Source organism: Azospira sp. I09 (assembly GCF_009177135.1).
In the GTDB taxonomy this organism is placed as follows: domain Bacteria; phylum Pseudomonadota; class Gammaproteobacteria; order Burkholderiales; family Rhodocyclaceae; genus Azospira; species Azospira oryzae.
On record NZ_AP021844.1, the window covers coordinates 2,749,149 to 2,804,651 of the forward strand.

Here is a 55,503-nt window from a genome sequence, read left to right on the forward strand (position 1 = left end):
GAGCGAGACAAATGCACATTCCCAGCCTGGACTTCGGTCACGGTGAAACCATCGAGATGCTGCGCGACACCGTGCGCGCCTTCGCAGCCAAGGAAATCGCCCCCCGGGCGGCCCAGATCGACAGGGACAACGAGTTCCCCGCCGACCTGTGGCAGAAATTCGGCGACCTGGGCCTGCTCGGCATGACCGCCGAGGAGGAATACGGCGGCACTGCCATGGGCTACCTGGCCCACATCGTGGCCATGGAGGAAATCTCCCGGGCCTCCGCCTCCGTGGGCCTCTCCTACGGCGCCCACTCCAACCTGTGCGTGAACCAGATCCGCCGCAACGGCACTGCGGCCCAGAAGGCCAAGTACCTGCCCGGCCTGATCTCCGGCACGCAGGTCGGGGCCCTCGCCATGTCCGAGCCCAATGCCGGCTCCGACGTGGTCTCCATGAAGTTGAAGGCGGAGAAGAAGGGCGACCGTTACGTCCTCAACGGTTCCAAGATGTGGATCACCAACGGCGGCGATGCCGACACCCTGGTGGTGTACGCCAAGACCGACCTCAACGCCGGCGCCAAGGGCATGACCGCCTTCATCGTGGAAAAGGGCTTCAAGGGCTTCAGCCACGGCACCCACCTGGACAAGCTGGGCATGCGCGGCTCCAACACCTTCCCCCTGTTCTTCGACGACTGCGAGGTGCCGGAGGAGAACGTTCTCGGCGGCGTCGGCAACGGCGCCAAGGTGCTGATGAGCGGCCTCGACTACGAGCGGGCCGTGCTCTGCGGCGGTCCCCTGGGCATCATGGCGGCCTGCATGGACGTGGTGCTGCCCTACCTGCACGAGCGGGAACAGTTCGGCACCCCCATCGGCGAATTCCAGCTGATGCAGGGCAAGCTGGCCGACATGTATTCCACCTGGCAGGCCACCCGGGCCTACGTCTATGCCGTGGGCCAGGCCTGCGACCGGGCCGACCATGCCCGCAGCCTGCGCAAGGACGCCGCCGGCGCCATCCTCTATTCCGCCGAAAAGGCCACCTGGATGGCCGGCGAGGCCATCCAGACCCTGGGCGGCGTAGGCTACACCAACGAATACCCCACCGGCCGCCTGTGGCGCGACGCCAAGCTCTACGAGATCGGCGCCGGCACCAGCGAAATCCGCCGTATGCTGATCGGCCGGGAGCTATTTGCCGAAACGGCATGAAACTGAATCCGGCCGTCGGCCTGGCGGTGCCAGGCGGGCGGTCGGAGATTCTTTAACCTAGGAGAGCACTATGTCTGACCCCATCGTCATCGTTTCCGTTGCCCGCACCCCCATGGGTGGCTTCCAGGGCGATTTCAACAGCCTGACCGCACCCCAGCTCGGCGCCACGGCCATCAAGGCCGCCGTCGAGCGGGCCGGTATCAAGCCGGAACAGGTGGAAGAGGTGGTGTTCGGCAACGTGCTGCAAGCCGGCGTCGGCCAGGCCCCGGCCCGCCAGGCCGCCCTGGGCGCCGGTCTGCCCCTCTCCGCCGGCTGCACCACCATCCACAAGGTGTGCGGCTCCGCCCTCAAGTCCGTGATGATGGTGCACGACAGCCTGCTGGCCGGCTCCTACGAGATCGGCGTCGCCGGCGGCCAGGAATCCATGTCCAACGCCCCCTACCTGCTGCCCAAGGCCCGCGGCGGCTATCGCCTGGGCCACGGCCAGCTGCTGGACCACATGTTCTTCGACGGCCTCGAGGATGCCTACCAGAAGGGCCGCCTGATGGGCACCTTCGCCGAGGAATGCGCCGAGTCCTACGGCTTCACCCGCGAAGCCCAGGACGAGTGGGCCATCCAGTCCACCGTGCGCGCCCAGAAGGCCATCAAGGAAGGCCTGTTCAAGTGGGAAATCGCGCCCGTCACCATCGCCGGCAAGAAGGGCGATGTGGTGGTGGACCAGGACGAGCAGCCCCTGAAGGCCCAGATCGAAAAGATTCCCGCCCTGAAGCCCGCCTTCAAGAAGGATGGCACCGTCACCGCCGCCAACTCCTCCTCCATCTCCGACGGCGCCGCCGCCCTGGTGCTGATGAAGGAATCCAAGGCCAAGGCCCTGGGCCTTGCCCCCATCGCCAAGATCGTCGGCCACACCACCCACGCCCAGGAACCCAATCTGTTCACCACCGCCCCCGTCTTCGCCATGGAAAAGCTGATGCAGAAGACCGGCTGGAACGTGGCCGACGTGGACCTGTGGGAAATCAACGAAGCCTTCGCCGTGGTCACCATGGCCGCCATCAAGGACCTCAAGCTGGACCCGGCCAAGGTGAACGTGCACGGCGGCGCCTGCGCCCTGGGCCACCCCATCGGTGCTTCCGGCGCCCGCATTCTGGTGTCCCTGATCGGCGCCCTGAAGCAGTACGGCAAGAAGAAGGGCGTTGCCTCCCTGTGCATCGGCGGCGGCGAAGCCGTGGCCGTTGGCGTGGAAATGTTCTGAGACGGGCCCTGCCTGTCCCATTGATGCAAACCGTGGCGCCCCGGACGGGCGCCGCGCCGAAAACGACAAGACGGAGTAGTAGCAAATGATTCTGACGCAGGAACAGGAAATGATCCGCGACTCCATGCGCGCCTTCGCGCAGGAGCGTCTGGCCCCCTTCGCCGCCGAATGGGACAAGAACCACACCTTCCCCGCCGAAGCCCTGAAGGAGCTGGGTGAGCTGGGCGCCATGGGCATGTGCGTACCTGAAGAGTGGGACGGTGCCGGCATGGACTACATGAGTCTGGTGCTGACCCTGGAAGAAATCGCCGCCGGTGATGGCGCCACCTCCACCATCGTCTCGGTGCAGAACTCCCTGGCTTGCGGCATCACCATGAAGTACGGCACCGACCAGCAGAAGGAAGAATGGCTCAAGCCCCTGGCCCGGGGCGAGAAGCTGGGCTGCTTCTGCCTGACCGAACCCCACACCGGCTCCGATGCGGCAGCCATCACCACCCGGGCCGACCGGGACGGCGACCATTTCGTGCTGAACGGCGTCAAGCAGTTCATCACCACCGGCAAGCATGCCCACATGGCCATCGTCTTCGCCGTCACCGACAAGGCCGCCGGCAAGAAGGGCATCTCCTGCTTCCTGGTGCCCACCGACACCAAGGGCTTCATCGTCGGCCGCACCGAGGAGAAGATGGGCCAGCATGCCTCCGACACCGTGCAGATCATTTTCGAGGATTGCCGAGTGCCCGCCTCCGCCCTCCTGGGCAAGGAAGGCGAGGGCTACAAGATCGCCCTCTCCAACCTGGAAGCCGGCCGCATCGGTATCGCCGCCCAGTCCATCGGCATGGCCCGGGCAGCTTTCGAGGCTGCCGTTCGCTACGCCAAGGAGCGGGTCACCTTCGGCCAGCCCATCATCGAGCATCAGGCCGTCAATTTCCGCCTGGCCGACATGAACACCCTGCTCGATGCCGCCCGCCTCATGGTGTGGCGCGCCGCCGCGTTGAAGGATGCGGGCAAGCCCTGCCTCAAGGAAGCCTCCATGGCCAAGATGTTCGCCTCTGAGGCTGCCGAGAAGATCGCTTCCGACGCCATCCAGATCCATGGCGGCGTCGGCTATACCAGCGACTTCCCGGTGGAGCGCATCTACCGCGACGTGCGCATCAGCCAGATCTACGAAGGCGCCAACGACATCCAGCGCCTGGTGATCGGCCGTAGCATCGCCCAGGAGTAAGCAGCACCGGCAACACCGGGGCGCCACCCAACAATAACGACGGCGCCCCGCACCCCAACCCCACGGAGCAACAACAGGAGCATGGCCATGGCCGAGCCTTTGGAGTTCTACTTCGACTTCTCCTCTCCCTACGCCTACCTGGCCAGCGAGCAGATCGACGCCCTCGCCGCCCGCTACGGGCGCCAGGTCAAATGGCGGCCCATTCTGCTCGGGGTGGTCTTCAAGGCCACCGGCAGCGCCCCCCTGACCGAGATTCCCCTCAAGGGCGACTATTCCAGGCGGGACTTCGACCGCTCGGCCCGCTTCCTCGGCCTGCCCTTCTGCTTTCCCAGCAAGTTTCCCCTGCCTACCCAGGCCGCGGCGCGGGCCTACTACTGGCTGCACCAGCAGGACTGTGCTCAGGCCCGGGCCTTTGCCCATGCCGTCTTCCGCGCCCTCTTCGTGCACGACCGGGACATCTCCGATACGGCCGTGGTGACCGAGCTGGCCGTCCAGGCCGGCGCCGATCCGGCGGCCCTGGCTGCCGCCATCCAGAGCGAGGAAATAAAGGCCCGGCTGCGCCAGGAGTGCGACACCGCCATTGCCCGCGGCGTCTTCGGCGCCCCTTTCATCTTCATCGACGGCGAGCCCTTCTGGGGCGCCGACCGCCTGCCCCAGATCGAGCGCTGGCTGGCCCAGGGAGGCTTTTGAAGTGACCGTCTGGCGCGGCTTTCTGCTGACCTTGCTGGCCCTGCTCCTGTGGAGCGTCGGCATCGAGCCGGGTTGGCTGCAGCAGCGCCAATTGCTTCAGTCTTCCTCCCACTGGCGCGGTGCGCCGCTGACCGTGGCGGTGGCGGCGGATTGGCACGTGGGCGCTCCCCACGTGGATTTGGAGGCGGTGCGGCGTATTGTCGGCTCCATCAACCAGGCTGCCCCGGACCTGATCCTGCTGCCGGGGGATTTCGTCATCCAGGGCGTTGTCGGTGGGACGCAGATCGGTCCCGAGGCCATCGCTCGGGAATTGGCTGCCCTGCGCGCGCCCTTGGGGGTTTATGCCACCCTGGGCAATCACGACTGGTGGCTGGATGGGGCGCGGGTCCGCCGTGCTCTGGAACAGGCCGGCATCCATGTCATAGAAAACGGCAGCGTCAGGATAGAACGCCCCGGCAGTCCCTTCTGGCTGCTGGCCGTGGGCGACGATATGACTGGCCATGCCCATCCTGAAAAGGCCCTGGCAGACTTGCCCCCAGAGGTGGACGCCATTGCCATGATGCACGACCCAGCCAGTGCCCCCTCCCTGGACCGGCGTATCGCCATGGCGGTGGCCGGTCACACCCACGGCGGCCAGGTGCGCTTGCCCTTCTGGGGCGCCCTGCTGACGCCAGGTCGGGCTCCCCGCAGTCATGCCTACGGCTGGCTGGAAGGCTTGGAAGTCCCCACTTACGTGACTTCCGGAATCGGCACCAGCATTTTGCCGGTGCGTTTCAATTGCCCGCCTGAGACAATCGTGGTCCGTCTTTCACCTGCGACACCCTCATGAAAAGAATTTGCGTCTTTTGCGGTTCCAGCTTCGGCAACCGTCCCCAATATCGGGAAGCGGCCGAGAACCTCGGCACCCTGCTGGCCCGGGAGGGCCTGGAACTGGTCTACGGCGGCGGCAACGTCGGTCTCATGGGGGCCGTGGCCGATGCCTGCATGGCCGCCGGCGGCAGCGTCACCGGCGTCATTCCCCAGTCCCTGATGGACAAGGAGGTCGGCCATCCGGGCCTGACACGCCTGGAGGTGGTGGATTCCATGCACACCCGCAAGGCCCGCATGGCCGAGCTGGCCGATGGCTTCATCGCCCTGCCCGGCGGCTTCGGAACTTTCGAGGAGTTGTGCGAAATCCTCACCTGGGCCCAGCTCGGCTTCCACGGCAAGCCCGCCGCCATCCTCGATGTCGAAGGCTATTACGCGCCTTTGCTGGCCCTGTGCGACCGGGCCCGGGATGAGGGCTTCGTGCGGGAAGTGCACCGCAATCTGTTGCTTTCCGACACCGACCCGGCAGCCCTGCTCAAGCGCATGGCCGCCTACGAACCCCCCAGCGTCATCAAGTGGGTGGAAAAGGAAAGGCAGCTCTAGCCATGGGTCTGCCCCGCTCCCCGTCCCGTCCGGCCGTCTTGTCCGGATCGTGCCGAAATGGAGCGGCGGCTGTCTTCTGGCCCGGGCTGAGATTTGTCCGCATCCACCCCGAACTATAAGAAGCGAGGAGACATGACCATACTAAAAACCCAACTCAATCCCCGGTCCGAGGACTTTCAGCACAACGCCGATGCCATGGCGGGGCTGGTGGCGGACCTGCGCCAGCAGATGGCCCGCATCGCCCTGGGCGGGCCGGAGGCGGCGCGGCAGAAACACATCGCCCGGGGCAAGCTGCTGCCCCGGGAGCGGGTCAGCACCCTGCTGGACCCGGGCACTCCCTTCTTGGAGATCGGCCAACTGGCGGCCCACGGCATGTACGGCGGCGACGTGCCGGCTGCCTCGGTGATCGCCGGCATCGGCCGGGTCAATGGCGTGGAGTGCATGATCGTCGCCAACGATGCCACGGTGAAGGGTGGCACCTACTACCCCATGACCGTGAAGAAGCACCTGCGGGCCCAGGAGATCGCCCTGGAGAACCGCCTGCCCTGCATCTACCTGGTGGATTCGGGCGGCGCCTTTCTGCCCATGCAGGACGAGGTCTTCCCGGACAAGGAACACTTCGGCCGCATCTTCTTCAACCAGGCCAATCTTTCGGCCCAGGGCATCCCCCAGATTGCCGCCGTGATGGGCTCCTGCACCGCCGGCGGCGCCTACGTGCCGGCCATGTCCGACGAGTCCATCATCGTCAAGGAGCAGGGCACCATCTTCCTCGGTGGCCCGCCCCTGGTGAAGGCCGCCACCGGCGAGGTGGTGACGGCGGAGGACCTGGGCGGCGCCGACGTGCACACCCGGGTCTCCGGCGTCGCCGACCATTACGCCGAGAACGACCAGCACGCCCTGGCCATCGCCCGGCGCATCGTCAAGAACCTCAACTGGCAGAAGCAGCCCTCGGTCAGCCTCAGCGAGCCGATGGAGCCCATCTACGCCGCCGAGGAGCTGTACGGCGTCATTCCCACCGACACCAAGAAGCCCTTCGATGTGCGCGAGATCATCGCCCGCATCGTGGACGGCTCCGACTTCGACGAATTCAAGGCCCGCTACGGCACCACCATCGTCTGCGGTTTTGCCCGCATCTGGGGCTACCCGGTGGGCATCGTCGCCAACAACGGCATCCTCTTTTCCGAATCGGCCTTGAAGGCCGCCCACTTCATCGAGCTGTGCGCCCAGCGCAACATCCCCCTGGTGTTCCTGCAGAACATCACCGGCTTCATGGTGGGGCGCAAGTACGAAAACGGCGGCATCGCCCGGGACGGGGCCAAGATGGTGACCGCCGTGGCCACCGCCAAGGTGCCCAAGTTCACCGTGGTCATCGGCGGCTCCTTCGGTGCCGGCAACTACGGCATGTGCGGCCGGGCCTACTCGCCCCGCTTCCTCTGGATGTGGCCCAACGCCCGCATCTCGGTGATGGGCGGCGAGCAGGCTTCCAGCGTGCTGGCCACGGTGAAGCGGGACGGCCTGGAAGCGGCGGGCAAGCAGTGGAGCGCGGAGGAGGAGGAGGAATTCCGCCGCCCCATCCGCGAGCAGTACGAAACCCAGGGCCACCCCTACTACGCCAGCGCCCGCCTGTGGGATGATGGAATCATCGATCCGGCGGACACCCGCCGGGTGCTGGGCCTGGGGCTCTCGGCGGCCATGAATGCGCCGGCGGAAGAGACCCGGTTCGGCGTATTCCGCATGTAACGCACAGGGAGAACAAGACCATGACCTTCAGCTCCATCCTCATCGAAGTGGACGGCCCCGTCGGCATCCTCACCCTCAACAAGCCGGACCGCCACAACGCCTTCGACGAGACCCTGATGGCGGAAATCACCGCCGGCTTGAAGCAGCTGGAAGCCGACCCGGCGGTGCGGGTGGTGGTGCTCTCCGCCACCGGCAAGAGCTTCTGCGCCGGGGCCGACCTCAACTGGATGAAGCGGGCCGCCGGCTACACCCCGGAGCAGAACCTGGCCGACGCCGGCAATCTGGCGGAACTGCTGCGCACCCTCAACACCCTGGCCAAGCCCACCGTGGCCCGGGTCCAGGGCCCCGCCTACGGCGGCGGGGTCGGCCTGGTGGCCGCCTGCGACGTGGCGGTGGCCAGCTACGACGCCATGTTCGCCCTGACGGAAGTGAAGCTGGGCCTCATTCCCGCCGTCATCAGCCCCTACGTCATCGCTGCCCTGGGCGAGCGCCAGTGCCGCCGCTACTTCCTCACCGCCGAACGTTTCTCCGCCGCCGAAGGCTACCGCCTGGGGCTGCTGCACGAGATCGTGCCGAGCGAGGAGCAACTGGACGAGGCCGTGGGCGAGATCGTGGACAAGCTGCTGAAGAACGGTCCGGCCGCCCAGGCCGCGAGCAAGGAACTGATCCGGGCCGTGGCCAACCAGCCCATCGACGATGCCGTGATCGCCGACACCGCCCGGCGCATCACCGCCATGCGGGCCTCGGCGGAAGGCCGGGAAGGCATCGCCGCCTTCCTGGAGAAGCGCAAGCCCCACTGGATCACCGACTGAAGCCGCACCCCACCCCAACATGCCCAAGCCCCCGCGCCTAGACGGGGGCCCGGAGGAGACAAGATGTTCAGCAAGATCCTGATTGCCAACCGCGGCGAGATCGCTTGCCGCGTCATCAAGACCGCCCGCCGTCTGGGCATCCGCACCGTGGCCGTCTATTCCGAGGCCGATGCCAACGCCCGCCATGTGCGCCTGGCCGACGAGGCGGTGCTGCTGGGCCCGGCTGCGGCGCGGGAATCCTATCTGGTGGCCGAGAAGATTCTCGACGCCGCCCGGCGCACCGGCGCCCAGGCCATCCACCCGGGATACGGCTTCCTCTCCGAGAACGCCGATTTTGCCGAGGCCTGCGCCGCCGCCGGCGTCGTCTTCATCGGCCCGCCCGCCTCCGCCATCCGCGCCATGGGCTCCAAGAGCGCCGCCAAGGCCCTCATGGAAAAGGCCGCCGTGCCCCTCACCCCGGGCTACCACGGCGACAACCAGGAGCCGGAATTCCTCAAGCAGCAGGCCGATGCCATCGGCTACCCGGTGCTGATCAAGGCTGCCGCCGGCGGTGGCGGCAAGGGCATGCGCCTGGTGGACAAGGGCGAGGACTTCATCGCCGCCCTGGCCTCCTGCCAGCGGGAGGCCCGTTCCTCCTTCGGCAACGACCAGGTGCTGGTGGAGAAGTACATCACCCGGCCGCGCCACATCGAAATCCAGGTCTTCGGCGACAGCCAGGGCAACTGCGTCTATCTCTTCGAGCGGGACTGCTCGGTGCAGCGCCGCCACCAGAAGGTGCTGGAAGAGGCCCCAGCGCCGGGCATGACGCCGGAGCGCCGCCGCCAGATGGGCGAGGCCGCCGTGGCCGCCGCCAAGGCCGTCGGCTACGTCGGTGCCGGCACCGTGGAATTCATCGCCAACCAGGACGGCTCCTTCTACTTCATGGAGATGAACACCCGCCTGCAGGTGGAGCACCCCGTCACCGAAATGATCACCGGCCAGGACCTGGTGGAATGGCAGCTGCGGGTCGCCGCCGGCGAAGCCCTGCCGCTGCGCCAGGAGCAGCTGCAGATCCGCGGCCATGCCCTGGAGGCCCGCATCTACGCCGAGGACGCGGGCAAGGGCTTCCTTCCCTCCACCGGCCGCCTGCTGCACCTGGTGCCGCCGGCCGAGGGCCTCAATGTGCGGGTGGACACCGGCGTCGAGGAGGGCGACGAGATCACGCCCCACTACGACCCCATGATCGCCAAGCTGATCGTCTGGGACGAGGACCGGGAGGCCGCCCTGGCCCGCATGCGCCAGGCCCTGGCCGACTACCGGGTGGTGGGCGTCACCACCAACATCGACTTCCTCTCCCGCCTGGTGTCCTGCCCCGCCTTCGCCGGCGCCGACCTGGACACGGGCCTGATCGAGCGGCAGCAGGACTTCCTCTTTCCCGAGAGCCCGGAAGTGCCGCGGGACGTCATCCTCACCGCCACCGTGGCCGAGCTGCTGCGGGAGCGGGAACAGGCGGCCCAGCAGGGCCGGCGCAGCGGCGATCCCTGGTCGCCGTGGAACCGGCGCGACGGCTGGCGCATGAACATTGCCGCCCGCCGCACCGTCAGCTTCCGGGTCGGCGAGACCCAGGTGGACGTGGGCGTGGCCTATGCCGGCGAGGACTGGCAGCTGACCCTGCGCAACGACACGCTGCTGGCTCGGGGCCGCCTGCTGGCCCACGACCGGCTGGCGGTGGAGCTGGAAGATCGGCGCCTGATGGCCAGCGTGGTGGCGGTGGCGGAGAAGCGCCACGTCTTCCTCAACAGCGGCACCTACGTCATCGAGCGCCACGATCCCCTGCACCTGGTGGAAGCCGGCGGCGCCCAGGGCGGCGGCCTCACCGCCCCCATGCCGGGCAAGGTGGTGGCCCTGCTGGCCCAGCCGGGGCCGGTGGCAAAGGGAACGCCCCTGCTCATCCTCGAAGCCATGAAAATGGAGCACACCATCACGGCGCCGAAGCAGGGCAATCTCAAGGGCTTCCGCTATGCCGTTGGCGAGCAGGTGGCCGACGGGGCCGAGCTGGTGGACTTCGTGCCGGAAGCGGCGGCCTGAGCGGGGATCCCTGGAGATCGGCGACAGTAGCCATTCTCCAGGGATGGTGCCGCAACAATAAGGCTTGGCGGGCGTCCCAGGGCTGCTATGATGGCGGACAGTTTTTGCCGTTGTTTGCTCCCAGGAACGGGGCCCTGGTTCACCCGCCCCCCGTGTCGTTCAGGTTTCCTCAGGTATGCCGCCACCATGCTGAAAAAACTTGCCAGACTGTTCCTCCTCCACGAGCCTGAGGCGCCCGAATTGGGCGAGCCGGTGTGGCGACAGAGTGCGTTGCGCATCATCCTCATCTCCGGCATCAGCCTCGAGTTCCTGGTGGCGGCCCACAGTTCCTGGCAGGCCATCGGCCTGGGTCTGTTCCACATCCCCGTCATCGTTACCGGCTTCTACCTGCTGCTGGCCGCGGCCATCTACGCCGCCCTGCGCAACGTGCGCCTGGGCGCCGGCTTCCTGCTGTTCACCATCTACGCCGCCAGCCTGCACATCCTCTTTTTCGTCGACGTCTTCGAGATAGCCAAGCTCGGCATCATCTTCGCCTACAGCGCGCCCCTGGTGGCCCGCCTGTTCTTCGGCACTCGCTCGGCCGTGCTCATGATGCTGCTCAACACCCTGCTGTTCGCGGTGCTACTGCGCAACCAGCCCCTGGTCAATCCCTTCGGGCCCCAGTACTCCATCACCCTGCCCGACAGCCACGCCTACATCCAGACCCTGGTTTTCCTCTTCTTCAATCTGTGCGTACCCCTGGCCGTCTTCCGCGCCCTTCAGGCCCTGGAATTCCGCGGCGTGCAGCTGGCGGTGAACAACCAGCGCCTGTCCCGCAGCAACAGCGTCTTCCGCGACATGTTCGACCACTCCGGCATGGCCCTGCTCATCTGCGGCCGCGGCGGCCACATCATCAAGGCCAACACCCAGGCGGCCCAGCTTCTGGGGGTGGCCAGCGAGCAGCTGGAAGAGGGCCAGAACATGCAGCGCTACCTGGGCATCTGGGGCCGCAAGCCGGAGGAGCTGGGGGGCGAGCGCCAGGTGCGGCGGCCCGACGGCCAGCTGCGCTGGGTCACGGTGCAGCCCCGGCGCCTGGAGCACGACGGCAATTTCCTGGTCATCCTGCGGGACGACACCCCCCTGCGGGAAGCCAAGCTGGCTCTGGCCCGCAGCGCCGCCAACGCCTCCTACCTGGAACTGCACGACACTCTCACCGGCCTGCCCAATCGGCAGTACCTGCGCCAGCGCTTCGAGGAACTTGGCCCGGCGGGGGAGGAGAGGCCCTGGGCCCTGCTCAACCTGCGCCTGACCAATCTGCGGGCGGTGAACGACCGCCTCGGTCCGGCCATCGGCGACGCCCTCCTGCGGGCCTACGGCCAGGCCCTGGCCGAGCACCTGCCGGCCGATGCCTTCCTGGCCCGCACCGCCGGGGTGACCTTCGCCCTGCTGCTGCCCCTGGAGCCGGGGGAGGCGCCCGAAGCCCGGGCCCGGGGCCTGCTGCAGCAACTGCCCCGGGAGCTGGCCCTGCCCGACAGCGGCCTGGCGGTGCCGGTACCGGTGGCCGTGGGCGTCACCGCAGCGCGGCTGGATGAAGGCGCGGACGAGGCCCTGCAGCGGGTGCAGACGGCCCTGGAACTGGCGCACAACCTGCCCGAAGGCAGCGTCGCGGTGCTGGATCAGGAAATGGAGCAGCGCCACCACCGCCAGCTGGACCTGGAACTGGCCCTGCGGGAACTGGACGACAGCGGTCTGGAGCTGGTGTACCAGCCCAAGTGCCTGGCCGACGGCAAGGTGCTGGGCTTCGAGGCCCTGCTGCGCTGGCAGCATCCGCGCCTGGGGGCGGTGAGCCCGGCGGAGTTCATTCCCCTGGCGGAGCGCACCGGCCTCATGCACCGCCTCACCGATTTCGTCCTGGAGCAGGTGTGCCGCCAGCTCCAGCGCTGGCAGGGCGAAGGTTGCCGCCTGCTGCCGGTGGCCATCAACCTGTCGGCCCTGGACATCGTCCGTCCCGACATCGTGCACCGCCTGGGGGAGACCCTGGCCCGGCACCACATTCCGCCGGCCCTGGTGGAGATCGAGATTACCGAGACCGGCCTCATCCGCGACGAACGATTGGCGGCGGAGAATGCCCAGGCCCTGCGAGAGCGGGGCTTCGCCCTGCTCATCGACGACTTCGGCACCGGCTATTCCTCCCTCTCCAAGCTCAACGAATTCCCCGTCTCCGCCATCAAGATCGACCGCTCCTTCATCGCCGACCTGCCCGGCCAGGAGAAGAAGGCCCTGATCGTCAAATCCATCCTGTCCCTGTCCCGGGTGCTGGGCTGCGCCACCGTGGCCGAAGGGGTGGAGACTCGCGAACAGCTCGACTTCCTCACCGCCCTGGGCTGTACTTCCTACCAGGGCTATTACTTCCATCGTCCCCTGCCGGCCACCACGGCCGGCGGCCTGCTGGAGCGGCAACCCAGGGGCGATTCCGGCGAGGCCTTCCTTTCGCCCCTGCCGGCCTGACCCTAGCGGAGACTGACCATGCCCCTTCCCTCCCACGTCAAGATCGTCGAAGTCGGCCCCCGGGATGGCCTGCAGAATGAAAAGCAGGTGGTGCCCACGGCGGTGAAGATCGAACTGATCGAACGCCTGGCCGCCGCCGGCCTGCCGGCGGTGGAGGCCACCTCCTTCGTCTCTCCCAAGTGGGTGCCCCAGATGGGGGACAACAGCGAGGTGCTGCGCGGCATCCGTAAGCAGCCCGGGGTGGCCTACCCGGTGCTGACGCCCAACCTGAAGGGCTTCGACTCGGCGGTGGAGGCCGGGGCCACCGAGGTGGCCATCTTCGGTGCCGCCTCCGAAGCTTTTTCCCAGAAGAACATCAACTGCTCCATCGCCGAAAGCCTGAAGCGCTTCGAACCCATCGTTGCCGCCGCCTCGGCCCTGGAAATCAAGGTGCGGGGCTACGTCTCCTGCGTCGTCGGCTGTCCCTACGAGGGTGCCGTGGCGCCGGAGAAGGCCGCCGAAGTGGCGAAGATTCTCTACGACATGGGCTGCTACGAAGTCTCCCTGGGCGACACCATCGGCGTCGGCAATCCGGCCAGCGTTTCTCGCCTGCTGGAGGCCTGCGCCCGCCACGTGCCCATGGCCAAGCTCGCCGGCCACTACCACGACACCTACGGCATGGCCGTGGCCAATATCTACGCTTCCCTGCAGATGGGCCTGGCGGTGTTCGACGCCTCCGTCGCCGGCCTGGGCGGCTGCCCCTACGCCAAGGGCGCCTCGGGGAACGTGGCCACGGAAGACGTGGTCTATCTGCTTGAGGGCCTGGGCATCAGCACCGGCATCGACCTGCAGCAGCTGGTGGAAGCCGGCGCCTTCATTTCCGCCCACCTGGGGCGGGAGTCCGCCTCCAAGGCCGCCCGGGCCCTGCTGGCCAAGTGCGCCGGCTCAAACGGAACCCCCCGTAGCGGGCCGGGTCTACCCCGGCCCCTTTTTTGTCGGACGAGACTGTCATGGCCGTTGCCTCACCCTGCATCAACATCTGCCAGATGGATGCCGCCTCCGGCCTGTGCCGGGGCTGCCTGCGCACCTTGGAGGAAATCGCCGCCTGGGCCGGCGCTGCGGACGAAGCGCGCCTGGCCGTGCTGGCTGCGGTGGAAGCGCGCCGGCAGGCCCAGGAATCCCCTGCTGCTGCCGTCGGCAGCGGCCATCAGTGAGCCTGCCATGAGCCAACAGGACAATCCCTGCATCGGTATCTGCACCATGGAGGATGGCTACTGCATCGGCTGCGGCCGCAGCGAGGCCGAGATTTTCGGCGACGGGGAACCGGTGCCGGTCCCCCAGCCGTTGCCACCGGCCGAGCCGGAGGCGCCCCTGCCGGCCAATGTGCAGGCTGAACTCGGCGGAGGCAGCGACTGATGGCATCCTCCCGATCCGTAGCGCCGCCGCCCCGGCTGCCCGCTTCCCTGCTGGTGCTGGAGCGGGGCTGGCTCTCCTCCAACAACGTTCTCTGTATCGAGGATGAAGAAGCGGCCCTGGTGGACAGCGGCTACGTCACCCACGCCGCCCAGACCCTGGCCCTGGTGGAAAAGGCCCTGGACGGCCGCCGCCTGACCCGTCTCATCAACACCCACTCCCACTCCGACCACATCGGCGGCAACGCCGCCTTGAAGCACGCCACCGGCTGCCGGGTGCTGGTGCCCGCCGGCATGGCGGCGACCATCGCCGAGTGGGACGAGGAGGCCCTGCTGCTCTCACCCCTGGGGCAGCAGGCGGCCCGCTTCCAGCACGACGCCACCCTGGCCGCCGGCGACCGGCTGACCCTGGGCGGCCTGGAATGGCAGGTCCTGGCCGTGCCCGGCCACGACATGGACGCCCTGGCCTATTTCAATGCCGACCAGGGCATCCTCATCTCCGGCGACGCCCTGTGGCAGGACGGCTTCGGCGTCATCTTCGCCGAACTGCTGGGAGGCGATGGTCTGCGCACCACCCGCCAGACCCTGGACATGCTGGCCGCCCTGCCCATCCGGGCGGTCATTCCCGGCCACGGCGCCCCCTTTGCCGACATCGGCGAAAGCTTCGAGCGGGCCTATTCCCGCCTTGCCGGCTTCGAGAGTTCCATCGAACGCCTGGCCCGTCACGCCCTCAAGGTGATGCTGGTCTTCTACCTGCTGGAAAAGCGCCGGGTGCAGCGCCGCGAACTGCCGGGTCTCATCGCCAGCCTCAGCTTCCCCCGCTCCGTGGCCGCCCGCTACCTGGCCATGGACGAGGAGGAAACGGCGGAATGGCTCACCGCCGACCTGCTGCGGGCCGGCGTGCTGCAGGAAGAAGAGGGCTGGCTGGTGGCGCGTTAACCTAGCTTTACGTTTCTGGCATGACTTCTGCATGGAAGTCGGGCGTGAGCCACCCGCGGCAGACTTTGCCGCGCCGCCAGGAGACGATTGATGAGCACCACCTCTGCCCTTGCCGCAGTCAGCGGCTATGCCAGTATTAGCCGCATTTCCGCCGCAGCCCTGGGCCGCCAGCGGGATGTCGCAGAGGCTGGCGCCACCCCGGCGGCAGCGGCGCCCAGTGCCAGCGTCACCATTTCCAGCGCCGCCCGGGAGGCGGCAAGAAATGACACCGGCCAGGGCTTGACGCTGCCGGATGCGGAGTACTGGATGAGCCGGGACTTTCCCGAGGACATCATGGCCGAAGCCCGGGGCCGGCTGGAGCAGCGCCAGCCGGCCCCCGGCGGTAGTTATCTGCCGGACAGCGTCGCCAACCTGCCCCTGCTGCCGGAGAACGAGGCCCTGTTGCAGCAGTTCCGCCAGGAGATGAAGGAAATCGGGCACAACAATCCGGACCCGGAAAAGCAGGCCCGCTTCAACCGCCTGCTCAATCTGTCGATGAAGGTCCTGATCGATGGTTGGAAGGCGCCCATGACCGAAGCCGACGCCCAGCGCGAACTGGATATTTCCCGGGCCATGGGTGTCTTGATGGCGGATCAGCCGCAAGCGGAGCCGGCGGCCGGGGACGACACGCCGCGGGTCTGGGACCCCATGGCCGGGTGGAAGACCCGCTGGCAGCAGGAAGGACTGGAAATGCCCGAAGTGACGGAGGCGGCGACGCCCCAGCGTTCCCTGTGGCTGCAACTGGCCGAGGGGGCCGGCATCGCTCAGGATGAGTTTGTCGCCCGGGCCCGGGAACTGGCATCCGGCCTGTCCGGCAATGATCTGACCCGGGCCCTCGAGCAGTTCATCAGCGACCGTTACGTGGCCTTCCGCGCCAGCCAGGCAGGGGCAGCGGCTTAGGCCGGCTTGAGGGCTGTCTCGGCCAGGCTGACCCAGTAGGAAATGCCCACCGCCAGGGCCTCGTCGTTGAAGTCGTAGTGGGGGTTGTGCAGGGTGCAGCCGCCGGTGCCCGGGCCATTGCCCAGCCAGACGTAGCAGCCGGGCTTTTCCCGCAGCATGTAGGCGAAGTCCTCGGCGCCCATGGAGGGCAGGGCGTCGGTGATGACCCGCTCGTGGCCCAGCACGGCCCGGGCGGCGTGGCGGCAGACTTCGGTTTCGGGGCCGGAATTGACCGTGGGCGGATAGCGGTGGTCGAAGGTGACGCCGATCTGGGCCCCGGTGGCGGCGGCGACGCCGCTGACCAGACGCTCGATGGCCCGTTCCACCGTTTCCTGCACTTCCGGCTTGAAGGTGCGGATGGTGCCGCGCAGGACGGCGTCGTCGGGAATGATGTTCCAGGCCGAGCCGGCGTGGAACTGGGTGACCGAGACCACTGCCGATTCGCAGGGATGCAGGGTGCGGCTGACCACGGTCTGCAGGGCCTGCACCAGCTGGCTGCCGGCGACGATGGGGTCCACCCCCTGGTGGGGCATGGCGGCGTGGCAGCCGTGGCCGCGGATGGCGATCTCGAAGGCGCAGGTGCCGGCCATCACCGGGCCGGGCATGATGGCCATCTCCCCCAGGGGAATGCCGGGCCAGTTGTGCAGGCCGTACACCGCGTCCACCGGGAATTTCTCGAACAGGCCGTCCTCGATCATGACGGCGGCGCCGCCTTCCGACTCCTCGGCGGGCTGGAAGATGAAGACCACGGTGCCGTCGAAGTTGCGCTGCTCCGCCAGCCAGCGGGCCGCCCCCAGGAGCAGGGCGGTGTGGCCGTCGTGGCCGCAGGCGTGCATCTTCCCTTCATGGCGGGAGCGGTGGGGGAATTCGTTTTTCTCCTCCAGGGGCAGGGCGTCCATGTCGGCGCGCAGGCCGATGGCGCGCTTGGAACTGCCGTTCCTGAGGACGCCGACCACGCCGGTTCTGGCGATGCCCCGGTGCACCTCGATGCCGTAGCGTTCCAGCTCCCGGGCCACGATGTCGGCGGTGCGGCTCTCGTCGAAAGCCAGTTCCGGATGGGCGTGGATGTCCCGGCGCAGGGCGGTCAGTTCGGGCAGGAAGGGAATGCTGAGCAGGTGCATGGCGATGAACTTGCGTGACGGTCGGTGATCGAACCGGGGCCCGACAGTGTATGCCGCCCCGGCTTGATCGCGAAAGCCCCCGCCGCTATGCTCCGGGGACCGGGCCCACTCCGGCCCGCCCTTTACACCTCCGCCTTCCGATTGCTCTCCGCCCCCATGCATCTGGTCCTCATCTCCGGCCTCTCCGGCTCCGGCAAGTCCATCGCCCTCAACGTCCTCGAAGACGGCGGCTACTACTGCGTGGACAACCTGCCCTCGGAGCTGCTGCCCCAGCTCATCGACTCCCTTTCCGCCCAGGGCTACAGCAAGGTCGGGGTGGCCATGGACGTGCGCGGCGGCGCCGGCATCCGGGAGCTGCCGCGGCTCCTGGATAGCCTCAAGGCCAAGGTGGAGCTGCGCTTCCTCTTCCTCGACGCCAAGGACGAGACCCTGCTCAAGCGCTTCTCCGAGACCCGCCGCCGCCATCCCCTGGCCACCGAGTCCCGCACCCTGGTGGAGGCCATCCGGGAGGAGCGGGAACTGCTGGAAGAGATCGCCCTGCTCGGCCACCACATCGACACCAGCGACCTCAAGGCCGCCACCCTGCGCGACTGGGTGCGCCAGTTCATCGCCGCCGACGCCAGCCACGGCCTGACCCTGCTGTTCCAGTCCTTCGGCTTCAAGCACGGCATTCCCCTGGACGCGGACCTGGTCTTCGACGTGCGCTGCCTGCCCAATCCCCATTACGACCCGGACCTGCGCCCCCTCACCGGCCGCGACCAGCCGGTGATCGACTACCTGGAAGCCCAGGAGGACGTGGGCCGCATGGCGGCGGACATTTTCCATTTCGTTTCCCAGTGGCTGCCCAGCTATGTGCGCGACAGCCGCAGCTATCTGACGGTGGCCGTGGGCTGCACCGGTGGCCAGCACCGCTCCGTGTACCTGGCCGAGTGGCTGGCCCGCCAGTTCCGCGACGGCGAAGACGAGGGCGGCAACGATGGCCTGCGGGTGTTGCTGCGTCACCGGCAGTTGTCCGATGCCGCCAAGTGAGCCGGCGGCGGCGGCCGCTCCCTCCCTGAGCCAGCGCTGGCAGGAGTGGCGCCATCTGCTGCGTCCCGGCGACTGGCTGACCCTGGGCCTGGGGGCCGTGCTCTGCGCTGGCCTCTTTCCCCTGGCCTGGCAGGGCGGGGTGGCGGAAAAGGCGGTGGTGCGCAGTGGCGGCCAGGTCTTTGCCGAAGTGGATTTGAAACAGCGCCGCACCCTGGAAGTGCCCGGCCCCCTGGGCCGCACCGTCATTGCCGTCGAGCCCGGCCGGGCCCGCGTCGCCGCCGACCCCGGGCCGCGCCAGTACTGCGTGCGCCAGGGCTGGCTGGCCCGTCCCGGCGAGATCGCCATCTGCGCCCCCAACCACGTCAGCCTGCAGATCGCCGGCCGCACCTCCGCCTATGACTCCCTCAGCTACTGACGCGGACTGCCGCCGGGTGCTGCGCATTCCCCTCAGCGCCGAGGACCACCGCATCGCCCGCCTGGCGGCGGCGGCCATCGGCCTCTCCCTCATCGACGCCGCCATTCCCACGCCCCTGCCCGGGGTCAAGCCGGGGCTGGCCAACATCGTCACCCTCATCGTCCTGGCCCGCTGCGGCTGGCGGGCTGCTGCCTGGGTGACGGGCCTGCGGGTGCTGGCCGGCAGCCTGCTGCTGGGCCAGTTCCTGGCTCCCGGCTTCTTCCTTTCCGCCACCGGCGCCCTGTTCAGCCTGCTGGCCCTGGGGGCGGCGCGGCACCTGCCGGGGCGCTGGTTCGGCCCGGTCAGCCTGTCGGTGATTGCCGCCTTCGCCCACATGGCCGGGCAGATCCTCCTGGCCCGGGCCTGGCTCATCCCCCATGACGGGGTCTTTCTCCTGGCGCCCCTGTTCGCCTGCGCCGCCCTTTTCTTCGGCACGGTGAACGGCCTCATCGCCGCCCGTTTCCTCTCCACCCCCCTGGCGGCCGAAGCGGCCGCCGCGGAGCCCGCCCATGTCTAAGACCGTCTGCCTCGCCTTTACCGGCGCCTCCGGCCTGCCCTACGGGGTGCGCCTGCTGGAATGCCTGCTTGCCGCCGGCTGCCGCGTCCAGCTGCTTTACTCCCAGGCTGCCCAGATCGTCGCCAAACAGGAGATGGACCTGGAGCTGCCCTCCCGGCCCCAGGAGGTGGCGGCCTATTTCCGCCAGCGCCATGCCGACCTGCCGGGGCGCCTGGAGGTGTACGGGCGGGAGGAATGGTTTGCCCCGGTGGCCTCCGGCTCCAATCCGCCGGATGCCATGGTGGTCTGCCCCTGTTCCATGGGCACCCTGGCGGCCATCGCCCAGGGCCTCTCGGACAACCTCATCGAGCGGGCCGCCGACGTGGTGCTGAAGGAGCGCCGCCTCCTGGTGCTGGTACCCCGGGAGACGCCCTTTTCCTCCATCCACCTGGAGAACATGCTGCGCCTGTCCCAGGCGGGGGCGGTGATCCTGCCGCCCAATCCGGGCTTCTACCATCACCCGCAGAGCGTGCAGGAGATCGTGGATTTCGTCGTCGCCCGCATCCTCGACCAGCTGGCGGTGCCGCACCGGCTCATGGCCCGCTGGGGCGAAGCCGGGGAGGAGGGCTGATGGGCTGGCTGGAACGACTGCTGGGCAAGGAACCCGCCGGCCAGGCGACGCCCGAGGTGCTGGAAATCCCCCTCTTTCCCCTGCACACGGTGCTGTTTCCCGGCGGCGTGCTACCCCTCAAGGTGTTCGAGCAGCGCTACCTGGACATGGCCAGCGACTGCATGAAGAACAAGCGGCCCTTCGGCGTCTGCCTCATCGCCGAGGGCAAGGAAGTGGGGGCCCCGGCGGCGCCCCACGGGGTCGGCACCCTGGCCTTCATCCGCCAGTGGGACATGCCCCAGCTGGGCATCCTGCATCTCACCGTGGCCGGCGACCACCGCTTCCGCATCCTGGAACGCGAAACCCAGGCCGACGGCCTGCTGCGGGCCCGGGTGGAAGTGCTGGAGGAGGCGCCCTTCACTCCGGTACCGGAAGGGCTGGCGCCCCTGGTGCCCCTGCTGGAACAGATCGCCGCTGACCTGGGGCCGGAGCGCCTGCCGCCGCCCCACGCCTTCGACGACGCCAGCTGGGTCGGCTACCGCCTGTCCGAGGTCATGCCGGTGCAGCCCCTGGCCCAGCAGAAGTTGCTGGAACTGGAAGACCCGGTGTCCCGCCTGGAAATCCTCTACAAGTACCTGGCGCCCAAGGGCTTGGTGTCCTAGGCCGCCCCCGTCGTCGCCGTGACCGTTCCTGCCGCTTTCCCCTGGCGTCTGGTGCTGCTCTGCTGCGGTGCCGAGATTCTCACCATGCTGGGTTTCGCCCTGGTGCCGACCCTGCTGCCCACCTTCACCGCCGAATGGGGGCTCTCCGCCACCGAGGGCGGCTGGCTCGGCGGCGTCTTCTTCCTCGGCTACATCACCGCCGTGCCCCTGCTGGTGAGCCTCACCGACCGCTACGACGCCCGCCGCATCTACCTCCTGGCGGCCAGCCTTTCCGCCCTGGCCCTGGCTGCCTTCGCCCTTTTCGCCCGGGGCTTCGTGCCCGGCCTGCTGTGCTGGCTGGTGGCCGGCTTCGGCCTGGCCGGCACCTACATGCCGGGCCTGCGGGCCCTTACCGACCGCCTGCCGGTGGCTTTCCAGTCCCGGGGCACGGCCTTCTACACCGCTTCCTTCGGCACCGGCGCCGGCCTTTCCTACCTGCTGCTGGAAGGCCTGGGCCGCCTGCTGCCCTGGCCCCTGCTGTTTGCCCTGGCGGCAGCTGCGGTGGCCGCCGCCGTGGCCCTGATCGCCTTCGCCCTGCCGCCCAAGCTGCCTGTCACTGCCGCCGGCAGTGGCGACGGCGGCTGGCGCAGCGTGCTGCGGGACCGGCGCATCCTGGCCTTCTGCGGCGCCTACTGCGGCCACAACTGGGAGCTGTTCGGCTTCCGTTCCTGGCTGGTGGCCTACCTCACCTGGTCCCACCTGCAGACGCCCTCGGCCCTGACGGCGGCTCCGGGCATCGTCGCCGCCCTGGCCACCTTCCTTGCCGTGCCGGCCAGCATCCTGGGCAACGAGGGCGCCCATCGCTGGGGCCGTACCGTCTGGCTGCGCCGGGTGATGAACCTGTCCGCCGCCATGGCCCTGCTGGTGGCGCTGATGGGCAATGTGGGCGGCCACGGCTGGTGGGCCATGGTGCTGCTGCTGGCCTACGCCGCCACCATGAACCTGGATTCGGCCGCCATGACCGCCGGCCTGCTCACCGAAACGCCGCCGGACCGGCGCGGCAAGGCCCTGGCCCTCTACGCCTGCATCGGTTTCGCCGGCGGCTTCGTCGGCCCGGTGGCCTTCGGCATGGCCCTGGACGCCTTCGGCCGGCACGGGGTCGGCGGCTGGAGCGCCGGCTTCGTCACCCTGGCCCTGGGCATCGGCCTGGCCCGGCTCAGCATCGGCCTGGTGGATAAAAAGGGGCCGGCGGCGACCTGAGCCTGAAGAAAGGCACGCCCCAATGCAAAAGGCCTGACGCAAGGTCAGGCCCGATGGGATGGGGACGGCGTGGCCTCAGCCGCGGCCGAGGCGGCGGTTGGCCGCATCCTCAAGGCGCTGCTTCTCGGAGAGGACCTTGGTGGCGTAGGTCTGGTCCTCGTCCCGGGTGGCGCCGGCAAACTGCTGCAGGCCTTCCATGAGGCCGCCGTTGCGGCGGATGGCCTCTTCCAGGGCCAGGGAACCGACCCGCACATTGGTTACCGGGTCCAGCAGGGGCGCCTTGCCGGCGTTGGCCGGCAGCTTGTCCTTGTGGAAGCGGGGAATCACCTGCATCAGGCCCTGGGCACCCATGACACTCTGGGAGAAGGGATTGAAACGGGATTCGACGCCGATGACGGCGACGATCAGCAGGGGGTCCAGGCTCAGTTCCTGGCTGGTGCTCTGCACGGCGTGGAAAATGGGACGCAGGGCATCGGCGGAAACCCGGTAACGCTGGGCCACATAGCCCAGGGCCGCCCGCATGCGGGGGCTGAGGGGCTCGTCGGCAGCGGGGTCGGGAGCGACGGCGGCCAGGGCCGGGGCCTGGATCACCTCGGCGGCGGCAACGCCGGCCTCGGTTTCGGTTTCGGCCGTGTTTTCGGCGCCGTTCAGTGCGTTTTCGGCGAACAAGGGACTGGCCGTCACCAGCAGGGCCAGGACGGCCACCACCAGACAGACTTGCAGCAGGTTGAAGGCGCAACTGACGCGCCGGGACATGTACTTGAGCGAGAAGGTGGAAGACATGCGCTCTCTCTCCTTTCCTGTGGCCACCGCGTCGACAACCTCGGGACGCGAATACGGTGACAGTGGGGTTCAAGAAATCGGGAGGCGGCAGAAGCGCCTCCGCAGTCGGCCCGGTTGGAGGGAAGGGCAGTCGCCTCAGCAGAGGGGAGGCGGGTAAGGGACCGACTGAAAAAAATAACGCCGCGAAGCGGCGATGTGCGCACTATATTGATTCTATTGGGATTTGTCAAGAATGGCCGGCATCCCGCACCAATGCAGGCATTGCCGGGCGGGGCTGTTGCAGGCGCCGCCGGTTGGCCGCCGTTCCCGGGACCGGTACAAAAAAGCCCGGCCGGAGCCGGGCTTGGTCGGGAGCACAGACATGCCTCAGAGGCTGAAGCGCTGGGTGTCCCGTTGCAGATTGTCGGCGGCCGCCACCAGCTTGGCGGCCCGCTCCAGATTGGCCTGGGCGGCATAGCCGGTCTCTTCGGCCATGCTGGCCACCTGCTCGATTTCCCGGGCGATGCTTTGGGCTGCACCGGACTGTTCCCGGGTGGCGCCGGCAATGTCCTGGATGGCGTTGCTGACCTGGGCCGAGCGCTGCGAAACCCGGGTCAGGGCCTCCTCCAGCTGGCGGGAGGCCTGGACCGAGTCGGCAGCCCGGGTCACGGCCTGGGCGATGGTGTCCTGCACCGTGTTCACGCCCACGCCCACCTGGGAGAGGATGCTGGAAATTTCCTGGGCGGTATGGCCGGACTGCTCCGCCAGCTTGCGCACCTCGTCGGCCACCACGGCGAAGCCGCGGCCCGCCTCGCCGGCCCGGGCCGCCTCGATGGCGGCGTTGAGGGCCAGCAGGTTGGTTTGTTCGGCGATGCCCTTGATGGCGGAGAGGGCGTGCTCGATTTCCTGGGAACGGCGCCCCAACTCGCCCACCTGCTCTGCCGAATGCCGCACGGCATCGGCGGTCTGGCCCATGGCGCTGATCGCCTGGCTGACCGTGCCCAGGCTGGAGTCGGCCACCTGGCGTGCCTCTTCGGTGAGGGCCAGGGCCGCCTGGGCGCTCTCGGCCACCAGGTGGATGCTGGCGGAAAGCTCCTCGGCGGAAGCCGACATGGAGGCGGCCGCTTCGCTCTGGCTGGCGGTGGCGCCGTTGAGTTCGCCCGAGGCGTCGGAGATTTCGGCGGCGGTGCCGTTCAGGGTCTGGCTGGTGCTCTGCAGATTGGCAATCAGGCCACGGATGGCGGTGATCGCCTGGCCCAGGGCACGGGACAGCACATCCACCTCGTTGCGGCTGGCCTCGGCGCCCCGGAGCTGCACCGACAGGTCGCCGTCGCCCAGGCGATTGGCGGCCTCCACCACGGCGGTCACCGGCTTCAGGCGCTGTTGGGCGAGGAGGGCGATGGCCAGCATGAGGGCGATGCCGAGCACCAGGGCCAGGGCCAGCACCTGGTTGCGCAGGGCCAGGGTGTCTTCGGTGAATTCGTCGGTCCAGGAGCCGATGGCGGCGATCCAGTGCAGCTCGGGCAGTTCCTTGACCACCACGATCTTGTCCCGCTCCCGGCCCTCCTTGTCCTTCCACTTGTATTCCACCACCCCGTTGCGCTTGGCGTTGAGCAGGTCGGTGACGTGCTTGGCCATGGGGCCGGCCTCGCCGGTCTTCTTGCCTTCCAGGGTGGGGTGGATGATGTAGACGCTCTCCGTCTGGTCGCCGTAGGGCTGGGAAATGATGTAGGGGTAGCCGCTCTTGCCCACAGTCAGGCCCAAGAGCTTCTTCTTCAGCAGGGCAATGTTGTCCTCCGCGTCCAGGCGCAGGGTGATGCCCCCCAGGACCTTGCCGCTGTCGTCCTTGATCGGCATGGCGGCCAGGGCGTACATCTTGCCGTTGCGCTGGATGGTGCCGGCGTAGGGCTCGCCCCGGTTGAGGTAGGCCACGTACTCCTCCTTGTCGGAGAGGGCCTCGCCGTTGCGGGATTCGCCGGCCGCGTTCTTGAGCAGGGTGGCGCCCCGATAGTAGCGCTCGCCGCTGCGGATGACGAAGGACGGCTCCCGGCCCGGGTTGGCCTTGCGGTAGGCCTCCAGCAGGGGGGTGTTGCCGTTGATGGGCGTATTGCCCAGCAGCAGTTCCGGCAGCTGCTCCTTGCCGGTGGCGATGCTGCGGCCGCTGGCCCGGATGTGTCCGTCCAGGGAGCGCTCGAACACCCGCAGGTTGTCCAGGGCCCGCAGTTTCAGGGTCTCCTGGGCGAATTCCAGGGTGGTGACGATGAGGGCAGTCTGCTCCTGCAGGGACTGCTCGGTCTGCTTGATGGCGGCCTCGCGGGCCAGGTAGGTGACGACGCTGCTCAATACGGCAACCATCACGGCCACGGCAATGGCGGCTGCCACCAGGATCTGCCTGGATAACGGGAAATTTTTCATGAAAGGCTCGGCGATGCTTCTTGTTTGTTATTGGAAAGCCTCGCGGATGAACACCTCCCTGCACCGCGAAGCCGGGCGCTTTTTAACACGCCCCCAGGCCCCGCCGTTATGTACTAGTTAATAGATTGAACTGACGAAAGCTGACCGGGAGCTGGCCGGGAAGCGGCGCCCAGACTAGAACAGCGGTGCTTGCAGCAGCTTGCGCAGGGGCGTCGGCAGGGCTGCCGTGGCCATGTCCTGCCAGGGCAGCCATTCCCAGCCCGGCTCCCCAGCCGTGGCTACTGGCGCCACCTGGCACAGCAGGGGCGTCAGTTCCAGGCGGAAGTGGGTGAAGGTGTGGCGGATCGGCGGCAGGGCCTGCTCCGCCTGCAGTTGCAGGCCCAGGCCGAGGGCCAGGCTGGCCGCGCTTTCCCCCGGTGCCAGTTCGGGCAGGGCCAGCAGGCCGCCCCAGATGCCGCTGGGGGGGCGGCGCTGCAGCAGCAGGCGCGGGCCGTCGCTGAAGATCACTGCCGTCACCCGACGCTCCGGGATGACCTTGCCCGGCCGGGCCTCCGGCAGTTCCTCCTGGCGCCCCTCGCGGCGGGCGACGCAGATTTCCTGCATGGGGCAGATGGCGCAGGTGGGCTTGCCCCGGCTGCACAGGCTGGCCCCCAGGTCCATGATGCCCTGGGTGTAGATCTCGATCTCGCCCGGGCCGTGGGGCAGCAGGGACTCGGCCAGCTGCCACAGGCCCTTCTCCACCTTGGGGCTGCCGGGAAAGCCTCTGACGCCGAAACAGCGGCACAGCACCCGCTTGACGTTGCCGTCCAGGATGGCGCCCCGCACCCCGTAGGCGAAGGCGGCGATGGCCGCCGCCGTGGAGCGGCCGATGCCCGGCAGTGCGGCGATGCGTTCCGGCTCCCGGGGGAAGCGGCCTCCGTGTTCCGCCATCACCCGCACGGCGCAGGCGTGCAGGTTGCGCGCCCGGGCGTAGTAGCCCAGGCCGGCCCACAGCTCCAGCACCCGTTCCACGGGCGCCGCCGCCAGGTCCGCCAGGGTCGGGAACTCGGCCAGGAAGCGGGCGTAGTAGGGCATCACCGTAGTCACCTGGGTCTGCTGCAGCATGATTTCCGAGAGCCAGATGGGATAGGCGTCCCGGGTCTGCTGCCAGGGCAGGTCGTGGCGGCCGTGGCGCTTCTGCCAGGCGATCAGGCGGGGGGCGAATTCGGCGACGGGATCGGGGGCGGTCTTGGGCACGGGCTGCTCGGGACTGATGGGAAAGCGTTCAAGGGCGCCATTCTACCGCCCGCCGCCGGATTGCCCGGCGCCATGCCGGCGGGCTACACTGCGGCCCATTCCAACGACATGAACGCTGCCGCCTCCATGCAGACCATCCAGACCCTCATCGACAACGTGGAACAAGTGATCATCGGCAAGCGCCCGGTGATCGAACTGGCCGTGGTCGCCCTGCTCTGCCGCGGCCACCTGCTGCTGGAGGACGTGCCGGGCACCGGCAAGACCATGCTGGCCCGGGCCCTGGCCAAGTCCGTGGCCCTCGACTGCAAGCGCCTGCAATGCACGCCGGACCTGCTGCCCTCCGATGTCACCGGGGTGCCGGTGTTCAACCAGAAGACCACGGAATTCGAGTTCCGCCCCGGCCCGGTGTTCACCAACATCCTCCTGGCCGACGAAATCAACCGGGCCACGCCCCGGGCCCAATCGGCCCTGCTGGAGTGCATGGAGGAATTCCACGTCAGCGTGGACGGCCACACCTACCCCCTGCCAGCCGTGTTCATGGTCCTGGCCACCCAGAACCCCATCGAGATGGCCGGCACCTACGTGCTGCCCGAGGCCCAGCTGGACCGTTTCTTCATGCGCCTGTCCACCGGCTATCCCAGTGCGGCGGAGGAAGCCCGCATCCTGCGCGCCCAGGCCCACGGCCATCCCATCGAGCGGCTGCAGGCCGTGCTCGGCGAGGCGGAACTGCTGGCGGCGCGCCAGGCGGTGAGCGAGGTGCATGTGGAAGATTCCCTGGCCGACTACGTGGCCCGCCTGGTGGCGGCCACCCGGGTCCATCCGGACCTGCGCCTGGGCGCCAGTCCCCGGGGCACCCTGGCCCTGTGCCGGGCGGCCCAGGGTCTGGCCCTGTTGCAGGGTCGCGACTATGTCAGCCCGGAGCTGGTGAAGACAGTGGCCCGGCCGGTGCTGGCCCACCGCCTCATCCTGCGGCCCCAGGCCGCCGCCCAGGGACGCCATGCGGAAGCGGTGCTGGCGGACATCCTGAACCAGGTGCCGGCTCCCGTATGAGCGACTCCCGGGCGCCGGAGACGTCCCTGCCCCTGGCGTTCGACGGCCGGCCCCTGGCCGGCTGGCTGGGGCGGCACCGGCGCGCCCTGATCCTGGCCGGTCTCACCCTGGTGGCCTACACGGCCGCCCTCAACCGGGTGCAGGCCCTGCTGTGGGCGGTGGCCGCCCTGTTCCTCGCCACCCTGGCGGCCGGCGTGGTCTGGCCCCACTGGCTGGTGCGCCGTCTGGCGGCGGAGCGCAGCGGCCCGGTGCGGGCCGCCGAGGGCGAGCCGCTGCAACTGACGGTGACGGTGCACAACCGGGGCCTGCTGCCCCGCTTCATGGTGGAGCTGGTGGACCGCCTGCCCTTCGTCGGCGCGGCGGCCGGCGCGCCCCTGGCCGAGGTGGTGCTGGGCCAGGTGGCCTGGGTGCCGGGGGGCGGCACCCGCCAGTTCAGCGTCACCCTACAGGCGGAAAAGCGGGGCCTCTACCAGCTCGGTCCGGTGGGCCTGGCCTCCAGCTTTCCCCTGGGGCTGGCCGAGGCCCGCCAGGGGCGCAACGCCGGGCTCACCTCCCTGGTCATCTATCCCCGGATCTTCCCCATCGTCGCCCTGCCCCTGCGCGGCACGCCCACCCTGATCCACCGGGGCGCCCTGCAATTGCCGGAGGGGGCCGGCAGCAGCGAGTTCTGCGGCCTGCGGGAATACCGCCGGGGCGACAACCCGCGCCACATCCACTGGCCCAGCAGCGCCCGCAACGCCGAACTGATGGTGCGGGAGTTCGAGCCCCTGGCCTCCGCCAGCCTGTGCCTGGTGCTGGATTGCCAGGCCGCCTCGGAGCTGGGCCGGGGCCGGGATTCCAGCTTCGAGGTGGCGGTGCGCATCGCCGCCTCCCTGGCCCGCTACGCCACCGGCAACGGCCTGCCGGTGCGGCTCCTGGGCGCCGGCCGGCAGCCTCTGGAGATCGGCGCCGGCTGCGGCGAACTGCACTTCCAGGAAATGCTGGATGCCCTGGCCGTGGTGGCGGCGGACGGCGACACGCCCTACGCCCAGGTGCTGGAGCAGGCTGCCGCGGCCCTGACGCCGGGGGAGACCGTGATCAGCTTCCACAACGAGCCGGCCGTGCCCGGGGGCGGCCAGGCGACGCTGGGGGCCCTGGCCCAGCTGCGGCAGCGGGGCGCCCATCTGCTGGCCCTGCGCTTCATCCCCGAAAGCTTCACCGGCGCCACCGCCTGGGGCAGCGACGGCCTGACCGGCGGCCTCATGGAACTGGGCGCCCGGGTGCTGCCGGTGCGCCGGGGCGACGATCTGCTGGCCCTGTTCAATCCATGACCCGTCCTGCCGCCGCCCCCGCGCCCCTCACCTACGGCCCCGCCTACCTGGGGCTGTACGCCTGCCTGACCCTGGGGGTCATGTGCAACTGCTTCCTCGACATCCAGTACGGCCATTTCGGCTTTGAGGTGACGCTGTGGGCCCTGCTGTTCGGCCTGACCCTGTTCCTCGGCTGGCGCCAGCAGGGCGTGGCAAGCGAATTGGGCCGGGGCTGGCAGAAGGCGGTGCTGGTCATGGCCGGGGTGCTCTTCTTCCTCATTCTCCTGCCCGTCTGGGGCATGCCCCGGGGCGGCCTCTACCTGCTGTGCGGCATGCAGGCGGCGCAGAACTGCATCAGCGTCAGCCGCCGCCATTTCTACATGGGCCTGCTGGTGTCGGCGGTGCTGGTGCTGTTTGCCGCCGCCCACTACCGGGCCGACTGGACCATGCTCTTCTATCTGCTGCCCTATGTGCTGGCGGTGGTGCTGAGCCTGGTGGCGGAGCAGGTGGATCGCCGCTCCCGCCAGGTCCAGGCCCTGGCCCTGGGCGACGGCCGCGTTGCCGGCCAGGGCCTGGCGGCGGTGACCGCCTCCCTGGTGATCCTGGGGTTGGCGGGCCTGTTCTATGCCATCACGCCCCAGGTTTCCTGGGCCGACCTCTCCTGGAAGCACGGTCTGCCCGGCGGGGTGCAATTGGGCGAGAGTCCGGCCGGCGGCGGCGCCGGTGGCAGCAGCGGTGGCCATGGGGCAGCCGGCGGCAGTGGCGGCAGTGGCGGGGGCGGCGCCGGGGAGGCCGGTCCGCTCCGTTCCGCCTGGCCCGGTCCCGGGGAAATGCGCCTGGCCGCCCGCCGGCCCGGCATGCCCGAGTGGCAGGCCAGCGCCATCAACCATCTGGCGGATTGGCTGGAGCAGCTGACGCAGGCCACGGCCCCGGCCCGCGAGACGGTGGAAGACTGGTGGGAGCGCTTCAAGCAATGGATGCAGGAGCACCTGCAGGAAGTGGTCCAGACCCTGCTGGCGTTGCTGTTGTTGGCCCTGGTGCTGGCCTATTGGCTGCTGGCGCGGGAGACGGGGCCGCTGGCCTGGCTGCGCACCCGCCTCGATTATCTGCGCCTGGGCCTGGGCGGGCGCCACGGGGCAGGGGGGCGCGGCATCCGCCAGTACTTCCATGCCGCCGAACGGCTCTTCGCCTACTACGGCGAGCCCCGGGCCGCCGCCCAGGGCCCCCGGGAATACGGGCGCCAGCTGCACCGCCGCTACCCGGATCTGGCCGAGGACTTGCATGTGCTGACGGGCTATTTCGACATCGTCAGCTACAGCGGCCGGGAGCCCCGGCCCCAGGCCCTGGCAGCCATGCGCCAGGCCTACCGGCGCATCTTCCGGACGCTGACGGACTAACTGGCGCCGGGAGTCGCCGGCCCCGCTTCGCCCGGATGGAGATGGGCGGCCAGGAATTCCAGCAGCCGGGGCATCTGCTCCTCCACCTCGCCGTAGCTGTCGTGGCTGCCGGGAACCACCAGCAGCTCGGCCGCGGTGTCGCCCCGGGCGGCGAGGATGGCCCGGGCTTCGGCCAGGGGCACGGTGTCGTCGGCGTCGCCATGGACCAGCAGCACCGGGCAGCGGGCCCGGGCGATGCTGCGTATGGGGGCGATGGCGTCGAAGCGGTGGCCGATGGTCCGCTCCACATAGCGCAGGATGTACCAGCCCAGGGGCAGATAGGGGATGTGCAGGGCCCACAGCCAGCGCCGCATCATGGCCGCCGGGTGGGCGAAGGCGGCGACGCTGACGGCGGCGGCCAGGCCGTCGCGGCGGGAGGCCACCAGCAGGGCGGCGCCGGCACCGACGGAATGGCCGAGCACCGCCAGGCGCCGGCCATCCACCTCCGGCTGGCCGGGCAGCCAGTCCAGGGCCGCTTCCAGGTCTTCGGCGAAGCGGGGCAGGGAGGCGAAAGTGTCGGCCTCGCTGCGGCCGTGGCTGCGGGCGTCGAGCAGCAGCACGGCGTAGCCGGCCCGGTGCAGGGGCGCCGCCAGGGGCAGCATCATTTCCGCGTTGCCGCCCCAGCCGTGCAGTACCGCCACCGTGGGGGCGGCGGCAGTGGCGGCGGGAATCATCCAGGCGAAGAGGCGCTTGCCCCGGGGCCCGGCGATGGCGCACTCACGAAAGGGCAGGCCCAGGTCGCCCGGACTGCCTTGTTCCGGGACCATGGGTGCCTGCAGGCCGCGCCGGATGGCCCAGTGCAGGCCGGCACGGCCAAGAAGAAGGGCCAGTGCGGCCCCCAGGGAAGGGAGCAGCCACTGGCCCGTATCCATTGGGTTGCGGCCCGCTTATTTCTTGGTGGCGGGCTTGCCGGAAACCGGCGTCACCCGGCTGGCGGCCAGGCTGGCCCGCTGCCGGGCCTGTTCGATGCTGCCGCCGGTGGCCAGGGCCACGCCCATGCGGCGCTTCTTGAAGCTCTCGGGCTTGCCGAACAGGCGCAGGTCGGCGGTGGGCACCTGCAGGGCCTCGGCCACGCCTTCGTAGGCCACGCCCTGTTCCTCCAGGCCGCCGTAGATGACGGCGGAGGCGCCGGGCGTGCGCAGGCTGGCATCCACCGGCAGGCCCAGGATGGCCCGGGCGTGCAGTTCGAATTCGGAGAGGCGCTGGCTGGTCAGGGTCACCAGGCCCGTGTCGTGGGGGCGCGGGCTGACTTCGGAGAACCACACCTGGTCGCCCTTGATGAACAGCTCGACGCCGAAGATGCCGCGGCCGCCCAGGTTGCTGGTGACCTTTTCGGCGATCTCCCGGGACTTCTCCCGGGCCGCCTCGCTCATGGGCTGGGGCTGCCAGGATTCCACATAGTCGCCGTCCACCTGGATGTGGCCGATGGGTTCGCAGAAGAAGGTTTCCACCTGGCCCGAGCTGCCCACGGCGCGCACGGTGAGCTGGGTGATCTCGTAGTCGAACTTGACGAAGCCCTCGACGATGACCCGGGACTGCTGCACCCGGCCGCCGGCCTGGGCGTGGTTCCAGGCCCTCTCCACGTCGGCGGGGGTCTTCAGCAGGGACTGGCCCTTGCCGGAGGAAGACATCACCGGCTTGACCACGCAGGGGTAGCCGATGCCCTTCTCCTCCCCCGTGCCGTCGATGGCGGCCTGCAGCTCGGCCAGGGAATCGGCGAAGCGGTAGGGCGAGGTGGGCAGGCCCAGTTCCTCGGCGGCCAGGCGGCGGATGCCTTCCCGGTTCATGGTCAGCTTGGCGGCCCGGGCCGTGGGAATGACCTGGGCCAGGCCCTCGGCCTCGATCTCCACCAGGGTGTCGGTGGCGATGGCCTCGATCTCCGGCACCACCAGATGGGGCTTCTCCAGCTCGATGAGGCGGCGCAGGGCGGCCCCGTCGGTCATGGAAATGACGTGGGAACGGTGGGCCACCTGCATGCCCGGCGCATCGGCGTAGCGGTCCACGGCGATGACCTCGACACCCAGGCGCTGCAAGGCGATAATCACCTCCTTGCCCAGTTCTCCCGCCCCCAGCAGCATCACCTTGGTGGCCGAAGGGGAGAGGGGCGTTCCGATTCTCATAGCATCACTTCCTTGAAAATAAGGGCATTGCAGGGGCAGACCGCCACAGCGGCGCCACCCCGGACGGCAAAAAGTCCGCGCATGTTAGCACGCAGCCCGCCTCCGACGACTTCATGACTTCCAGCCAAAACTCCGCCCTCGACCTGCCCTGCAACACCTGCGACAGCGACGCCGCCGCCACCCCGGCCCCCTTCGACTGCCGCGCCTTCCGCAACGCCCTGGGCGGCTTCGCCACCGGCGTCACCGTGGTCACCGCCATGGCCGCCGACGGCACCCCGGTGGGCCTCACTGTCAGCTCCTTCAATTCCGTCTCCCTGGAGCCGCCCCTGGTGCTGTGGAGCCTCTCCGCCAACTCCCCCAGCCTGGGCATTTTCGAGAGCGCCTCCCACTTCGCCGTGAACGTGCTGGCAGCGAACCAGGAAGAAGTCTCCAACCGCTTCGCCTCCCGCCTCGAAGACAAGTTCGACGGCGTTGCCTGGCAGCCCGGCCTGGGCGGCGCCCCGGTGCTGGCCGGCACCTGCGCCAGCTTCGAATGCGCCAACGTCGTCCGCCATGCCGGCGGCGACCACCTCATCTTCATCGGCCAGGTCGAACGCTTCGCCCAGGACCCGGCCCAGCCCCCCCTCGTCTTCCAGGGCGGCCGCTACCGCCGCCTGGCCGACTGAGTTTCGTACCCCGCCGGTTGCCCCTGCGGCAGGCGGCGGCGTAGAATGCCACCTCGGTTCCTCTCCCGGAGCCGCCAAATCAGCCCGAGCGGGCGTCGTATAATGGTAATACCCTAGCTTCCCAAGCGTGCGACTCGAGTCGAAGGTGAGCTGTAGCCTTGCACCACGCCGATCCCATTGCGGGATCACCACCATTGCGGTGGGGTTTGTGCAAAACGCAGCAGTACCAAATCCGAACCATTGCGGTGAGGAACGGCGAAGGCCGTATGAGTAATTGTCCCACTCTAGCAATGAGAGTACGGGACCCGGGGTTCAGCCCTCGGTAGCCTAAGAGCGGTGCGTCACTGGTAACGGTGAGGTGCTAAGCGCTCCGACAATGTAGCCACCTTAAGGGGTACGTCATACCCCGCGAGGGGCCTGGCGTGATTTCGGGAGTTGTACCCGGATGAGGCGCTAGGCTGAGTTGGTTGGTTAACGTAAGTGAACCGCTAATAAACGTCGTCAAGCTTGATGGGCCAAACACAACTTGCAGTATCGGGCCCTGCCAAAACGGCATGTGATCGGATGTCTGTCTGCTTGGTGCAGGCACGCTGACGTAGTATCACCGGCGAAAAAGCGGAACCTTCCCAACTCTGTTACTTATATGGAACGAGGTAAGCCCAACACAGCGTCTGGCCAATTTGGCAGACAAGGATGATCGCAAGGTTATCTGCTGCTGTAGTGGGTAGAGGATGATGGAAAAAGCGAATGCCTCACTGTAATGGTGGGGATAGGGGATGAAACGATTGCCCTGACGCGAAAGCGTGCTGACTTCCATCTGGTGATCTGTCGCAAGACGGGTCTGTAAATCGCACCCGGCGGGGATGATGTACAATCCCCGGCCTGGGGAGAAGTGCGTCTATCCCTTCCGGGACAGAGCGGGTGTAGTTCAATGGTAGAACGGCAGCTTCCCAAGCTGCATACGAGGGTTCGATTCCCTTCACCCGCTCCATTCAACCGGAGGTTGATATGGACGCAAGTCAACACGATTGTGATGTCGCCTCCACAGCTTGGCAGTCTTGGCACGATGTTTCATGGGTCAAGGCTTATCAAGTTGTCGCGAGGCTACAGGCAAGAATTGCGAAGGCAGCAAAAGCAGGGGAATGGCGGAAGGTTCGCGCCCTGCAACGACTCCTAACCAAATCCACCGGGGCGAAAGCTCTGGCTGTGAAAAGGGTGACGGAGAATCAAGGCCGGAAAACTCCTGGGGTGGATAAGCAAACCTGGGACACGCCGGACGCGAAGTGGAACGCGGTAGTCGATCTCGGCAGTAGGAGATACCGGCCGCTACCTCTACGTCGCATCTATATCCCGAAAGCAAATGGTGACAAACGCCCTCTGGGCATACCCACTATGCGCGATCGTGCGATGCAAGCGCTGCACTTACTGGCGCTGGATCCTGTAGCCGAAACCATCGGTGATCCCCATTCATACGGTTTTAGACGTGAGCGCTCCACTGCGGATGCCATCGAACAAGTACGCAATGTGCTTGGACGAAAAGCTTCCCCGCAATGGGTGCTGGAGGGGGACATCAAAGGTTGTTTTGACAACATCAGCCACGACTGGCTGGTTGCCAATGTCTGTATGGACAAAGGCATCCTTCGGAAGTGGTTGAAAGCAGGGTTCATCGAAACGGGAAAACTCTTCCCGACGCAAGCAGGGACGCCACAGGGAGGCATCATTTCCCCGGTTTTGGCGAATCTGGCACTGGATGGGCTGCAACACGAACTGACCAAGCTGTTTAGAACAGTGCGAGATAGTCGTGAAGCCAAAGTCAATCTAGTGCGATACGCGGACGACTTCATTATCACCGGTAGCTCGAAGGAGTACCTGGAAGAGAAGGTCAAACCTCTGGTGGAGAAATTCCTAGCCACTCGGGGCCTCATCCTCTCGGAGAAGAAAACCAAAATCACTCACGTGACGGAGGGCTTCGACTTCTTGGGGTGGAACGTCAGGCATTTCAATCGAATGTTGTTTACTCAACCATCGAAGAAGAATGTCAAAGCGTTTCTGGGGAAAATCCGCAACCTGCTGCGTGAACGGAAGGGAGCCTCACAAACGGAAGTGATCGAAAAGCTGAGCCCTGTTATCAGGGGTTGGGCCAACTATCATCGAAGTCAAATGGCATCCCAGACGTTTGCAAGATGTGATCATCAAATCTGGCAAGCACTGTGGCGCTGGGCGTGCCGTCGTCATCCCCAAAAAGGTAGGCGGTGGATCAAACAGCGTTACTTCAAGTGCCTCAAGGGGCGCAATTGGCGATTTGCGGATAAGGACAAGCTGCTCCCGAACTTGGTGGAGTACCGGAAACGGCCCCATACCAAGATCAAAGGTGAAGCAAATCCATACGACCCAATGTGTGACGAGTACTTTTCCAAACGGCTGGCACAGAAGATGGACAAGACACTCGAGGGGCGCCGCAAGCTTCGTTTCTTGTGGTGGTGGCAGGAAGGCTCATGCCCCATATGCAAGCAAAGGATCACGAGAGATACTGGATGGCACCTTCACCACATAATCAAACGATCTGAACGGGGTTCGGACAAGCTAACCAATCTGGTTCTGCTACATCCGAATTGTCACAGGCAACACCACGTACTTGAGAACTACGGCCCTGCCGGCATCTCTATGTTTCAGTAGGGGTGTTTAAGGGTTGCTTGAGCCGTATGCAGGGAAACTTGCACGTACGGTTCTTAGGGGAGGGGGTGGCCGCGAGGTCACCTCCTTACCCGACTAGAGCCGTGGGTTCGATTCCCATCGCCCGCTCCACTGCATCAATCTGCGGACTTCCGCAGAAGTCCAAGAGAGTCTGCAAGTCGTTGCCGCACAAAGACTTTTCCTCTCTTTGACGGTCTGCCGCAGTCCACTGCGATCCGCCTACAGCCGGGACTTTTAAGTCCACAAACAAGTCCATTTTTGCGGGCGCGGCTGATTCCGGATTGTTGATGGAGGGGCGAGGTCGACGTGACCAGCATCTGGTTCCTGACTCATGTTCAGGAGCAAGAGCATGGCACTCTCAGACCTGGCCGTTCGACAGGCCAAGGCAACAGGCAAGGCATACACCCTCCCTGACTTGGATGGCCTCTCCCTGGCCGTCACGGCTGCTGGGGGCAGGACTTGGCACTTCCGCTACTACTGGGCGGGCAAGCAGAAGCGGATGTCGCTCGGCACCTACCCGGAGGTGACGCTTCGCGAGGCCCGCAGCCTGCGCGACGAAGCGCGCGCCCTGCTGGCCAAAGGCACCAATCCTCGCGTTCACCGCAAGCAGAAGCGCACCGCTGTCCGGCTCGCCGACGAAAACACCTTCGATGCGGTGTATCGCAAGTGGCTCAAGCATCGCGGGCTCAGCCTCAAGGAAGGCCGGCAGACGACCCTCTCGATACTTCCGCGCATCTTCGACAAGGATGTGCTGCCCGCCTTGGGCAAGCGGTCGGTCTATGAGATCAAGCGTCCCGACCTGTTGGAGGTGATCGTCAAGATCGAGAAGCGCAAGGCGCTCTCCGTCGCCGAGAAAGTCAGAACGTGGTTCAACCAACTGTTCCGCTACGCGCTGGTGATCGTGCCGGGCCTGGAGCAGAACCCCGCCGCCGATCTCGATGTGGTGGCGCTGCCGCTGCCACCCGTCAACCACAACCCGTTCCTGCGCATGGCCGAGCTGCCGAAGCTGTTGCAGCGGCTGCGCAGCTATCGCGGCAGGCGGCAGACCCAGCTCGGGCTGCGGCTATTGCTGCTGACCGGCGTGCGAACCGGCGAGCTGCGACAGGCGACGCCGGATCAATTCGATCTGGACCGTGGGTTGTGGATCATCCCGCCCGACGTCGTGAAGCAACTCCAGTTGGATATGCGCAAGAAGCGGCAGCAGGCGAAGGACATCCCGCCCTACATCGTGCCGCTGTCGATTCAGGCCATGGAGATCGTCCGGCACCTGCTGGATGAGTTCAAGCCGGCCCAGCGCCACCTGTTCCGGCACGACAGCGACTTGAAGAAGCGCATCAGCGAGAACACGCTCAATGGTGCGCTCAAGCGCATGGGCTATCAGGAACGCCTGACCGGACACGGGATTCGCGGCACGATGTCCACCGCGCTCAACGAGATCGGCTACCCGAAGGTCTGGGTGGATGCACAGCTCTCGCACGTCGATCCCAACAAGGTCAGCGCGACCTACAACCATGCCGAGTACGTGGAGCAGCGTCGCCGCATGATGCAGGACTGGGCCGATCGGCTCGACCTCTTCGAGCAGAACCAGGTCGAGGCGGCCAGCATGCCGCTCACCGTGCATCTGGAAGGCGTGCCCGCGTTCCCGAATGAGCAAACCGCAAGCGTACCCTCCACGCCGGTTGCCGCTTCGCCAATCCTGCTCGTGACGAAGCCGGGCGACGCCATGCCGTTGGTTTCTGCCGCCGCACATCGGCTGCCGGCGGTTCCGCCCCCTCGATCGGCCGCGCCGCTGGCGCCTTCGGACATTCAGCGCGAGAGGATGGAACTGTTCGATGTCTTCGAAGCGCCGCACAACCTTCCCGTCGCGGCGTTTGCCAAGATGGCGGGCAAGTCCCGCAGGTGGATCAGCTACGAGATCAAGGCGGGCAACTTGCTGGCGTTGAACGTGGGCAACCGCGGCCAGCGCGTGCCGGACTGGCACCTCGATCCACTCAAGCACGAGCTGATCCAGTCCGTCCTGAAGCTGACCAGGGGTGCGGACCCTTGGCAGATCTACCATGCACTGCTGCAGCCGCGCTCGATGCTGCGGGGGCGTTCGGCACTGGAGGGCGTGACGGCCAGCAATCTCGACAAGCTCGTCATGGCCGTGAGCACAGCCGTGAAGGAAAGCGAATGGACCCTGCCGCGAGTCGTGGTTGCCTAGCAGCAGGAATGCGGGATCGTGGCGAAACCGCGATCCCGGCGTATCTGTCAGGACACCAAGCGCGCGCGGCGGGCGAATCTTGCCTGGGTGTCCGACAAGGAAGCGTTGCGGCGCAGCAGGTAAGCCATCACGATCGTTGGTGCGCCGGCCAGCGGCCGCACGGCGATGCCTCGGCGTAGGTAGCTCGCCAGTCTCGCGGCAGGCGCAATGGCGATCCCGTACCCGGCGGCAACCAGCGTCATCGCCACATCGAATGTCTCCACCGTTTGCTCCCGCTCCTGCAGCGCGTTCTCGAACACGCGCTGCACGGTCATGCGCCATGGTTCATCGGCCGTGGACTGCGAGCAGATCAAGGGCTGCTTGAGCACTTCCTCGCACGGCACTTCACGGTAGGCCAGCAGGTGGGAGCGCTTGGCCACGGCGACCGCCAGCGTGTCATGCCACAGCGGCTCGCATACCCAGCCAGGCCACTGCCGGGCAACCGCAGACAAGGCGAAATCGAAGCCGTCGCCCGGCAGCTCCGCGCCTCGAACGGGATCTGTCCATCCGGCCAGGACGGCATGAGTCTCCGGCTCTTCGGCACGCTGCAGGGCGAGCACGTCGGCGAGCTGGGGAGGCACCCATTCGCCGAGGACGGCCATGCGAATTTCGGCGGTGATGTCACTCGATTCCACGTCCAGCTCCCCCCAGGCGGTGAACTCGTGGCAACTGATCTCGAAGCCGTTGAATGAGTTAAGTTTAACGTGGTTTAAATCGTGACCGTGTTCGACGCTCTTGGCAATGCCAAAGCGTTCGATCCAAAGGGGCCGCCCCACCGGCACCACTACCTACGAAGCGGAACCAGCCATCGCGTTTGGGGCTGCCGTGCGGGAAGAGAGAACCAACCAGGGTATCGCTCAGGAAACGCTGGCTCACATGGCCGGCATCGAGCGGTCTCACATGGGCAAGATCGAGCGCGGCGAGCATGTCCCCACGCTCCCCCTCATCCTCAAGATCGCCCGTGCGCTGAAATGCAGTTCCGCCCACTTGATGACTCTGACCGAAGCCAAGCTGGCAGAGTCGGCCCCATCCGCGGATTGAAGCCGGCCTGCGCAGCGGCCGCACGGCTACCCCTGATCGTCGTTGTCCTTGCCCCCAAGGGCTGAATCTTCGCGCTTTGCGGCCTCGTTGAGGAGCCGCAGGTATGGGTTGTCTGGCGGCGTCTCCCGGAACAGCGCCTCCGGGCTGGCGAGCAGATAGCCGTGCAGCCGGCGCGACTTGCGCGGCCCCGTGACTTCGCAGGTCCAGATGTTCAGCCCGCTCGGCTGCTTGCGGTGCTGTCCCAACTTCTCGAAGCGCTTCTGCACCCACTGCCACCCCTCCAGCTTCTCCTGCTTGGCCAGCGCGGCGACTTGAAGGTACTCCTGCGCGTAGCGCTGGAACACGCCGGGGCTGACGAGGTAGGTCGTACCGGCGACGGTATGCACCAGGGCCTTGGCGTCGTTGATGATGAGCTTGCGCGTCTGGATGCTCTGGCGCAGCCAGGCCATGAAGTGCGCCCCGGAGGGCTCCGCGCGATCCTGGGAAGGCGCGAGGCTCATCTGCGGCGGGGGCACGGTCGAAGGGGCCGGCTCGGGCTCGGCAACAGGGGAACTCGGGATCTCCGGTGCCGTGGGTGGAGCGGCGTCGCCCAGCAGGTCGAGCAGCGCGGCCACGCCGGTGTCCATGGCTGCGGATGCGATCGGTGCCGTGCTCGCGGATGCAGCTTCGATGCCTTCGGCGCGCGGCCCATCGGCCACCGTTGTCGCCTGCGGCGTCGGCTCCGCCTGTTCCTCTTCGACCTGCACACGGCCTGCGAACGGCGCCGGCCGGTCGGCGGCATCCCAGATCATCGCCGGCGAGAGTTTCAGGAAGGTGAAGGCGTGCGACCAGCCGGCGTCGCTGGTGACAGAAGCCTTCCAGATCGCCTTGCCATCCGGCGTTGGCTGCACGATGCCGTGATCCTGCAGCACGTTGAACACCGCCGTGTTGCTCGCCGGAATGCCGTCGATGCCTTGCGATAGCAGATGTGCGCGCAGCTTGTCGGAGACGGTCTTGCTCACCAGCCACAAGGCGTCTTGGGTCAGCCAACCGTCCGCCGGGCCGGCCTGGTTCAGCTTGAACGCTTCCTTGAGCAGGTAGCGCAAGCCGTCGAGCAATTTGCGTTGCAGAGCATGCTTGGGCGCCACCAGCGCCTTGCTGGGATCGCCGCCGAGTTCCTGGGCGACCGATGCCTGGTCGGCCTGCACGACCAGCTCGCCGAGCGTGCCGGCGTGCTCGTACTGGCCGGCCAGCACGTACAGCAGCGCGGCCCAGAGGTCGGGATAGCCGCTGAGCCAGTCGAAGATGTCCCGATCGAGAAGGCGCACGTAGAGCAGCCCGGTGGCGGCGCTGTGCAGGCGGTACTCGCGCTCCTTTCGGTAACGGAAGCGGTAGGGCTTTCGCAGCGGGCCGTGCCAGGGATGCCAGACGCTGCCGTCGGCATGCTCGACGTGCAGATCGACCGCAATCTTGCCGATGTCGTGCAGCAAGGCCGCGTAGGCCGTGCCTGCGGTCCAGGCTTCGGCCTGAGCCGCCTGTGCCTCGGGCGTGACGCCCGCAGGCATCAGGTACGACTGCCGTAGCTTCAGCGCATAGGCGACGATCTCGAGCCCGTGGTCCAGCATGCCGCCCGGATAGGCGTGGTGGTGGTTCTCGGAGGCCGGGAACTGCTGGACCAGCTCGGCGTAGCGCTCCAGTGGGGCGAGGTAGAGCGTGGCGAACTGTCGGCGCGAGAGCGATGTGCGCTGCCAGATGTGTTCCAGCAGTTTCTGTCGACGCGGCGTCGCCAGCAGCGATGCGGCCGACTCCGGCCGCATCGACCCTTTTGGAGTTTCGATGGCGGAGGTGGGCGGCGTGCCGGCGGTGGGTGGCACCCGTTTGCGCTGGAACAGCGAGAGCATGACGAACCCCGGATGACGGGCTGCTCGGGGCGCCTTTTGGCCTTTTCAGGATAGGGCCTTTCCCCTTGGCACCCTTCCTTTGCCCCTTCCCAGCCCTTTGGCCTTTGTCGGAAGCCTTTGGGTATAGGGCCGCTGCTGCGCGGGTGCCACGATGAATGCGGCATGGGGCAATCCCGGCATTGGGGCGCTGCGGGACGTTCATCAGCTCTGGCCCAAGCCGGTGTCGAGGGCGGCGGATTGCGCTGCGAAGTCGTCGGGACGGCGCTTGCGGAAGGTTTCGAGATTGGCGAGCTTCCAGCGCAGTGCCGGCAGTTGCGCGGCGTGCTGGCATTGCACCAGCGACCAGTCCGGTTCTGCGCGCGCCAGCCCGCTCAGAAACTGCTTGTGCGCGGTGCTCAGTCGCTGTGGCAGCTCGCGCCGCACCCTGGCGCGAGCGTCGAGCAGTGTTTTCAGGGAGCAGCCCACTTCGGTCATGCCGACAAAGGCCCGCTCGTACTCGCCGGCGATGTCCTTGTCGTTGCCGAACAGCACTTCGTGGGGCGGCCGGTTGTGGCCCGCCAGATAGATCACGAAGCACTCGACCATGCCGTCGCTGATGTCGCCCGATTCGTAGAGCTGCCACACGTCGAACAGGTCGCGGGGGTGCTGCCGATCCAGCGCGGCCACCAGCTTGCTGGCGTACAGCTCGTCCGGTGCCAGAACCGGCAGCTCGAACTCGACGCCGAACAGATCGCTGGTCTTTGCGCTCAGCGGCCGCCGCTCGACGGGCAGCACGCTGCCTCGGAACACGACGTTGACCTCGATCTTCACCTGGCTGGCGTCGTTCTCGACGATCAGCTTGGTGTCCCCCAGGTCCTTGGCGCGAACCAGGCGTGTTTGCACGCCCAGCGGTGCAAGGCGCGCGGCGATGGCGGCCAGCTCCTGGTTGATGGCTTGCAGCGCTTCGTCGCGCGGCGTCTGCCACGGGAGGTACACCACGTCGATGTCCACCGAAAGGCGCGGCATGTCCCGCACGAAGAGGTTGATGGCCGTGCCGCCCTTCATGGCGAAGATGTCGTTGGCGAACACGTCGGGCGCGACGGCCAGCAGCAGGCGAACGGTGTCCGCGTAGGTCTTATCCATGGGGTTTCAGGCTCAGCAAGGTGCCGTCATCGAGCCGACTCATCCAGCGCATGTTGCTGCCGGTGCGAACCGGGTACTGCTCCAGCAGGGCATCGACATCCACGAGGCTGGTCTCGCGCGCCCAGGTGAGGAACAGGCGCACGGCCTTCACGCTGGCGCAGCAAGACAGCAGTTGCCCGAGCAAGTCCTTGCGGGGGGAACGCAGTCCATCGAAGAGGTTGCGGGCCTCTTCGAGGCTCTGCTTGACGCCGGCTTCGTACAGCAGCTCCAGAACGGCACGCTCGGGGGCTGCCACCCGCAGATCCTCGGGCAGGCCAGGCGGCGTGGTCAGGGTCTTGCCGGCCAGCGCCGTGTCCGGCCAGTCGAACAGGCGGGCGTGGACATAGCGGGCCGGAAAGCGCGAAGTGAACCAGGCCGGCAACGCGAAACGACCGTCGCCCCACAGCACCAGCGCCTCCCGGCTGCCCAGGTTGTGCCGCACCCCCTGCAGGGCCAGGGCGCTCTTGCCGCCGACGTGCAGGCCGGGCACGCGCTGTTGCAGGAACTTCAGCGCACCGTAGACCCCGAACTCATCGTTCGGGAAGGCATAGACGCCATGGGCCAGGCGCACGAGCCACCCGCCGTCGGCATAGTGGGCGGCGAGCTGGGGCGACACCCCGAACTGGCTCAGGGTGGCAAGGTCGAACGGCGCCCCGCGGGGGAGTCCGGCCTGCAGTCGCTTGATTACCTGGTGCCGAGAATTTCCATCCATGTTATAAAAATAACACAGAATCCAATCTACCCCTAGAGCCATTGCAAGAACGTGCATGGAAAGTAGCATTAGGTTTGATTTATCGTGCAGAATCTAATCGATCTGCGACCCGAGCCAACCCGGCTCTGCCGGCCGCAACCCGCCCTCCTGATCGCGGTCTATGCTGGAGGGCAGGCCACGACCGGCCGCTCCGCGAGGTGAGGCACCACTGAAGCCGAGGCATATGAGCATGACCACCAACACGCACAACGGGCGCTGGAGCCACCGGCTGGGCCGGGGGGCTGGCCGTGCCTGGCGTGGATACCTGCGCCGCGAGCAGCGTGTAGCCGGCTGGCTGGTGACGCGCGGGGTGCCTGCGGGCGCGATCACGGCGGTGCTCTGGATCGTCAAGCTGGCCGTACTTGGCGTGCTGCTCTACACCGTATCCTGGCTCGTCCTGCTGCTTGCCTTTGCGGTGGTCGCCGCATGGCTCGCGCGGAACGCCGATGCGGATGATGAGAACCAGCCAGAGTGGCGTGAAGGACACTCCGGCCATGGTCTGTACGACAAGAACGAGTGGCGCCACGACATGGGCGACTCTGACGAGTCGTAGCTGCCCCATCGGTGCGAAAGGATGCGCCTTACTTCGCGCCGCCTTTCGACGCAGCCGTCATCGCAAGGCGAGAGCCACTACCTCCAGCCGCCTTTGCGTCGCCGGTAGCGACGGTAAGCGCTCCAAGAATATTGCCTGCCCGTACACCAGCCCAGGCCAGTGCCATCACCCAAAACGTCGGCAGCACGATGAACATCATCGCCATGACGAAGTTGAGCAGCATGTCGCCAAAGGCGTTGTTCAAGCCGATCAGCGGATCGAAGTTCGTGTGCGGCCTGTCCGCGCCAAACCCCCAGCCGTAGAGCGCGTCCAGGATCGTGCTGTCGATCCAGCGCGCGAGCTGGAACCAGAAGTCCACGAAGAACAGCGCGAACTGGACGCAGCTCACCGTCACCACCGTCTTCAGGTCGTAGGTGCCGATCAGCAGCACCAGCGGGATGCAGATGACGAGCGCCATCTTGAGCATCGTCAGCACCATCGGCAGCGCCTGGCGCACCACGTCCATCGCCGGAAAAAAGCCCAGTGAGCCGACGGTCAGCCCCAGGTCGCTCGCGCCGCGCGTGACGACGTTCGGCAGCGTCTTGTCGATCTGGCCGCCGTAGTCGGTGTAGACGGCGCCCTGGTTCATCTTCTGCTGCCTCGGTGAGACCACGGCGCGGATCACGGAGTCATTGACCTCGCTCGACGACAGGAAGCCCACCCAGCGCCCGATGCGGGTCAGCAGGTCCGGGTCCACCTGTGCCAGCAGCCGGCTGTGCAGTCCCTGGCCGCCATCGGCCCACCACTGCCGGCAGGACGGATAGCCGCCGCCGCTGTCCACCTGTGCCAGCCCCGCATCGCGGGTCGCGTCGTAGGGCCAGGCCGTGCGTGGGGTCTTGGCGCGATAGGTGTCATAGAAGCCGGGCGTGTCGAGGAAGTAACTCGACCCGATCCAGGTGACGTCGTTCATCTGCTCGTCGGAGAGCGTCGGCCGGTTCATGAACAGCTTGGCGCGCGACGGCCCGTAGCAGTCGTGCGTGAAGTCGGCGACCTCCTGTGCCAGCACCGGATCGTCGATGCGCGTGGCATCCACATCCATGCGAATCTGACGCAGGTCCGTGCCGCAGGGGATCGCCGCCACCGCGGAGCCCGTCACGGCTTTCGACAGCGCGTGCATGAAGAACCACCACACCGGCACCAGCGCGCTCTGGTCGTTGAGCGCCGTGTAGACGTTGGACCAGCCCGTGTCGTTGGGCAACGGGACGTTGACCTGGCATTGCGCGGAGCGCGTGGTGTCGAACTTGATCGTGGCGAGATCCACCGGGATGAACGGGATGCCGGCGAACATGATGACCACGATCGCCACCCACACCCGGTTCTCGATGCGCATCGACGACAGCACGCCCTTGTTGCCTTCGTCCGCACCCTCGCTGCGGGCCTTGAGCCATTCCTGGATCACGATGGCCACGAACGGCAGCGCGAACACGCCGCTGGCCACGAGAATGCTCCAGATGCCGTTGTTGACCACCCAAGCCACCAGGGTCAGGTAATACTCCAGGTAGTCCGTGGTGTAGAGCGTCATGCCTGCCTCCCGGTCTCAGCCGTGCCGCAACAATTGGCTGGCTTCCAGCGCGACCACGGCGATCACGGCAGCGATCTCCGTGCGCAGCAGGCGCTGATGCGTTTCGCGGGACGGCTCCCGCCGCAACAGGCGCCGACGCATCCACCACCAGCCGTAAGCCGTCGCTCCGTAGAGGCACAGACGCCACACGAAGAAGTGGCCGGCGTGCGCCTGCAGCCAGTGCTGCCAGCCCTCGACGCCGCCGACCACGTGGATGCCGGCGATGTTCACCGCCACCGCGGCGGCGACCACCAGCAAGGTCCACAGCAGCGCCACGCCGACGCGGCGGTTGAACAGCCATGGCAGCCGCAGCCAGGCGAGCCGGCTCATGGCGTACCGCTCCGCGGCTTCTGGACTTCCCGCAGACGGTCGCGCGTGGTGTCGCCCTCGAAGACGCCGCGCGAGCCGGCAGCGCGGGTACTGTGGCGCTGGATGATCGCCATCGCCGAGTTGCCGGCCAGCGTGCGGCGCAGCTCCAGCTCGGTCTTGAGGTTGTTGATCTCCTGCTCCAGCGCGCTGTTCTCCTGGTCCACCGCCTGCACGGCGAGCTCGTTGGCGGCGACGTTCGGCTCCTTCTTGCCGGTCAGCAACGTGCGTTGCAGCAGCAGGGCCTTCTCCAGCACGCTGGACAGCGCAGCCTCGGACGCGAGGCGCCGGCCCAGCACGTCCTGGTCGGGCTCGTCACGCAGGGCCTCGATCACGCCGCGGGTGATCGGCAGCGAGCTGCTGCCGGCCGCGTCGAGATTGGCCAGTGTCGTCGGCCGGGCGCCCGTCACCAGTTCCTGCAACACCTGCAGCTTGGTCTCGTACTCTTCCTGGATCACTGGCGTGAGCCCGACGCCAGGCGTGGTCTGGGTCTTCGTGCAGTTTTCGCAGGTGCGTTGCTCGCGTTCGCCCAGCACGCGGTTCGCAAAGGCCGCGGCCGCGCCAGGCGACGACCAGGTCTGGCAGGTCAGGCGGTTGCCGCAGGCGCTGCGCGCGATCGACGAGGTATCGGTGGCGCTGCGCCCGTTGAGCAGGTTGTAGCCCGCGCGCGTCACGTCGCCGACCACCTTGATCGAACTCTGGCCGGAGCCGCCCGCGTTGCCGCCGCCGACCCAGGGCACGCCGTTGTTCCCCTTGTTGGACTCGGCCTGCTCGATGGCGGAGACGGCATCGGTGCTGCTGACCGCATCCCGCAGCGCCATCCCTTCGGCGAGCTGGTCCCAGCCGGCCTGGCCGCCGGCCATGTCCGCCATGCGATTGGCGATGGCCCGGCAGGTCATCTTCGAGCGGTCGAAATCCAGGCGCGCCTGGAGGATGCCGTTGGTGAGCAGGTTGTACAGGCCCGGGTCGGCGCGCTGGATGATGAGCGCCGGGAGTGACGCCACCGCGGCAGTGGCGTTCTGGATCACGTTGCTCATGATCGTCTGGAAGCCGTTGGTGATGCCGTTGAGCTGGTTCTGCAGCGTCGTGGTGATGCTCATGTCGCCGCAGATCAGGTTGCTGTTCCAGCCGACGCCGACGCCGATGCTCTGCATGTTGCCGGCACCACCCATCGACACGGCCCGGCCGCCGCCGATGCTGTAGAGCACGTCGTCGCCGATCACGCTGCCGCTGACGTTCACGCCATTGGGGTCGATGCGGGTCTGCGCCCAGGCGACGCCGACGACCAGCGTGATGGCCGCCACGAGCAGCGTGGCCCGCAGGGGCGACTTCGCGCGGTGCAGGAAGTCAGGGAGGGAGGCGTTCATCGTGGGTTCCTCACATGAAATCGACGCTGCCGAGGAAGACCTGGCCACGGCGCCGGCAGCAGGAGTACGGCCGCCACAAGGCCCAGGCGTAGTCGCCCTGCTGGGCCTGCACGCGGGTGCGGCTGTGCGGGAAGACCACGCAACTGTTCGAGAGCGTGGGCGTCAGCTCCTGCCACTTGCCCGTCGAGGCGTCGGTCTCCATCAGCGCGCCGGCCGGCCAGTAGCCGTCGCGGGCGTTGGCCAGCAGGGGCTGATACACGTGAATCTGGTTGCGGCGCGTCACGATGTCGCCCGCGCGCTGCGCGACCACGGCGCCGCTCTTGTGGTCGTCGGTCTGGTGCAGGAAGCCACCGCGGGGATACACGTTGCCCCAGAGGTTCAGGCCGGTGCGCGTACCGATTTCGCGCCGGCCGGGGATGAGCGCTTCGGGGTAGAACGCTTCCGGGATGTTGTAGCGCCAGGCGATCGTGTCGAGCGTGCTCAGCAGATACGGCATGAAGGCCGTGCCAGCGCCTTCGCACGAGTGGCCTGAGGCGCTGGCGAACTGGCTGAACACCATCCCGGCCGGATGGCCGATGACATCGGTGTTCTTGAACTTGGCGAGGTTGTTCTCGTTGTCGTGATTGGTCGTGCCGTCACCCCCAGCCTTGGCGCTCGGGTTGGGCATGCTCATCGCCCTGACTTCCAGCCACGGGTTTTCGCCGGTGTTCGAGTAGCTCGACACCACCGCATCGGGGACGTAGTGGCGCACCTTGACGGAGGTGCGAACCGAGCAGCCGAAGGGCGTGCAGTACAGCCAGTAGCAGATTCCGACCACGCGGTATTCGAGGCAGTCGGGGGACAGTGCCGACGAAACGATGGTGGCGGTGTCCAGGGCGAACGTCGACGTAGCCGCGCCCAGCAGCAGCGAGGCGGCGGTGGCGCGCAGGCGCCGGCGTGCCGGCGGGAGGCTCATGGCTGCGTGCTCCGGTAGGCGTTGATGCGCGCGACAGCGCGTGCCACGTCGGGCTCGCCGTAGACCACGTAGCGTCGATCGACCACCACGGCGGGAATCTTGGCGATGCCCAGTCCCCAGGCATCCGCAACACCTTGGTAGGCGTGGCCGATGCGGCGTTGAAGGGCCTCGCCGCCGTCATGCAACCGCTGCCGCACCACGGCTGCGGCCTGTTGCGGGTCGGCCGGCAGGTGCGCGGCGAGTTCGACCTCGATGCGCGTGGCCTGGTCCAGCTCGATGATCCGCACGCCGGCCGGGGCCTGCACCGGATGACGGCCGCCGGTGACGACGAGCACATCGGCGGCCGCCGCGATGGGACCGAGCAACGCGGCGCACAGTCCAGCGGCCAGCCGGACGGCCAGGGGGCGCCGCGAGGCGGTAGGAAGGTTGAGGGAATGAGCCGGCATGTCGCGCCTCCGCGGAGTCGATGCAGACTCGTAGTCGAGCGCAACGCAGATCAGGGGACGACAAAGAAACCGAAACCGGTCAGTCCCGATTTCTCGGCGGGTCGGCGAAAGGAAACGGGAGCCAATGGCTCCCGTGGTGATGACATGAATGCGCGTCCGCTGGTGCTGCTACAGCAAGCCGGCTTCGGCGAACGAGTACGGGCTGCCCTTGCCGACGATGAAGTGATCCAGCACCCGGACATCGACGGTGGCCAGGGCGCTCTTCAGCCGCTCGGTGATCGCACGATCAGCGGCCGAGGGCTCGGTGTTCCCAGAGGGGTGCTGATGCGCCAGGATCAGCGCCGAAGCGTTGAGCGCCAGCGCACGCTGGACCACCACCCTCGGATACACAGAAGTCTGGTCGACCGTGCCCTTGAACAGCGGCTCGAAGGCGAGCACCTGGTGCTGGTTGTCGAGAAACACGACGGCGAAGATTTCGTTCGGCTCCGCGACCAGTTTCAGGCGCAGGTAGTCGCGCACGGCGGCGGGACTGCCCAGCGCCGGACCGGCCTTGAACACGCGGTTCTCCAGCAGGGTGATGGCCTGCTGGATGATCCAGTCTTCGTGCTGGGCGGCGATCAGGGTGAGCGACTCCGGGCGGGAGTCGGCGATGACAAGAGACATGGCGAACCTCCAATGGATGAGATCGGAGGGCGCCTGCCCCAGGAGGGCAAACCCTCCTGGGGACGATGGGGATGGAACAGGTGACGAGCGGGCATCCACCACCGCGGATGCGGTGGCCGTTCGCGTCAAGGGATGCGATGCGAACGGGTTTCGATCAACGCGGACGAGCCGCGCCGCAGCCTTGAAGATCGATGGCTACCTGGGCATGTCACCGGCAACGCCGGCGGGCATGTCTGGGGAATGGGCAGGTTCGGCTGCGGTCGTGCTGCCGGCAGCGAGCAGGTCGATGGCCGACAGCAAGGCATCGCCTTCGACGGGGCCGTGCAGCAGGAGGGTCTTGCCGGACTCGCGGTCGCGCAGTTGCAGGGCCGGCGTGGCCGCGATGCCCTGCTGTGCTGCTTCCACCGCCTGGGCGCGGATGACGGCATCGGGGCGATCGCTGTCGAGACAACCCTGCATGGCTGGCGTGAGGTCGGGATAGCGCAGACCGTCCGGCAGGCCCTGGCCGTCGCCGCGCGTGTGCGCATAGAGCCACGCCACGGCCTGCCAGAACGTGGCATGTCCGCCCGTCTCGCCCGCGCACTCGGCCAGGCGTGCCCCGGCGGTCGCGGCCGGCTCGTGCATGGACAGCGGCAGGTGGTGCCACTGCCAGTTCACCTCGGGATAGGCGTCGATCCAGCGCTTGAGCGCGGGGAAGTAGGCCCGGCAATACGGACACTCCAGGTCGGCGTACCCGACCACCGTGAAGCGCGCATCGGCACGGCCATACAGCCAGGGCGGGCCGGCCGGTTTCGACGCTTCGGACCCGGCGGCGGCCAGGGACATGGGCTCGGTTGCAGGATGCGGCGCGCGCAGCAGCATCCACGAGGCCACCGCAATCGTCGCCACGATCAGCAGACCGGTCCGGGGATGACGGCGGGCGAATGAAGGCAGGCGCATCGTGTCGCTCCCGTCAGGCCAGCGTGTCCAGCGCCAGGGGTTCGATGCCCCGCGCACGGTCGACCTTCTCGGCCACGCGGAAGGCGGCATCGAGTTCGCTGATGCCGTGCTGCTGCATCAGCTGGAAGCGTTCGGCCTTCTCCTCGGGCTCGGTCATCGCCATCGCCAGGTAAAGGCTGGGCGGCACGGCGCGGAACAGCACTTCCATCGACTTGGACAGGATGACGCCTTCGGAGAACTTGCCGGCCTCCTTGCGGGCCGAAAGCATCAGCGCCTTCTGCGAAGCGTTGAGTTCGCGGAAGCGCGCGATCTTCTCGACTTCATCGGGCGGCATCGACAGGCAGATCCACCACTCGATCATGTTGAGCATGGGCTCGGCCGCTTTCGGCAGGTCGTCCAGGTTCTGCGTGGCGAGCCAGAACCAGGCGCCGAGCTTGCGCCACATCTTGGTGATCTTGACCACGTAGGGCGCGAGCAGTGGGTTCTTCGTGATGATGTGGCCTTCGTCCGTCACGTTGATGATCGGGCGGCCCAGGAACTGGTCGCGCTCGGCGATGTTGTTGACGGTGTTGATGAGCGAGATGTAGGCAATCGAGAGTTGGGCGTTGTAGCCCTCGCGCGCGAAGGTGGCCAGGTCCACGATGGTGATGTCCGCCTCGGGCCACGGCGTGCCGGACCGGTCGAACATCTCGCCGTCCACGCCCTGGCAGAACATATCCATGGCGTCGGCCATCTCCAGCAGCCGTGCGCGCCGCATCTCCGGCAGCGTGGCGTCGCGGGCGCGCTCGCGCAGCGCGTCGCGCACATCGCGCGTGAGCACCGTGCGTTCGTCCGCCACGCAATGCTGGGCCGCATCGAGAATGCACTGGCGGATCAGGCTGCGGTCGGCGCGCGTCATGCGCGCTTCTTCTTTGTCCTCGCCGCCGGTGATCATCAGTCGTGCAGTGATCTCCAGCTCCCCGAGGACGTCGCGCTGCTCGTCGCCTTCCACGGCCATGCCGGCATCGGTCTGGTCTTCGTCGAGCGCATCGGCGTCCAGCGTCTGTACCTGGCTCGGCGTATCGACCAGGCGCCAGGCGTCGGCGAACGGCGCCAGACTGACGCCCGCGCCGGGCGCGAGCTTCACGCGATGCACGGTGAGGCCCAAACGTGCCGCGAAGTCGCCGAACAGGCCGAAGCTGTTGCCCGCCTCGACGATGAACAGGCGCGGCCGATAGATCGCCGTCACCTGATTCAGGATATTGTTGAGCGTCGCGCTCTTGCCCGACCCCGTAGGGCCGAACAGGAACAGATGCGCGTTCATCTGCCGGTCGAGGCGGTTCAACGGATCGAAGGTGATCGGGCCGCCGCCGCGGTTGAAGAACGTGATGCCCGGATGCCCCGTGCCCTGACTGCGGCCCCAGACCGGCGCCAGGTTCGCCGCATGTTGCGCGAACATGAGCTGGGTGTACCACTGGCGCTTGTCGGCAGCCGGATCGAACACGCACGGCAGCCAGCGCAGATAGCTGTTCAGCGGCGCCACCTCGTCCTCTTCGCGTACCGGCTGCAGGCCGGCGTTGAGCATCACGTTGACGAGCTGCAGGCCGCGCGCATCGAGCTGGGCCAGGTCGCGGCCGCGCAGGTAGAACGCCAGCGCGCCGCGGTAGAGCTTGTGCGCGCTGCCGATCAGGCCGCGCGCCTGCTGCACGTCCTGCCGGGTCTGCTCCGAGGCCAGGGTCTCGCCGACGGCCTTCCTGGCGAGGTGGTTGAGGTGCGCCTCCAGCACGTCCTGGGGCGTGGCGACCAGCGTCAGGCACATCACCGTGTCTTCGGGCATCTGATCGAACAGCGCGTTCATGGCATCGCCGCCTTTGCGCGTCTCGCCCGTCAGATGACCCGTCACGGGTGGCGTGCGCAGGCGATCCATCACGATCACCCGATGCGGCATGCCGTCGAAGAACCACAGCCCGTTGGGCACGTCCGAACGTGGCTGGCCGAAGAACAGGCGCTGCGCGAAGTCGGTGCCGCTGGCGAGCTCGATCTCGCCCTCCTCCCGCTCTTCCGGGTAGCGGCTCAGCGCATAGAAGCGTTCCCGATCTTCGGCAGTGGCGCCGAGCAAGGTCGGATTCGGGTTGAACCAGCGCAGCAGCCAGGCGTGGATGTCCGCCGCGCCGAGACGCCGCGCTTTCACGCCCGCATTTCCCAGCCCGCCGGCGAGGCGGTCACAGATCGTGGTCAGCGCCTGCTCGGGCGACTGGCCGCGCCGCAGGGTCGGGGTCGCGGGCGTGCGGCGGTAGACGACCATGCGCACGCGCCGGACCTGGCCGCGCCACGGCAGGCGCGTCACCGTGGTGTCCTCGAAGAAGCCCCCCGGCTTGGCGATGGCGCGCAGGTGATGGGCAAAGAAGCGCAGGTAGAAGTCGCTGAACGCGCTGCCCTGCGCACGCGGCTGCAGATAGTTCGCCAGGGAGCGCAGATAGTTGTCCCAGTCGGCCTCGTCCTGGGCATAGAGCTGCACCACCCAGGGGTTGTCGTCCAACTCGTCGAAGGAGTCCTGCAGGGCGTTCTCCAGCGCATCGCGCGCCTGCCATAGCCAGGCCATCTCGCGGCCCTCGGTACCGACCGGCGCCAGCTCGAAGAAGGCCGCCACCGACTGGCCGTCTTCCAGCAACATGCACTTCGTGTCGGGCAGGTACTCGACCCAGGGCAGCAAGTCCGCGAACGACGGCGCGACGCCATAGAGCGCATCGTGGTCGGCCTGGGTGGCCGGCCTGCGCCGGCCCCGGCCGAGCGCGCTGCCCGGCTCGGCGACACCCTGTGCCGCCAGCGCCGTTACGTGCTGTGCCCAGGCATCATCGGCCGCATCCGCGGCGTCAGCAGGCGATGCGTCGGGCTTGCGTGACCACGGCAGCGACCAGGCCATCAGTAGTCCTCCACGCGCTCGCCCGGCATCGCGTACTGCACGCGCTGGTAGAGCGGGAACACCGTGCTGTAGCCGGGCACCGGCACCGGGTCGGTGCCCGCCAGGTGCGGGAACACGTACATCACCAGGTCGGGGTTCGGCAGGCGGTGGAACTGGCGGTAGATCTCGTTCTGCGCGGTACGGGTGTAGCGCGCCTGCACGCCGGGCGCCGCCTGCACATCGGCCTCGGTCAGCGGCCGGCGCAGGCCCTGGCGCGCGTCGAGCAGTTGCCGCGCGGCCTGGCCGCCGCCCGCGCCGCCGCCGGTCTCCTGATTCCAGATGTCGAGCATGGTGCTGTCGCCGTGCGGCAGCAGCTTCTCCTTGCTGGTGGCGCAGCCGCCGAGCAGGGTGGCCGCCAGCAGCACGGCGGCCGCGTCAATCCAGATCCGAGGCATGGGCTTCTCCGGTGCGGTGGTGGACCCGACGCCCCTTGGCGTCGTAGTCGATGTCGAGCGGTTGCTCCAGATGCACGGCCACCTTGGCGCCGGGCTGCACGTAGACCGCCGCGAAGGCCTGGCCGTAGAGCTTGTTGACCCAATCGGCCATGTCGCGCACGCCGCCCGCGAGGATGCGGCCCATCGCTTCGTTGCCGCTGATGCCGACGGTGCCCAGCGAACCGTTGCTGTTGGCGACCACGGCCACGCTGCCGTTGTCGGACTTGATGAGCGAGGCCGCGCCGGCGCCGGCTGCGGTGATGAGTGCCTGGCTGCCCAGGTACTGCTGGGCGTTACTGCGCCGCTCGCCGCTGACGCAGGGAATGCCGTAAGGGTCGCTGATCCAGCCCAGGCCGCCCTGGATGCTGGCGCCGTTGTGCCCCGAGTTGCCGCCGCTGCTGCCACCCTTGCTACTGTCCTCAGGCACCGTGCGGATGGTGCCGTCATGGAACACGAACGTGACCGAGCGGATTTGCCCGCGCACGCACGAGAGCGTCCAGTCGCCCGAGGCCGTGCCGCTGACCACGGCACCGGCCACGTCAGGAATGTCGATGCCGTTGGCCGTGAGGTTGTCCGGGCCGATCAGCACCTTGAACGGGTACGGGTCGTTGACGGTTCCATCGATCGGCACGCGCCCGATCAGCGCCGTCATGGCAATCGACCCCATGAGCGTCGAGTTCGACGGCACGGTGTAGACCGCCTTCGTGGATGCGCCCACCGCGCGGCTGCCGACGTCGGCGACGGATTCCACTGCGGCCGACAGGCTTTTCTGGGCCGGCCCGAAGCTCAGAGGAAAGCTCGGCGCCTTGCTGCCGCTCTTGGCGTCGACCTTGGCGTCGTCGGGCTCGACCCACTGCGTGCCACCGGCGCCGCGGTTGAAGCGCTGGCCGTCACCCTCTTCGAGCCCCAGTCCGACGGGCAGGTCGGACGGGCCACCCTTGCCGGAAAGGCCGTCCAGTTGCCGCTGCAGATCCTGCAGCAGCCCCTGGGTCTGCTGCCTGTCGCTGGCCACCTGGGTGCGCTCCTGCTCCAGGCGGTTGCGCTCGCCTTCCAGCGCGCTCTGGATGCGCTGGTCGATCGCGCTTTCCCGGGCACGCAGGCGCTCGTTCTCGGCCTTGTGCTGCTTGTTGTCGCCGAGCGCGCTCTGCAGCTCGGTGCGCAACTGCTTCACCTGGGCCACCAGCGTGGCGACGGTATCGCGCGGCGTGTCGCCAGCGATGCCCAGGGCTTTCATCTCCTCGGGCGTGAGCGTACTGGCCGCGCCCTTGGGAGCGGGCTGGCCGCCGGGCGCGCCGGAGAACAGCTTGATGCCGACGAACACCAGCAGCAGCGCCATCGGGATCAGCAGCCACTTGAGCAGCGGATTACTCTTCATCGCGCGCTCCTCCGGTCGAGCCGGCCGCGGCGGCCGGCGGCAGGTTCACGCTGGCGTCGATCGGGCTCAGCGCCGGCAGCAGCGACTCGGCCAGGCCGTGGCCGCGCGTGACCAGGTAGAGCACCGTGGTGTCGGACGCGGTGCCGGCCGGCCCCAGGTTCGGATGCTGGAAGGTCGCCGCCACGAAGTTCCCCTGCAGGGCGCGCGGGTCGAGGTCGAGCCAGCGCGCCGAGGTATTGGTGAGTCGCACGGCCGTCACCCACTGGTCTTCCAGGCGCCACGCGGCCAGTGCCCGCGCGTGCACCGGCAGCGTCGGCAGCAAGGTGTCCAGCGCGAGGTCGCGACGCAGGTTCACGCGCCCGATGCCGGCGACCGGCTCGACGGTGCGCAGCGGCGCGTACAGGTTCTGTGCGGCATGGCGCGTCAACACGACCGATACCGGCGTTTCGCGCCGGGGAACGGATTTGTCTGCGGGCGCATCGGCCTGCTCGTCCGCGCCACTTGCTGCACCGCCGCCGTAGCGCTTCGCGGGGGCCTCCGCTTCCACGATGCGCACCGGCTCCAGCGGCGCCTGGCCGTCCTTCGCCGGCTCGGCGGCGATGTCGAGCAGGATCAGCGCGCCGGATTCCACGTCCTGCAGTTGCAGCCGCGTGGGCGGAATCGGCTCGCTCGCCCGCAGGTAGATCGCGCCGCCCGCACTCTGCACGCGCAGATGGTCGCCGACGCTGGCCGGTACGCCGACGCGCACATTGCGGTCGATGAAGACCACGCGCTCCTGGCCGACCACCAGCGGTACCGGCAGGGGCAGGCGCTCCCAGCGCAGGATTTCCACGGCCTGGCTTGCCGGCACGAAACCGAGGATCAGCAGGACGCCGGCCAGGGCCGACAAGGCAACGGGCTTCATGGGGGGTCTCCCTGCAGGTGGCCGGAGGCGTTGGCGGGCGCGCCGGCCTGGGGTGGCGTCGGCGGCGTTTCGATGCGCTGGGGTGCGCTGGCGTAGCAGTCCAGCGCCAGGCCGAAGGGGTTCCGCTCGGGGTCGATGTCCAGCCGGACGACCTTGATGGGGTAGCGCACCAGGGCGCGCTTGACCTGCTCGGAGCCGTAGTATTCGTCCGCGCTCACGTCGAGCGTGACGATCCAATCGCGGTCGGAGACCATCTTGACGCGCGAGGCCGGATCATCGCCGTAGCCGCGGCCGGGAATCTCGTAGATGCCACGCACGCGCTGACGCAGCTCGCCACTGGCGCGCCGGTATTCGTAGTCCTGCTGCAGGAAGGCCCGGCAGCTCGGCGTCAGGTAGGCTGACAGCGCGCGCAGGTTGCGCGGGTAGTCTTCTTCG

Annotated in this window: 49 protein-coding genes, 1 tRNA gene and 1 pseudogene (1 of these 51 cut by a window edge); 29 read left to right on the forward strand and 22 right to left on the reverse strand. The window is 67.7% G+C overall.

The window, feature by feature from the left end:
- Nucleotides 1-11: 11 nt before the first annotated feature.
- The 14 genes and pseudogenes from AZSP09_RS12810 to AZSP09_RS12880 all read left to right on the forward strand — a co-directional run bounded on the left by AZSP09_RS12810 (nucleotide 12) and on the right by AZSP09_RS12880 (nucleotide 16,133).
- On the forward strand, nucleotides 12-1,184 hold the full coding sequence (locus tag AZSP09_RS12810) for an isovaleryl-CoA dehydrogenase (protein WP_130459535.1): 1,173 nt from the start codon (nucleotides 12-14) through the stop codon (nucleotides 1,182-1,184).
- Between the two features lie 70 nt (nucleotides 1,185-1,254).
- Nucleotides 1,255-2,436, forward strand: a complete 1,182-nt coding sequence (locus AZSP09_RS12815) for an acetyl-CoA C-acetyltransferase (RefSeq protein ID WP_152090266.1) — start codon at nucleotides 1,255-1,257, stop codon at nucleotides 2,434-2,436.
- Nucleotides 2,437-2,521: 85 nt separating this feature from the next.
- Entirely contained in the window at nucleotides 2,522-3,658 is a 1,137-nt protein-coding gene (locus AZSP09_RS12820; protein WP_152090267.1) for an acyl-CoA dehydrogenase, read from the forward strand.
- A gap of 87 nt (nucleotides 3,659-3,745) precedes the next feature.
- The gene (locus AZSP09_RS12825; protein WP_152090268.1) at nucleotides 3,746-4,348 is read left to right on the forward strand and encodes a 2-hydroxychromene-2-carboxylate isomerase; all 603 of its coding nucleotides are present in this window, start codon (nucleotides 3,746-3,748) and stop codon (nucleotides 4,346-4,348) included.
- Between the two features lies 1 nt (nucleotide 4,349).
- On the forward strand, nucleotides 4,350-5,177 hold the full coding sequence (locus AZSP09_RS12830) for a metallophosphoesterase (protein ID WP_172974761.1): 828 nt from the start codon (nucleotides 4,350-4,352) through the stop codon (nucleotides 5,175-5,177).
- Entirely contained in the window at nucleotides 5,174-5,758 is a 585-nt protein-coding gene (locus AZSP09_RS12835) for a TIGR00730 family Rossman fold protein (protein WP_152090270.1), read from the forward strand. The genes AZSP09_RS12830 and AZSP09_RS12835 overlap by 4 nt, the downstream gene beginning before the upstream one ends.
- 132 nt (nucleotides 5,759-5,890) lie before the next feature.
- Complete coding sequence (locus AZSP09_RS12840; protein WP_152090271.1) at nucleotides 5,891-7,498, forward strand: carboxyl transferase domain-containing protein; 1,608 nt, start codon at nucleotides 5,891-5,893, stop codon at nucleotides 7,496-7,498.
- A 20-nt stretch (nucleotides 7,499-7,518) separates the two neighbouring features.
- Nucleotides 7,519-8,310 carry an enoyl-CoA hydratase/isomerase family protein gene (locus AZSP09_RS12845; protein ID WP_014236087.1) on the forward strand — a complete coding sequence of 264 codons (792 nt, stop codon included), beginning with the start codon at nucleotides 7,519-7,521 and terminating at the stop codon, nucleotides 8,308-8,310.
- A gap of 63 nt (nucleotides 8,311-8,373) precedes the next feature.
- Entirely contained in the window at nucleotides 8,374-10,377 is a 2,004-nt protein-coding gene (locus tag AZSP09_RS12850) for an acetyl/propionyl/methylcrotonyl-CoA carboxylase subunit alpha (protein ID WP_152090272.1), read from the forward strand.
- A 186-nt stretch (nucleotides 10,378-10,563) separates the two neighbouring features.
- Complete coding sequence (locus AZSP09_RS12855) at nucleotides 10,564-12,864, forward strand: putative bifunctional diguanylate cyclase/phosphodiesterase (protein ID WP_172974762.1); 2,301 nt, start codon at nucleotides 10,564-10,566, stop codon at nucleotides 12,862-12,864.
- Between the two features lie 18 nt (nucleotides 12,865-12,882).
- Nucleotides 12,883-13,785: pseudogene (locus AZSP09_RS12860) on the forward strand (hydroxymethylglutaryl-CoA lyase); the annotation flags it as partial.
- Nucleotides 13,786-14,064: 279 nt separating this feature from the next.
- Nucleotides 14,065-14,259: a DUF1289 domain-containing protein gene (locus AZSP09_RS12870; RefSeq protein ID WP_152090894.1), complete on the forward strand. Its 195-nt coding sequence runs from the start codon at nucleotides 14,065-14,067 to the stop codon at nucleotides 14,257-14,259.
- Nucleotides 14,259-15,194 (forward strand): MBL fold metallo-hydrolase, encoded by a 936-nt coding sequence (locus AZSP09_RS12875; RefSeq protein WP_152090274.1) that lies wholly within the window; start codon nucleotides 14,259-14,261, stop codon nucleotides 15,192-15,194. Before AZSP09_RS12870 ends, AZSP09_RS12875 begins: the two co-directional genes overlap by 1 nt.
- Before the next feature lie 90 nt (nucleotides 15,195-15,284).
- Complete coding sequence (locus AZSP09_RS12880) at nucleotides 15,285-16,133, forward strand: hypothetical protein (protein ID WP_152090275.1); 849 nt, start codon at nucleotides 15,285-15,287, stop codon at nucleotides 16,131-16,133.
- On the opposite strand, the gene AZSP09_RS12885 is transcribed toward AZSP09_RS12880, so the two are convergent.
- Nucleotides 16,130-17,293, reverse strand: a complete 1,164-nt coding sequence (locus AZSP09_RS12885; RefSeq protein WP_152090276.1) for a M20 aminoacylase family protein — start codon at nucleotides 17,291-17,293, stop codon at nucleotides 16,130-16,132. The two genes, AZSP09_RS12880 and AZSP09_RS12885, sit on opposite strands and share 4 nt — an antisense overlap.
- 156 nt (nucleotides 17,294-17,449) lie before the next feature.
- On the opposite strand from AZSP09_RS12885, the gene rapZ reads away from it, so the two are divergent.
- The 6 genes from rapZ to AZSP09_RS12915 are packed head-to-tail and all read left to right on the forward strand — an operon-like array spanning nucleotide 17,450 to nucleotide 21,783.
- Nucleotides 17,450-18,322 (forward strand): RNase adapter RapZ, encoded by an 873-nt coding sequence (rapZ, locus tag AZSP09_RS12890; protein WP_014236096.1) that lies wholly within the window; start codon nucleotides 17,450-17,452, stop codon nucleotides 18,320-18,322.
- Nucleotides 18,309-18,737 carry a NusG domain II-containing protein gene (locus tag AZSP09_RS12895; protein WP_152090277.1) on the forward strand — a complete coding sequence of 143 codons (429 nt, stop codon included), beginning with the start codon at nucleotides 18,309-18,311 and terminating at the stop codon, nucleotides 18,735-18,737. Before rapZ ends, AZSP09_RS12895 begins: the two co-directional genes overlap by 14 nt.
- The gene (locus AZSP09_RS12900; RefSeq protein WP_152090278.1) at nucleotides 18,718-19,293 is read left to right on the forward strand and encodes a Gx transporter family protein; all 576 of its coding nucleotides are present in this window, start codon (nucleotides 18,718-18,720) and stop codon (nucleotides 19,291-19,293) included. The genes AZSP09_RS12895 and AZSP09_RS12900 overlap by 20 nt, the downstream gene beginning before the upstream one ends.
- Nucleotides 19,286-19,903, forward strand: coding sequence for a flavin prenyltransferase UbiX (locus AZSP09_RS12905; RefSeq protein ID WP_014236099.1), 618 nt, complete (start codon nucleotides 19,286-19,288; stop codon nucleotides 19,901-19,903). Before AZSP09_RS12900 ends, AZSP09_RS12905 begins: the two co-directional genes overlap by 8 nt.
- On the forward strand, nucleotides 19,903-20,544 hold the full coding sequence (locus tag AZSP09_RS12910) for an LON peptidase substrate-binding domain-containing protein (protein WP_152090279.1): 642 nt from the start codon (nucleotides 19,903-19,905) through the stop codon (nucleotides 20,542-20,544). Before AZSP09_RS12905 ends, AZSP09_RS12910 begins: the two co-directional genes overlap by 1 nt.
- Before the next feature lie 18 nt (nucleotides 20,545-20,562).
- The gene (locus AZSP09_RS12915; protein WP_152090280.1) at nucleotides 20,563-21,783 is read left to right on the forward strand and encodes an MFS transporter; all 1,221 of its coding nucleotides are present in this window, start codon (nucleotides 20,563-20,565) and stop codon (nucleotides 21,781-21,783) included.
- Nucleotides 21,784-21,858: 75 nt separating this feature from the next.
- Here the strand turns inward: AZSP09_RS12915 and AZSP09_RS12920 are convergent, their stop codons facing one another.
- From AZSP09_RS12920 to mutY, 3 genes are all read right to left on the reverse strand, one after another.
- Entirely contained in the window at nucleotides 21,859-22,566 is a 708-nt protein-coding gene (locus tag AZSP09_RS12920; protein WP_152090281.1) for a transglycosylase SLT domain-containing protein, read from the reverse strand.
- 366 nt (nucleotides 22,567-22,932) lie between these two features.
- A complete protein-coding gene (locus tag AZSP09_RS12925) occupies nucleotides 22,933-24,960 on the reverse strand; it encodes a methyl-accepting chemotaxis protein (RefSeq protein ID WP_152090282.1) in 2,028 nt (675 codons plus the stop codon).
- A gap of 174 nt (nucleotides 24,961-25,134) precedes the next feature.
- Nucleotides 25,135-26,196, reverse strand: coding sequence for an A/G-specific adenine glycosylase (gene mutY / locus AZSP09_RS12930; protein ID WP_152090283.1), 1,062 nt, complete (start codon nucleotides 26,194-26,196; stop codon nucleotides 25,135-25,137).
- A gap of 72 nt (nucleotides 26,197-26,268) precedes the next feature.
- Between mutY and AZSP09_RS12935 the strand changes: the two genes are divergently transcribed.
- Genes AZSP09_RS12935 through AZSP09_RS20620 form a run of 3 tightly spaced genes read left to right on the forward strand, consistent with a single transcriptional unit; the run spans nucleotide 26,269 to nucleotide 29,932 of the window.
- Complete coding sequence (locus tag AZSP09_RS12935; RefSeq protein WP_232058794.1) at nucleotides 26,269-27,246, forward strand: AAA family ATPase; 978 nt, start codon at nucleotides 26,269-26,271, stop codon at nucleotides 27,244-27,246.
- Nucleotides 27,243-28,556, forward strand: a complete 1,314-nt coding sequence (locus AZSP09_RS12940; RefSeq protein ID WP_152090284.1) for a DUF58 domain-containing protein — start codon at nucleotides 27,243-27,245, stop codon at nucleotides 28,554-28,556. The genes AZSP09_RS12935 and AZSP09_RS12940 overlap by 4 nt, the downstream gene beginning before the upstream one ends.
- On the forward strand, nucleotides 28,553-29,932 hold the full coding sequence (locus tag AZSP09_RS20620; protein ID WP_152090285.1) for a DUF4129 domain-containing protein: 1,380 nt from the start codon (nucleotides 28,553-28,555) through the stop codon (nucleotides 29,930-29,932). Before AZSP09_RS12940 ends, AZSP09_RS20620 begins: the two co-directional genes overlap by 4 nt.
- Here the strand turns inward: AZSP09_RS20620 and AZSP09_RS12950 are convergent.
- The gene (locus tag AZSP09_RS12950) at nucleotides 29,929-30,843 is read right to left on the reverse strand and encodes an alpha/beta hydrolase (protein WP_130459513.1); all 915 of its coding nucleotides are present in this window, start codon (nucleotides 30,841-30,843) and stop codon (nucleotides 29,929-29,931) included. The genes AZSP09_RS20620 and AZSP09_RS12950 overlap by 4 nt on opposite strands.
- A 15-nt stretch (nucleotides 30,844-30,858) precedes the next feature.
- Nucleotides 30,859-32,091, reverse strand: a complete 1,233-nt coding sequence (gene purT / locus AZSP09_RS12955) for a formate-dependent phosphoribosylglycinamide formyltransferase (RefSeq protein WP_130459512.1) — start codon at nucleotides 32,089-32,091, stop codon at nucleotides 30,859-30,861.
- Between the two features lie 113 nt (nucleotides 32,092-32,204).
- Between purT and AZSP09_RS12960 the strand changes: the two genes are divergently transcribed.
- From AZSP09_RS12960 to AZSP09_RS12975, 4 genes are all read left to right on the forward strand, one after another.
- A complete protein-coding gene (locus AZSP09_RS12960) occupies nucleotides 32,205-32,756 on the forward strand; it encodes a flavin reductase family protein (protein ID WP_152090286.1) in 552 nt (183 codons plus the stop codon).
- A gap of 917 nt (nucleotides 32,757-33,673) precedes the next feature.
- A tRNA-Gly gene (locus tag AZSP09_RS12965) sits at nucleotides 33,674-33,747 on the forward strand.
- A gap of 17 nt (nucleotides 33,748-33,764) precedes the next feature.
- Nucleotides 33,765-35,432, forward strand: a complete 1,668-nt coding sequence (gene ltrA / locus AZSP09_RS12970; RefSeq protein ID WP_152090287.1) for a group II intron reverse transcriptase/maturase — start codon at nucleotides 33,765-33,767, stop codon at nucleotides 35,430-35,432.
- Between the two features lie 367 nt (nucleotides 35,433-35,799).
- On the forward strand, nucleotides 35,800-37,653 hold the full coding sequence (locus AZSP09_RS12975; RefSeq protein WP_152090288.1) for a tyrosine-type recombinase/integrase: 1,854 nt from the start codon (nucleotides 35,800-35,802) through the stop codon (nucleotides 37,651-37,653).
- 47 nt (nucleotides 37,654-37,700) lie between these two features.
- On the opposite strand, the gene AZSP09_RS12980 is transcribed toward AZSP09_RS12975, so the two are convergent.
- A complete protein-coding gene (locus tag AZSP09_RS12980; protein WP_442858676.1) occupies nucleotides 37,701-38,468 on the reverse strand; it encodes a substrate-binding domain-containing protein in 768 nt (255 codons plus the stop codon).
- On the opposite strand from AZSP09_RS12980, the gene AZSP09_RS12985 reads away from it, so the two are divergent.
- Nucleotides 38,434-38,733 (forward strand): helix-turn-helix domain-containing protein, encoded by a 300-nt coding sequence (locus AZSP09_RS12985; protein WP_003282197.1) that lies wholly within the window; start codon nucleotides 38,434-38,436, stop codon nucleotides 38,731-38,733. The genes AZSP09_RS12980 and AZSP09_RS12985 overlap by 35 nt on opposite strands.
- A gap of 26 nt (nucleotides 38,734-38,759) precedes the next feature.
- On the opposite strand, the gene mobH is transcribed toward AZSP09_RS12985, so the two are convergent.
- From mobH to AZSP09_RS13000, 3 genes are all read right to left on the reverse strand, one after another.
- Nucleotides 38,760-40,613: a MobH family relaxase gene (gene mobH, locus AZSP09_RS12990; RefSeq protein ID WP_152090289.1), complete on the reverse strand. Its 1,854-nt coding sequence runs from the start codon at nucleotides 40,611-40,613 to the stop codon at nucleotides 38,760-38,762.
- A 201-nt stretch (nucleotides 40,614-40,814) separates the two neighbouring features.
- Nucleotides 40,815-41,735 (reverse strand): nucleotidyl transferase AbiEii/AbiGii toxin family protein, encoded by a 921-nt coding sequence (locus AZSP09_RS12995; protein ID WP_152090290.1) that lies wholly within the window; start codon nucleotides 41,733-41,735, stop codon nucleotides 40,815-40,817.
- Nucleotides 41,728-42,486, reverse strand: coding sequence for a type IV toxin-antitoxin system AbiEi family antitoxin domain-containing protein (locus tag AZSP09_RS13000; protein WP_172974815.1), 759 nt, complete (start codon nucleotides 42,484-42,486; stop codon nucleotides 41,728-41,730). The genes AZSP09_RS12995 and AZSP09_RS13000 overlap by 8 nt, the downstream gene beginning before the upstream one ends.
- A 229-nt stretch (nucleotides 42,487-42,715) precedes the next feature.
- On the opposite strand from AZSP09_RS13000, the gene AZSP09_RS13005 reads away from it, so the two are divergent.
- Complete coding sequence (locus AZSP09_RS13005) at nucleotides 42,716-43,078, forward strand: DUF3742 family protein (RefSeq protein ID WP_010792111.1); 363 nt, start codon at nucleotides 42,716-42,718, stop codon at nucleotides 43,076-43,078.
- 28 nt (nucleotides 43,079-43,106) lie between these two features.
- Here the strand turns inward: AZSP09_RS13005 and AZSP09_RS13010 are convergent, their stop codons facing one another.
- The 12 genes from AZSP09_RS13010 to AZSP09_RS13065 form a co-directional block, all read right to left on the reverse strand.
- Nucleotides 43,107-44,639: a conjugal transfer protein TraG N-terminal domain-containing protein gene (locus AZSP09_RS13010; RefSeq protein ID WP_023085016.1), complete on the reverse strand. Its 1,533-nt coding sequence runs from the start codon at nucleotides 44,637-44,639 to the stop codon at nucleotides 43,107-43,109.
- Between the two features lie 15 nt (nucleotides 44,640-44,654).
- On the reverse strand, nucleotides 44,655-45,008 hold the full coding sequence (locus tag AZSP09_RS13015; RefSeq protein ID WP_003292115.1) for a hypothetical protein: 354 nt from the start codon (nucleotides 45,006-45,008) through the stop codon (nucleotides 44,655-44,657).
- Nucleotides 45,005-46,411 (reverse strand): integrating conjugative element protein, encoded by a 1,407-nt coding sequence (locus tag AZSP09_RS13020; RefSeq protein WP_013721901.1) that lies wholly within the window; start codon nucleotides 46,409-46,411, stop codon nucleotides 45,005-45,007. The genes AZSP09_RS13015 and AZSP09_RS13020 overlap by 4 nt, the downstream gene beginning before the upstream one ends.
- 10 nt (nucleotides 46,412-46,421) lie before the next feature.
- Nucleotides 46,422-47,366 carry a TIGR03756 family integrating conjugative element protein gene (locus AZSP09_RS13025; RefSeq protein ID WP_152090292.1) on the reverse strand — a complete coding sequence of 315 codons (945 nt, stop codon included), beginning with the start codon at nucleotides 47,364-47,366 and terminating at the stop codon, nucleotides 46,422-46,424.
- Nucleotides 47,363-47,812 carry a TIGR03757 family integrating conjugative element protein gene (locus AZSP09_RS13030; protein ID WP_011829986.1) on the reverse strand — a complete coding sequence of 150 codons (450 nt, stop codon included), beginning with the start codon at nucleotides 47,810-47,812 and terminating at the stop codon, nucleotides 47,363-47,365. The genes AZSP09_RS13025 and AZSP09_RS13030 overlap by 4 nt, the downstream gene beginning before the upstream one ends.
- Before the next feature lie 168 nt (nucleotides 47,813-47,980).
- A complete protein-coding gene (radC, locus tag AZSP09_RS13035) occupies nucleotides 47,981-48,475 on the reverse strand; it encodes a RadC family protein (protein ID WP_011829985.1) in 495 nt (164 codons plus the stop codon).
- A 195-nt stretch (nucleotides 48,476-48,670) separates the two neighbouring features.
- Nucleotides 48,671-49,414 carry a DsbA family protein gene (locus tag AZSP09_RS13040; RefSeq protein ID WP_152090293.1) on the reverse strand — a complete coding sequence of 248 codons (744 nt, stop codon included), beginning with the start codon at nucleotides 49,412-49,414 and terminating at the stop codon, nucleotides 48,671-48,673.
- Nucleotides 49,415-49,427: 13 nt separating this feature from the next.
- Nucleotides 49,428-52,316, reverse strand: a complete 2,889-nt coding sequence (locus AZSP09_RS13045; RefSeq protein ID WP_152090294.1) for a conjugative transfer ATPase — start codon at nucleotides 52,314-52,316, stop codon at nucleotides 49,428-49,430.
- The gene (locus tag AZSP09_RS13050) at nucleotides 52,316-52,750 is read right to left on the reverse strand and encodes a TIGR03751 family conjugal transfer lipoprotein (protein WP_025513344.1); all 435 of its coding nucleotides are present in this window, start codon (nucleotides 52,748-52,750) and stop codon (nucleotides 52,316-52,318) included. Before AZSP09_RS13050 ends, AZSP09_RS13045 begins: the two co-directional genes overlap by 1 nt.
- Nucleotides 52,731-54,164, reverse strand: a complete 1,434-nt coding sequence (locus tag AZSP09_RS13055; protein WP_025513343.1) for a TIGR03752 family integrating conjugative element protein — start codon at nucleotides 54,162-54,164, stop codon at nucleotides 52,731-52,733. Before AZSP09_RS13055 ends, AZSP09_RS13050 begins: the two co-directional genes overlap by 20 nt.
- The gene (locus AZSP09_RS13060) at nucleotides 54,154-55,068 is read right to left on the reverse strand and encodes a TIGR03749 family integrating conjugative element protein (protein ID WP_152090295.1); all 915 of its coding nucleotides are present in this window, start codon (nucleotides 55,066-55,068) and stop codon (nucleotides 54,154-54,156) included. The genes AZSP09_RS13055 and AZSP09_RS13060 overlap by 11 nt, the downstream gene beginning before the upstream one ends.
- Nucleotides 55,065-55,503, reverse strand: the 3' portion of a protein-coding gene (locus AZSP09_RS13065; protein WP_152090296.1) for a PFL_4703 family integrating conjugative element protein. Its footprint extends 254 nt past the window's final position; 439 of the gene's 693 nt are visible here — the last part of the coding sequence; the start codon falls outside the window, past its right edge; the stop codon is at nucleotides 55,065-55,067. Before AZSP09_RS13065 ends, AZSP09_RS13060 begins: the two co-directional genes overlap by 4 nt.

Coding starts and splice junctions, on each gene's coding strand:
- AZSP09_RS13020 (WP_013721901.1), bottom strand. CDS start 46,411: ATGAACGCCTCCCTCCCTGACTTCCTGCACCGCGCGAAGTCGCCCCTG.
- AZSP09_RS13005 (WP_010792111.1), top strand. CDS start 42,716: ATGACCACCAACACGCACAACGGGCGCTGGAGCCACCGGCTGGGCCGG.
- AZSP09_RS13040 (WP_152090293.1), bottom strand. CDS start 49,414: ATGCGCCTGCCTTCATTCGCCCGCCGTCATCCCCGGACCGGTCTGCTG.
- AZSP09_RS12920 (WP_152090281.1), bottom strand. CDS start 22,566: ATGTCTTCCACCTTCTCGCTCAAGTACATGTCCCGGCGCGTCAGTTGC.
- AZSP09_RS12870 (WP_152090894.1), top strand. CDS start 14,065: ATGAGCCAACAGGACAATCCCTGCATCGGTATCTGCACCATGGAGGAT.
- AZSP09_RS12985 (WP_003282197.1), top strand. CDS start 38,434: ATGCCAAAGCGTTCGATCCAAAGGGGCCGCCCCACCGGCACCACTACC.
- AZSP09_RS12880 (WP_152090275.1), top strand. CDS start 15,285: ATGAGCACCACCTCTGCCCTTGCCGCAGTCAGCGGCTATGCCAGTATT.
- AZSP09_RS12935 (WP_232058794.1), top strand. CDS start 26,269: ATGCCGGCGGGCTACACTGCGGCCCATTCCAACGACATGAACGCTGCC.
- AZSP09_RS12825 (WP_152090268.1), top strand. CDS start 3,746: ATGGCCGAGCCTTTGGAGTTCTACTTCGACTTCTCCTCTCCCTACGCC.
- AZSP09_RS12855 (WP_172974762.1), top strand. CDS start 10,564: ATGCTGAAAAAACTTGCCAGACTGTTCCTCCTCCACGAGCCTGAGGCG.
- AZSP09_RS12875 (WP_152090274.1), top strand. CDS start 14,259: ATGGCATCCTCCCGATCCGTAGCGCCGCCGCCCCGGCTGCCCGCTTCC.
- AZSP09_RS12975 (WP_152090288.1), top strand. CDS start 35,800: ATGGCACTCTCAGACCTGGCCGTTCGACAGGCCAAGGCAACAGGCAAG.
- AZSP09_RS13010 (WP_023085016.1), bottom strand. CDS start 44,639: ATGACGCTCTACACCACGGACTACCTGGAGTATTACCTGACCCTGGTG.
- AZSP09_RS12810 (WP_130459535.1), top strand. CDS start 12: ATGCACATTCCCAGCCTGGACTTCGGTCACGGTGAAACCATCGAGATG.
- AZSP09_RS12905 (WP_014236099.1), top strand. CDS start 19,286: ATGTCTAAGACCGTCTGCCTCGCCTTTACCGGCGCCTCCGGCCTGCCC.
- AZSP09_RS13030 (WP_011829986.1), bottom strand. CDS start 47,812: ATGCCGGCTCATTCCCTCAACCTTCCTACCGCCTCGCGGCGCCCCCTG.
- ltrA (WP_152090287.1), top strand. CDS start 33,765: ATGGACGCAAGTCAACACGATTGTGATGTCGCCTCCACAGCTTGGCAG.
- AZSP09_RS13050 (WP_025513344.1), bottom strand. CDS start 52,750: ATGCCTCGGATCTGGATTGACGCGGCCGCCGTGCTGCTGGCGGCCACC.
- AZSP09_RS12900 (WP_152090278.1), top strand. CDS start 18,718: ATGACTCCCTCAGCTACTGACGCGGACTGCCGCCGGGTGCTGCGCATT.
- AZSP09_RS13025 (WP_152090292.1), bottom strand. CDS start 47,366: ATGAGCCTCCCGCCGGCACGCCGGCGCCTGCGCGCCACCGCCGCCTCG.
- AZSP09_RS13060 (WP_152090295.1), bottom strand. CDS start 55,068: ATGAAGCCCGTTGCCTTGTCGGCCCTGGCCGGCGTCCTGCTGATCCTC.
- rapZ (WP_014236096.1), top strand. CDS start 17,450: ATGCATCTGGTCCTCATCTCCGGCCTCTCCGGCTCCGGCAAGTCCATC.
- AZSP09_RS13045 (WP_152090294.1), bottom strand. CDS start 52,316: ATGGCCTGGTCGCTGCCGTGGTCACGCAAGCCCGACGCATCGCCTGCT.
- AZSP09_RS20620 (WP_152090285.1), top strand. CDS start 28,553: ATGACCCGTCCTGCCGCCGCCCCCGCGCCCCTCACCTACGGCCCCGCC.
- AZSP09_RS13055 (WP_025513343.1), bottom strand. CDS start 54,164: ATGAAGAGTAATCCGCTGCTCAAGTGGCTGCTGATCCCGATGGCGCTG.
- AZSP09_RS12820 (WP_152090267.1), top strand. CDS start 2,522: ATGATTCTGACGCAGGAACAGGAAATGATCCGCGACTCCATGCGCGCC.
- AZSP09_RS12960 (WP_152090286.1), top strand. CDS start 32,205: ATGACTTCCAGCCAAAACTCCGCCCTCGACCTGCCCTGCAACACCTGC.
- mobH (WP_152090289.1), bottom strand. CDS start 40,613: ATGCTCTCGCTGTTCCAGCGCAAACGGGTGCCACCCACCGCCGGCACG.
- AZSP09_RS12885 (WP_152090276.1), bottom strand. CDS start 17,293: ATGCACCTGCTCAGCATTCCCTTCCTGCCCGAACTGACCGCCCTGCGC.
- radC (WP_011829985.1), bottom strand. CDS start 48,475: ATGTCTCTTGTCATCGCCGACTCCCGCCCGGAGTCGCTCACCCTGATC.
- AZSP09_RS12910 (WP_152090279.1), top strand. CDS start 19,903: ATGGGCTGGCTGGAACGACTGCTGGGCAAGGAACCCGCCGGCCAGGCG.
- AZSP09_RS13000 (WP_172974815.1), bottom strand. CDS start 42,486: ATGGATGGAAATTCTCGGCACCAGGTAATCAAGCGACTGCAGGCCGGA.
- AZSP09_RS12835 (WP_152090270.1), top strand. CDS start 5,174: ATGAAAAGAATTTGCGTCTTTTGCGGTTCCAGCTTCGGCAACCGTCCC.
- purT (WP_130459512.1), bottom strand. CDS start 32,091: ATGAGAATCGGAACGCCCCTCTCCCCTTCGGCCACCAAGGTGATGCTG.
- AZSP09_RS12995 (WP_152090290.1), bottom strand. CDS start 41,735: ATGGATAAGACCTACGCGGACACCGTTCGCCTGCTGCTGGCCGTCGCG.
- AZSP09_RS12815 (WP_152090266.1), top strand. CDS start 1,255: ATGTCTGACCCCATCGTCATCGTTTCCGTTGCCCGCACCCCCATGGGT.
- AZSP09_RS12845 (WP_014236087.1), top strand. CDS start 7,519: ATGACCTTCAGCTCCATCCTCATCGAAGTGGACGGCCCCGTCGGCATC.
- AZSP09_RS12840 (WP_152090271.1), top strand. CDS start 5,891: ATGACCATACTAAAAACCCAACTCAATCCCCGGTCCGAGGACTTTCAG.
- AZSP09_RS12895 (WP_152090277.1), top strand. CDS start 18,309: ATGCCGCCAAGTGAGCCGGCGGCGGCGGCCGCTCCCTCCCTGAGCCAG.
- AZSP09_RS13015 (WP_003292115.1), bottom strand. CDS start 45,008: ATGAGCCGGCTCGCCTGGCTGCGGCTGCCATGGCTGTTCAACCGCCGC.
- AZSP09_RS12940 (WP_152090284.1), top strand. CDS start 27,243: ATGAGCGACTCCCGGGCGCCGGAGACGTCCCTGCCCCTGGCGTTCGAC.
- AZSP09_RS12850 (WP_152090272.1), top strand. CDS start 8,374: ATGTTCAGCAAGATCCTGATTGCCAACCGCGGCGAGATCGCTTGCCGC.
- AZSP09_RS12925 (WP_152090282.1), bottom strand. CDS start 24,960: ATGAAAAATTTCCCGTTATCCAGGCAGATCCTGGTGGCAGCCGCCATT.
- AZSP09_RS12950 (WP_130459513.1), bottom strand. CDS start 30,843: ATGGATACGGGCCAGTGGCTGCTCCCTTCCCTGGGGGCCGCACTGGCC.